Origin of the sequence: Collinsella sp. AM31-2AC (genome assembly GCF_003469285.1) — a bacterium.
GTDB classification, from domain to species: Bacteria; Actinomycetota; Coriobacteriia; order Coriobacteriales; family Coriobacteriaceae; genus Collinsella; species Collinsella aerofaciens_AT.
The window spans coordinates 1-57,069 of the sequence record NZ_QSJB01000010.1 but is presented as its reverse complement, the minus strand read 5'-3'; the positions used below and the strand labels follow the sequence as shown (position 1 = coordinate 57,069).

Here is a 57,069-nt window from a genome sequence, read left to right as displayed (position 1 = left end):
GATATTCCCCAAAACCGCGACGCCCGTGTGCTTCTCGATCGCAGGCGCCGCGTAGGCGCAGGCAGCGGCGCTCGTCTTGTTCAGCACGACGCCGCGCACGTTCGCACAAGGCAGGAACTCGGCGATGCCGCGGATTACAGCGGCGAGCGATAAAGACGCCCCGCGCCCGTTCACCACTAAAACGACCGGCGTTTCCGTGTCGCGCGCAACCTGGTAGCTGCTCGCGTCGGCCACGCCGGGCGCCATGCCGTCGTAGAAGCCCATGACCCCCTCGAGCACCGCGACATCCGCGCCCGCGGCGCCGCGTGCGAGCAGGGCGCGCAGCGTCGGGGCGTCGGTGAAGAAGCCGTCTAAGTTGCCCGAGCGCGCACCCACGACGCGGCGGTGAAAGAGCGGGTCAATGTAGTCGGGGCCGCATTTGAAGGCCGCGCATGCAAGGCCGCGACGCGCGAGCGCGCGCAGGAGCGCGCACGTGACGACCGTCTTGCCGCTCCCGCTCGAGGGCGCAGCGACCATGAAGCGCGGGATGGACGTGCTCACCGGGCGCCACCTTCCCCACCTGCGGCGCTGCAGTTAGCAAGCGAGACCACCTCAACGGATGGGTTCCCCTCGACAGAGGGGTCCTCCCCGAAAGGCGACTCAGCAAGCGCGCCGACTTCGGCAAGCTCCTCGGCATCCGCGCTCGCACCGCGCGCACTGACGAGGAACACGGGGTTTTGCGCCTTCATAAGATGGTGCGAGCCTACAGCCTCGGCACGGGCGGCCGACACCTGGCACGCTTCGAACCCCTTAAAGCGCGAACCCGAGAGGAGCGCGCACGCCTCGGTGAGCGTCTCAACGGTGACGCATGGCACGCACAGGCGAACCTGCGAGTTCTTCTCGAGCGCCGCCTCCACGATGGAGGGAAGCTCGCCCGCGCTCCCGCCGACGAACACGGCGTCGGGGACGGGCAGTTTTGCGAGCGCTCCGGGGGCGACACCGGGGACCGCATGCACGTTGCCGCACCCGAATGCATCCGCGTTCTCTCGGATGAGCCGCACGCCGGCCGCGTTGCGCTCGACCGCCCATACCGACCCCGCTCGCGCGACGAGCGCCGCCTCGATCGACACGCTCCCCGTGCCGGCGCCGACATCCCACACGGTGTCGGTCGCGGTAAGGCGCAGCTTCGCGAGCGCGACGGCGCGCACCTCCTGCTTGGTCATGGGAACGTCGCCGCGGGTGAAGAGCTCGTCGGGAATGCCCGAGGAAGCGTACGGCCAGCGGGAGCTCGCGGCGCGGGATGCGCCCACAGAGTCCGCCGCGAAAGAAGCCGCCGCGGGCGCAGACGCGCCGGCCGGCGCCTCGGAGGCTGCGCTAGAGCCCGCAGGCGACCCGGCGCCGCCTGCGGGCTCGATAAGCATCACGTTCAAGTCGTCGAACGTCTGACCTGCGATTTCACTTGCGGTCGCGCAGGTGATGCGCTCGTCGGGGTACGACAGGCGCTCGGCCACCGTCACGCGCGCGTCCCCGAAGCCCGCCTGCACAAGCTCGCCCGAAAGCCGCGAGGGGTCTTCCCCGCCCGACGTGGCGAGGAAGAGCTCACCTGCGCGCTCGGCCTCGGCCACGATGTCGCACGCCACGCCGTGAGCGCTCGCGAAGCGCCAATCCTGCCATGGACGCGCGAGGCGCGCGGCGAGATACGACGCTGAGCTTATGCCGGGAATGACGCACACGTCCACCTGCGCGTCTCCGGAGAGCGCCTCCACCAGGCGGCGCGCGCCGCTGAACAGCCCCACATCGCCCGTCATCACGACCACGGCGCGCTGCCACGACGCCGCATCGGTGAGAGCGGCGACGATGTCCGCCGTCTTCACGAGCTCGCATCTCACCACATCGGGCGGTACGTCGATGCTGACAAGCGCGCGATGAGCGCCGATGACCACGTCGGCGATGTCGATCGCGTCGAGCGCCGCGCGCGAGAGCAAGTCGGGGTTTCCGGGCCCCGCCCCGATGATCGTTACCTTTCGCATGGAATCTCCCGATACCCGCGCGGCGTGACCATACGGCCGCCTACGCGCTTCGTGTCCGCGTTGCCGACGAACACGGTGGTGAACATGTCGGCGTCGAACTCCCCCAGCTCGGAGAGCCTGCACATGCCCGACTGCTGCCCCTCGCGCCCGATGTTGCGTACCCAGCCGCAGAGCGTGTCGGGGGCCTTCCATTCGAGCATAATCTTCGCCGCGCGCGAGAGCCTATCGGCGCGCTTTCTGCTGCGCGGGTTGTACAAACAGATGCAGAAGTCGGCGCTCGCCACGGCGGCGAGCCTGCGCTCGATGACCTCCCACGGCGTGAGCAGGTCGGAGAGCGACACGACCGCGAAGTCGTGGGCAAGCGGGGCGCCGAGCACCGCCGACCCGCTCTGAGCCGCGGTGGCCCCGGCGATAACTTCCACGTCTACATCGGGGTAGTCCTCAGCAAGCTCCAGCACGGGGCTCGCCATGCCGTACACGCCCGCGTCACCGCTGCACACAAGCGCCACGGCTTCTCCGCACTGCGCGCGCGAAAGCGCCAGGCGGCACCGTTCGACCTCGTGCATCATCGGCGTCGCGAGATGCGCCGCGTCGGGCACGGCGGCGAGCGCGAGCTCCACGTATTTCGTATACCCCACAACGATGTCGGCCGCCTCGAGCGCGCGCCGAGCCGCAATCGTCATGCCGTCGGGGCCGCCCGGGCCGATCCCCACCACGAAGAGCTTTCCCATCACCGCTCCTTAAACGAAAGTTCGATAGTTACCTTGGAAAACGCGACGGTCACGCCGCCGTGAGCGAGCTTCGGGAAGATAAGTTTGCCCCCGCCCGCGAGCGCCGCGCGCTCGCACACATTGTCGACCCCCACCGTCGCGCGCACGAAATCAGATGGCGAAACGCTACCTTCGACCTGCGACAACTCCTCTGCGGAATACGTCGCAAGCGGAATCTTGCGCGCGCGGCAGAAGGCGAGCAGACCCTCCTCGTGCGCCTTCACGTCGATCGTCGCCGCCTCGCGCACGGCCGAAGGCGAGATACCCGCCTGCCCGCACGCGAGAAGAAACGCCTCCCCGATCGCTTCGGCGCACGCACCGCGACGGCACCCTATGCCCGCAACGATGCAGGGCACGACAAGGCGAAGCGGCTCGGGCGCAGGCGCCTGCGCCCGCACGCCCGCCGGCTTCCCCGTCTCACCGGCGGGCACGACATCGCCCGTCGTCTCCGCTGCGCGAACGGACGCACCTGCATTCGCGCCAGCGAACGGCGACACGACAATATCGGCCCGAGCGCGGTCGGACGCAATGTCAACCCCCTCAGGCGGCTGTCCCGAAATCGGCATGTCGGAATAGAGCGCCACGCGCCCGCCCGAAAGCAGCCGCGCCGACACTCGCTTGATGGCCTCGGGATTCGAAACGGCGAGCCCCGCACAGCGCGCCCACGTATCCACCGCCCACACGCCGCGGACGTCGGTCGCCGTGGTGATGACGGGGATGGCCCCTGCCGCGCGTGCCACAGTTTGCGCAAGCTCGTTCGCACCGCCCAAATGCCCCGACAAAAGCGGGACGGCAAAGCGCCCCGCCTCGTCGATCGCCACAACCGCGGAATCGCTTGCCTTCGAGGCGACATGCGGCGCGATCGCCCGCACGGCGATGCCCGCCGCGCCCACGAACAGAAGCGCGTCCGACGCTTCCCACGCGAGCGCCGTCCATGCGCGCAGGTCGGCCTTCCCCTCGCCGAACCCGCGCGAAACGGAAACGTCCCAGCCAGGGTCATCTTCACCTGTCTGCGCGCAATCGGAAAGCGCGTGTGCGGTGCGCTCCGCCAACGCATACCCCCTCTCAGTGAACGCTATGCAGGAAACCCTCATCTAGCGCACCACCATCGTCGAGAAGTAGCTGCCCCGATCGGGCACATCGTCGACCGAGCGGTACACGCGCTCGCCCGGAAGCCCACAGTCCTCTACGAGCTCGGCACCGTCGAAGGCGCCCTCCTCGCGAAGGATGCACTTCGTGTCCGCAAGCGAGCGGCGCGCCTTCATGACCACCTTCGTCCCCGGCCAGCCGATTGCGCGGCGCACGTCGTCGTAGCCGCCGGGCACGATGTGCAGAGGCGACGACATCTCGGGCGTGAGGTCGCGCTCGAGTGCCGCGGCGACCGCGCAGAAGCTCGGCACGCCGGGAATGGCGCGCGCCTCGAACCCGCAGGCGCGCACGTCGGGCGCTATGCGCTGGAAGGTGGCGTAGATGCTCGGGTCCCCCAGGTTCAGCAGCGCGACGTCGCGGACCGCATCCAGGTGCGCGACAAGCTCGCGAACAAGCGAGGCATGCTCGGCCGCGCGGCACTCGGCGTCGCGCGTCATCGAGAATCGCACGGGGATCACCGTCTTGCCTGTAAGGTCGACGGCGCCGCGCACGATGTCGAGCGCGACCATGGCCCCGTCCGCCGTCTGCGGTGCGGCGATGACCGGACACGATTCGATTGTGCGGACGGCCTTGATCGTGAGCAGCTCGGGGTCGCCAGGCCCCGTGCCCACCCCGTACAGCACGCCTTTACTCATACGTAGCCCCCAATTCCCCGATAACTGCATCGGCGCCCGACGTGCGGAAAAGCTCGCGGCGCTCGGCGTCGAACACGACCGCGGCGATGTCGCATGCGCCCGCCGCGCGGCGGCGCAACCTGTCATCGATTGCCGCAGCGAGCGAGGCGCGCGCAGCGTCCCCCACGCCGGCGGCCTCGATTACCTCGAGCGCCGCCGTGGTCGTGACCGACGACATGATCTCGCGCACGGTCTTCGTTCCCGCGCCGGCCAAGGCCGCGTGGGCGGCCAGAATCTCCGCGCGGCAGTCGGCGGTACGCGAATGGGTGTCCATGATGCCGCCCGCGACCTTCACCAGCTTGCCGATGTGTCCCACAAGAAGGACATTGGTAAATCCCTCGCGAACGCAGCAATCAATCGCATCGCCCACAAAGTTGGAGATGAAGACCACCGGCGCACCGTTTAGGTGAAAATGCCCCGAGATGAACTGCGCGCCGTAGTTGCCGGGCGTGAGCACAACTCCGCGCCGCCCCATAGCCGCATGCTGCCGGATCTCGAGCTCGATACTGTCGCGCAAGGCAGCGAGGCTGCGCGGCTCGACGATGCCCGTCGTGCCCAGGATGGAAATGCCGTCCTCTATCCCCAGGTGTGGGTTGAAGGTCTTTTCGGCAAGGGCAACACCCTCGGGTACCGAAATCGTCACAGCAATATTTCCAGAAAAGCCGTGCGCGGCGCACACCTCGCGCACCGCCGAAGTGATCATCGCGCGCGGCGTCGCGTTGATAGCGGCCGACCCCACCGGCTGCTCGAGCCCGGGCAACGTCACGCGCCCCACGCCCACGCCGCCATCGACGGAAACTTCCGATTCGCGCGCGGGCACGCCCTTGCTGCCCGCAGCGCCCGTGCCCGACCCCGCATGTTCCACGCGCGCGTACACGAGCACGCCGTCGGTCACATCGGCATCGTCGCCTGCGTCCTTTCGCACGGCGCACTGGGCGCACCCCTCGCCGATACATGCGTCAACCACGTCCGTCTCGACAGGCAGCCCGCCGGGGGTGACGATCGACACGCGGCCGACGGGCTTTCGTGACAAGAGCATCTCGCAGGCCGCCTTCGCCGCGAGCGCGGCGCAGCTCCCCGTGGTGTAGCCGCAGCGCAGGCGGGTCGTCCCGGTATATATGTAGTGCTCGAAGGCCACGCTAGCTGCTCGCCTTTCGATACCCCGTGGCAAACGAAGGGTCGTAAAGCTTGCTGCGCTCGTACGACTCCGCTTGCGCGCCGTTGTGCGCAAGCCCGCCACGAGCTCCGAGCACGCGGCCCACCACCACGAGCGCCGTGCGGTCGATGCCCTCTCGCGCGCCCGCATCGGCGAGCGTGCCCACTGTGCATCGCACCACGCGCTCCTCAGGCCAGGTCGCCTTGTACACGAGCGCCGCCGGCTCGTCGGAGCTGCGGCCCGCGCCTAAAAGCTCGGCGGAAAGCTCGGCGAGCATACCCGAGCTCAGGAAGATGACCATAGTCGAGCCGCTTTCCGCCATGGTGCGCATGCCCTCGCCCGCGGGCATGGGGGTACGTCCGGAAAGCCGCGTGATCACGACCGACTGGCTGATTCCCGGCAGCGTGTATTCCTGGCGAAGCGCCGCCGCGGCACCGCAAAAGCTCGACACGCCGGGCACCACCTCGTAGTCCACGCCGCGCGCGTCGAGCGCGTCCATCTGCTCCTGGATGGCGCCGTACAGGCACGGGTCGCCCGTGTGCAGGCGCACCACTTCCTCGCCCCGCGCATCCGCCGCGCACATCACGTCGAGCACTTCCTCCAAGGTCATGTGCGCGCTGTCGTAGACGACGCAGGATTCCTTGCACTCGGCGAGCAGCTCGGGGTTCACAAGGCTTCCCGCCCAAACGACCACGTCGGCCGCGCGCAGAAGGCGCGCCCCGCGCAGCGTGATAAGGTCGGCGGCGCCCGAGCCTGCGCCAACGATATGAATCATCCGAGCCTTCCCTTCCCGTTTCTCATCGCAACCGTTTACGCCGCCATTCGCGCAGCGGGCAAAACACGGCGCCTGCGGCAGCAATCGGCGCAAATACGCAGGCAGGAGGCGCAATGTCGCCCGCCCTGGCTTTGACACGTTCACAAGTGCCCACTATCATAGTAAAAGTTTCGGCAACGAGCATATGACAATCGGATAAAAGGAAATGACCGGCGCGGCGCCCGCACAGCCCGCGCTGGCTTGCGGAGGGAACCAGGTGGGAATCCTGGGCAAGGGACATTACTGTATAGGACGCGCGGGCGAACCGCCTCGCGCCCCAAGCCAGACTGCTTCGCCTTTTCCTCACGGCATCGCCGTGGCGTTAGCTCCTTGTGAACCCCGAGGGGTGCGCTTTTCTTTCGCTTGTGCCGACAAGCAACTGTCGCCGGGGGACCGGCAAACCGAGGAAAGGAAAAACCATGTCCGACCAGATGTCACGCCGCGGCTTCATGGGCGCCGCAGCAACCGGAGCCGTCGCGCTCGCCGGAGTCGCGCTCGCGGGCTGCTCCAACACCTCCGCGAGTTCCGAGAAATCGAGTGAAAAGGAGAAGGCCGTGAAGCCGGTCATCCTCGTCACGAGCTTCGGTACGAGCTACAACGACTCGCGCCACATCACCATCGGCGCCATCGAAGACGCTATCCGCGAGAAGTACTGGCAGGACTACGACATCCGCCGCGCCTTCACCGCGCAGATCATCATCGACAAGCTGAAGAAGCGCGACGGCATCACGATCGACAACATGACCGAGGCGCTCGACCGCTGCGTGGAAGACGGCGTGAAGGAAATCGTCGTGCAGCCGACGCATCTCATGGGTGGCCTGGAATACACCGACGTGAAAGACGAGCTCGACAAGTACGCCGACAAGTTCGACAAAATCTCGCTCGGCGACCCGCTGCTCACCTCCGACGATGACTACAAGAAGGTGGCCGCAGCCATTAAGGAGAACATGGCGTCCTTCGACGACGGCAAGACGGCGCTGTGCCTCATGGGCCACGGCACCGAAGCCGATTCCAACGCCGACTATGCCAAGATGCAGGAAGTGTTCAAGAACGAGGGCTTGACGCAGTTCTTCGTCGGCACCGTCGAGGCTGAACCGACCTGCGAGGATGTTATCGCCGCCGCGAGCGCCGCAGGCTACAAGAAGGCCGTGCTCGCGCCGTTCATGGTGGTCGCGGGCGACCACGCGAACAACGACATGGCAGACGAGACCGACCCCGACAGCTGGGCTGCGAAGTTCGTGGCCGCCGGCTTCGAAGTGACGTGCCTGCTCCAGGGTCTGGGACAGAACGTCGCGGTCGACGACATCTACGTCTCGCACGTGGACGACGCCATCGCCAAGCTGTAAACTCGCCGCGCACGGGGGCGCCGGTCGCGTCCCCGTGCAACGGGCATGCGCCTTTCCCCGACGACGACGCATGCCCGTTGCATTCGCATCCCGCCCGCCCACCGCACGGCGCGGGCGGTCGAAGCGATTGAAAGGAACCCCTCCATGTTGAAGAAAACCCTCGTCTTCGCCCTGTCGGCGGCGCTTCTCGCGTTCTCGCTCGCCGGCTGCGCCGGAAATTCAAGCGACAGCGCAAAGGCAAGCAATACCGATTCCCAGGAAAAGACCGAGCAGGCGGCCGATGCGACCGAGGGCGCAAGCGCTGCCCCCATCACCGCCGACAAGGTGGCCGACGGCACCTATCCGATCACCGTAGATTCCAGCTCGAACATGTTCAGGATTGTGGACGCCCAGCTCATCGTGGAAAACGGCTCCATGCACTGCGTGATGACGCTTTCCGGCACGGGCTACGGCAAGCTCTTCATGGGCACGGGCGACGAGGCTGCCGCCGCGAGCGAGGCCGACTTCATCCCCTATGTGGAAAACGCGGAAGGCAAGTACACCTACGACGTGCCCGTTGATGCGCTCGACGAGGACACCGCCTGTGCCGCGTGGAGTATTAGAAAAGAGCAGTGGTACGACCGCACGCTTGTGTTCGAATCCGCCGGCGTCGATCTGCGCGCCGACGCACTGAAGTAACGCCATGCGGTTGATTCTCCCCAAGGGGGAAAACAGGAAGCGCCACAGCATCGCGGCGCGCGCGATCACCTGCGTTCTCGTCGCCCTGCTCGCGCTTCCCTTCGCGGGGTGCAGTGCGAGCCCGAACGCGACCGGTGGCACGGCGGGCTCTCAGGAATACACTGTGAATGTCTCGCTTTCCGGCGGGTCAGGGCGCGCAAGCATCGCCTCACCCACCACAATTGTGAAGGATGGCGACACCTACACCGCGACCATCACCTGGTCGAGTTCGAACTACGACAAGATGACCGTCGACGGCGTGGACTACGCACCCGTAAACGACGGCGGCAACTCCACGTTCGAGATACCCGTCACGCTCGACGAGGACATCGCCGTGTCGGCCGAGACCGTCGCCATGTCGACGCCGCACACCATCGACTACACGATCCACTTCGACTCATCCACCATGAAGGAGAAATCGGGCGACGATGCAAGCGGCGGCTCCCCTGCGGGAACGGCTTCAAGCGCCGCGGCCGACTTCCACAACGCCGATTTGGGCTGTGGCTGGGAGCCGACGGGGGCGCTTCAGCTTGAATACGCCGAGCACTTCACTGTCGACGAGTTCGAAGGCGGTCTGCGGCTTATCTGCGTTTCGAATGGGGAGCGTTTCCTCGTGGTGCCGCAAGATGCGAAGGTACCTGATGGGTTGAGCTCCGACATCGCGGTCATAAGGCGCCCCGCCGACAAGGTGTACCTCGTGTCGTCGGCGACGATGTGCCTGGTCGACGCGCTCGATGCGAACGACAATATCATCATGTCGGGCACGAAGGCCGACGATTGCTCGGTCGCAGGCTTCAAAAGCGCGCTCGAAAGTGGGGCGATCGCCTACGGCGGCAAGTACAGCGCGCCCGACTACGAGCGAATATCGGCCTCGGGCTGCACGCTCGCCATCGAGAACACCATGATCAACCACACGCCCGATGTGAAGGAAAAGCTGCAGAAGCTCGGGCTCGTCGTGCTCACCGAACAGTCGTCGAGCGAGCCCGAAGCACTCGGGCGCGTCGAGTGGATTAAGCTTTTCGGCGTCCTGTTCGACAAGGAAGACGAGGCCGCGCACCTGTTCAACGAGCAGAAGGCCCGCGTCGAGCAAACGTCGGTGCTCGCGTCGTCAGGTAAAACCGTGGCGTATTTCTACATTAACTCGAACGGGGCCGCCGTCACGCGGCGGGCGGGCGACTACGTGGCGCAGATGATCGAGCTTGCAGGCGGCAGTTATGCGCTCGATGACGCGCAGACGGCGTCGACGTCAGGTTCGTCAGTAACGCTCGAAATGGAGCGCTTCTACGCGACGGCGAAGGATGCCGACATCATCGTCTACAACGGCACCATCGACGAATCGGTTGCCACCTTGAACGACTTCGTAGGCAAAAACGCGCTATTGTCGCAGTTCAAAGCCGTGAAGAACGGCAACGTCTGGGTCACAAGCGCCGACATGTACCAGCAGATGACTTCTACCGCCGACATTATCGACGAGCTTCACGGGGCGTTCACCGGCGATGACGCGAGCGACTTCCATTATCTGAGGAAGCTCGGTTAGCGCCATGAGAAGCCGGCTTTCCATGGCATACGACGAATCGGGGCGCGCCGCGCGGTGTCGCGTCGTGACGGCGCTGCTCGCTGTTGCCCTCATCGTGCTCGTCGGGGCCAACCTGTGCATCGGGAGCGTGCTCGTGCCCGCAGACCACATCCCCGGCATCCTTTCGGGCGGCGCGGCCAATTCCATGGAAAGCCAGGTCATCTGGGAGATTCGCCTGCCGCGCGTGCTTTCAGCCGTGCTTCTCGGCGGGGCACTTTCGCTTTCCGGGTTCCTGCTGCAGACGTTTTTCAACAACCCCATCGCCGACCCGTTCATCTTGGGCGTCTCCTCGGGCGCAAAGTTCGTCGTCGCGCTTACGATGATCGTACTTCTAGGCGCGAACCAGGCCATGTCCTCGCCGGCCATGGTGGCCGCAGCGTTTCTGGGCTCGCTTATCACCATCGGCTTCGTGCTCCTCATCGCACGGCGCATAAGTTCCATGGCCATGCTCATCGTGGCGGGCGTCATGGTGGGATACATCTGCTCGGCGGCGACGAACTTCCTCATCGCCTTCGCCGACGACCAGTCCATCGTGAACCTGCACAACTGGTCTTTGGGTAGCTTCTCGGGTTCGAGCTGGGACGACATCGCGGTCATCGCGGTCGTGGTGATCACCGTGAGCGCATGCGTATTCGCGATATCGAAGCCCCTTTCCGCCTTCCAGCTGGGAGAAGCCTACGCGAAAAGCGTCGGTGTGAACGTCGAACGCTTCCGCGTGGTGCTCGTCCTTCTAGCGAGCATGCTCTCCGCCTGCGTGACCGCGTTCGCTGGTCCGGTGTCGTTCGTAGGCATCGCGGTTCCGCATCTCGTGAAGTCGGCGCTAAAGTCGTCGAAGCCCATCCGCGTGATTCCTGCGTGCTTCTTGGGAGGCGCCATCTTCTGCGCGGGCTGCGATTTGATCGCGCGCACGCTGTTCTCTCCCGTCGAGCTTTCCATCAGCGCCGTCACCGCCATCTTCGGCGCTCCGGTGGTTATCGCGCTCATGTTGAAGAAGCGGGTGAGGTAGATGGGGGAATTCGTGCCGCGGCCCAAAACGCTCGGAGGGGACATTCCATGCTTAGACAGTCCTGAGCTCGCACGAAAGCGCCAGAAGGCACTTTCGGCTCGTGCGGAACTGCGCGCGGAACGCCTCCTCCGAGCGGAGCCGAACCTCGAAACTACGGTCGAAACGCAGGCTGACGGAGCGCCGCTTTTCCACATAAGCGACCTGTCGGCGGGCTACGACAAGAAGGTCGTAGTCGAAGGCGTCGATCTGGAGGTTCGCGCGGGCGACGTCGTGGCGCTCATCGGGCCGAACGGCTCGGGCAAGTCGACCATCTTAAAAACCATCACACGCCATCTGGCACCGCTTGCCGGCGCGGTCGAGCTCGACGGGCGGGAGGTTTCCCGATGGAAGACGGCGGAGTTTGCAAGGAACCTTGCCGTTATGCTGACAGATCGCCCCCGGACCGAGCTCCTCACCTGCCGCGATGTCGTAGAGGCGGGAAGGCACCCCTACACCGGGCGAATGGGCACACTCTCGCCCGACGACCAAAGTCGGGTCGACGAGGCCATGAAAACCGCACATGTGGAAGAGCTCGCCGAGCGCGACTTTATGCAGATAAGCGACGGGCAACGCCAGCGCGTCATGCTCGCACGCGCCATCGCGCAGGATCCGCGTGTGCTCGTGCTCGACGAGCCCACGTCGTATCTCGATATCCGCTACCAGATCGACCTGCTGCGAATACTTCGCCACCTTGCGAAATCGCGGAATGTGGCTGTCATCATGTCCATCCACGAACTCGAGCTCGCGCAGAAAAGCGCCGACAAGGTGATTTGCGTGAAGGACGGCCGGGTCTTCCGCGCCGGCGCACCCGAGGACATATTCACGCGCGAGACGATTGGCGAGCTCTACGGCCTTCAACATGGCACCTTCAACGAGCGCTTCGGCAGCGTGGAAATTGGGCGCCCACACGGCGATGCGCACACGTTCGTCATCGCCGGCGCAGGTACGGGGTCGGCTGTGTTTCGCCAGCTCATTCGGCAGGGCAAGGCGTTCTACGCGGGCGTTCTGCACGAAGGGGACATCGACTGCGAGCTCGCGCGCGACCTGGCGATGGAATGCGTGGCCGAGCGCGCCTTTGAGCCGATCGGGGATAAAACCATAGCCCGCGCCAAAGAGCTCCTCGTCCACTGCGCGCGCCTTATCGTGTGCCCCGCCGCCTTCGGCACCATAAACGCCCGCAACGCAGAGCTCGTCGAGTTCGCGCGCTCACATGGTATCGAGGTCATGCGAGCGCGCGAAGGCGCATCGGAGGATTCCCAATTGGGGTGGAAAGGATAAACTGGACTTTCTTTTAAGGATCCTCAGGCTACAGCTCCTACGCCGACGAGGTCTCCAAGGCGCCGGAGAACCTCGTGAACAGGAATTTCCACGCCAACGAGCCCAACCGGCTGTGGCTCACCGACATCACCGAGTTCAGGCTCCCGGGCGGCGAGAAGGTCTACCTGAGCCCGGTCATCGACTGCTTCGGCGGGATGCTCGTCGCCCGGTCGATCGGGCTGCACCCCGACAAGCGCCTCACGAACTCGAGCCTGCGCCTAATCCAAGCGAGATTCCAGACTCGACAGGCCATTGAGAGTCAGGTCGTTGGCGACCTCAGAGACGCGCACGATAGGAACCGAGCCGTCAGACAGCGCCCACGTGCGATAGATACCGATAATACCCGACAGCAGAAACGCCAGATAGTAATCGAACATCTCGTCCTTGAGACCTTGGGGCAGCAGATCGCGCTCGGCAATCTCGTGCTCGAGCGGCGCACGAAGACGAGCCATAAAATCATCGAGCGGAATGTTCTCGATCAGCTGACGATTGAGCACCAGGTTGTTGCATAACGCCTCGTTAACGGTTTTAAAGAAGGTCGCCGCCGCGCCCAGGGCGCGCTCGTTGGTGTCACCGTCCATTGAAGCAAGCGTCTTTTCGACCGAATCGACGATCATCTCGACCACATCGGCGGCGATGGCATCGAGCAGGCCGTCGACCGTGCCAAAATGCACGTAGAAGGTCTTACGATCGACATTTGCCTCACGCGCGATGGCACTCACGGTAATATCGGCAAGCGGCTTTTCCATGAGCAGACGCTCGAAAGCGGAAAGGATGGCATTGCGGCTGCGAACGATGCGGCGATCAATACGCGGTTTGCTGGTGGCCATGGGCGTGTCCCTTCGATATGCGGGCATTCATCAACAGATGAGAGATAATCTACGTAAGAGGATTATCCCCCATACAGCACAAATATGCCCCGCATCATGAAGAACGCACGACTGCCCTACTGCGACTTAGGGTGCTTCTTCTTATTGAGTGCCGACGGAGACACGCGGATACCGTCGCCTGTCTGTCGCACATAGGCTTTATGAGCCGGCTTAGCGGTCCCAGAAGCCTTCTGAGCGTGCTTCTTGGGATCAACGGTAACAGCATTCATGGGGTGCGGCTTAGTGGGCGCAGAGGGCGTCTGAGGCGTACGGCCGAGCTTGCGCATCACACGATCCCAGCGCGCATGGATGCTCTCGTTGTGGGCGCTCTTAAGGCCCAGCAGGGGCGCAGCCAATATGGTCGGCGCGATAAACGTAATGAGGCGCCACAGCAGATAGCCGGCGGTCGATGCCGACCCAAAGAAATGACCCAAGAACAATGCAAAGCCGCCCTCGGCGCCACCAGTTCCACCGGGCAAGGGGACCGCAGAGCTCAGCAGCTGGACAAAGGCGCTCGCGGCCATGACCGAGAAAAAGTCGACCTCGTGGTGGCCAAAGGCAAGCATCAGGAAATACGGCACGAGGTAGAAAAACGCGAGCTGCAACATGGTGATGACCACCGTGAGCAGCATGGACGAAAAGTGGCCGGCTGAAAGCTTGAACTTCTCGGAGAAGGAGCAGATCTCGCCATCGACAAACGTGCGCCATCCCTCGATCTTAGTGGCCGAGACACCAATGCGCTCAAGCCAATTGATGATGCAATGGGCGACGCGCGTGACGGTCTTAGGCATGAGCGCGACGGCGAAGATGCCAAGCAAGATGCAGCAGTGCCCACCAAAGCTAAAGACACACAGCAGCGTCATGTCGCCATAGCGCTCGGCAAAAAACGGCATGCGAGCAAGCAATAGGATAGCGCCCCAGGCAACAAGGCCAAACTGATACACGATAAAACGCGTGAACTGCGTGGCGCCGGCCTCGCCGACATTTTGGCCCGCTTTGGTCAGGCGGTAAATCTGGGCAGGCGTAGAGCCCATCATCATGGGTGTCAGATTACCAAAGAAGATGCCACTCGCCTCGACCGAAATGAGGTCGCGGATACCGACGGGCGAATTGGGGTCGAGCCAAACGGCAATCGCGTACGCTACGATACCAAAAAAGAGGTATAGAAACATGCAGAAGCATGCAGCGAGGAGCCAGGGCGCCTGGACGCTCGACATAGCAGCCCAGAACTGCCCCATCTGCCCGGTTACCACCAGATAGACGATATAACCCACCAGCACAACGCCGATAAAGATTGCGCCGCGGCGTGCGCTCTTATTGTCATCGCCGCCCGAGGCCTCAACCTCGACCTGGGGCTTAGACGTATGCTGAGAGGACTCCGTCATGAGACTCCTTCTAACAGTCAAAATATCTTGGATATTGTACCCGTAAGGGCCATAGGCAGAACGCAAAGCTCTGGTTCAAACGGGAATTGCAGACGGTTGTTTGAAAATAAAAACCCGGGCTTCCATAGGAAGTCCGGGTATCAGATGCGTGGTAGCCCGTACCAGATTCGAACTGGTGATCTCCGCCTTGAGAGGGCGGCGTCCTAAACCGCTAGACGAACGGGCCATAGACCTCGGCAGAAAAGAAGTGGTAGCCCGTACCAGATTCGAACTGGTGATCTCCGCCTTGAGAGGGCGGCGTCCTAAACCGCTAGACGAACGGGCCACATGACATCTGCACTGCCGTGCTGCGAGGAAATATATTACGGGACAAAAAACATCAGCGCAAGAAGAAATTCCAAATTGCCGAAAAAATTGTCGGCAGGTTATGGAACGCGCAGGTCAACTGGTTAGCTAGTTCAAGTTGAGATGAGCCAGGAGGGCTTCGCGGTTGTTGGGGATGTTGTCCTCGATCACGGCGTCGAGGGCGGCGTTGAGAAGCTGTCCCAGCTCCGGCCCCGGCTTGACGCCGGCGCGGATCAGGTCGCCACCATTGATGGCAAGCATCTTGAGTGTATAGGGCTCCCCCGCCTGCAGCAGATCGTGGGCGAGCGTACGCATCTCCTCGATCGTCTCGACGTAATAGAAGCACGAGGGCGCCTTGCCGAGCGTGTCGGCACGCTTAAGGTCCATGAGCTCGTCCATCAGACGCGGCGTATCGACACCCTCGCCCGAAAGCGCGCGCATCATATTGAGCAGGCAGGAGCGCTCGGGGCGCAGCGGCTTGTCATGGTATTTGATCAGCAGGCACACATCGCGCACCAAATCGTGCGAGAGCGCCAGGCGATCCATGATGACACGCGCCTTCTTGGCGCCGAGCTCGGGATGACCGTAGAAGTGGCCGCTGCCGTCGTGATCGACCGTAAAGCACTCGGGTTTGGAAACGTCGTGCAAAAACGCCGCCCACATAAGGCTCGACGAGGGCGCGACGCCGTCGCACAGCGCCAGCTCCCCTGCCACCGTCAGCACGCGGGCGATATGCTCGTAGACGTTAAACGCATGATAGACGCTGCGTTGATCAAACCCGCGAGCGGACGCGAGCTCGGGCACGGCGGCGCAAACAAGCTCGGGGTAGCGCAGCATCGCGTCTCCCCCATGGCCGGTCGAAAGGATACCCTCGAGCTCAATGCCCACGCGCTCGCGCGCCACAGCATCGAGCAGCGGCGCGCACTCGGCAAGCGCCTGTTTAGTCTTAGGCTCGATCATAAAATCCAAACGGCAGGCAAAACGCACCGCGCGCAGCATGCGAAGCGCGTCCTCGTTAAAACGACGCTTGGGATCTCCAACGGCGCGGATGAGCTTGCGCTTCAGGTCGCCCTGACTATCGTAGCGGTCGACAAGACCACGCTCGGGATGCCAGGCCATGGCATTGACGGTAAAGTCGCGGCGCGCCAGATCGTCCTCAAGCGAAGCGGCGCGCTCCACACTCTGAGGATGACGACCGTCGGTATAGAAGCCGTCCAGGCGATAGGTGGTGACCTCAATGCGCTCGCCATCGCAAATAGCCGTAATGCCGCCAAATTTAATGCCCGACTCAACTACGGCAATACCGGCGGCCTCGAGTGCCGCCTTGGACTCCTGCCACAGGCCGCTACAGCACATGTCGACATCGTGGCCGGGACGTCCCATCAGGGCGTCACGTACCCAACCGCCCACGTACCAGGCCTCAAGACCGGCATCCTCGAGCGCTCGCAACACGCACAGAGAGGCGGCTGACGGCTGCGTAGCGTTGAGCGAAACATTGCACATTCCTGTGGCCTCCTGCAATTGCGGGCATATCGATTGATGGTTTCCAAGAAGTCTAGCAAGAAATGAGAGCGGGCGCACACGCGAACGCGCTTCAAGCACGATTGGATCCCAAGGCATCGACTACAAACATGAAAAAGCACCCGCCTCGGCAATCCGAGACGGGTGCTCTACAAAGCAAAGATGCAAGGTCCGTGCGCTGCGTTAGCAGACCTGACGGATGGCGATGCCCTTCTGATACTCATCGACCTTAGCAAAATCGCCCAGACCCGGGCACTCGACCACGTTGGCGCCGGTGGCCATCGAGAGGCGCAGGGCGTCCTCGACGCGCTCGGGAGCGTCGTGCCACACGGACAGGAAGGCGGCCAGCGAAGAGTCACCGGCGCAAACGGTCGACAGCAGCTTGACCTCAAAGGTACGGTTGGCAAACCAGATGTGCTCGCCGTTGGAGAAGTACGCGCCGGCGCCACCCAGGGTCAACAGCACGTTCTTGGCGCCCTTGGCATGCAGTTCGGCCATCGCGCCCTTGACAGACTCGTCGTCGCCACCGCTCACCTTAATGCCAAAGATGTCGAGCAGCTCGTCGTCGTTAGGCTTAATGAGGAGCGGCTCCATAGCAATGAGGTCGGCCAACTGATGGCTCGAAATATCGAGCACGAACTCGGCGCCCTTTGCCTTAACGCGGCGAAGCACCTCGGCCAGGAAGCCCTCAGAGGTGTTGGGGGGCAGCGAGCCGCTAATGACCAGGCAGGTCATGTCGTCAAGTGAATCGATGAGCTCAAACATCTCCTGCTCGTTGGCAGCGTTGATGGCGGCACCGGCATTGACCATGTTGTACTCGGTGTCGGGACCGGCGTTGAGGAACACGTTGACACGCGTGATGCCGTCAGTCCACACGGGCTTGACGGGCACGCCAAGGGCCTCGGCGCCCTTAACGATAAACTCTCCCGAGAAGCCGGCGAAGAAGCCCAGGATCGTGGTGTCGACGCCGTAGTGGTCGAGCGTAAAAGAGACGTTGAGACCCTTGCCGTTGGGGGTGTAGACAGCGTTACGGGTGCGGGTGACGGTGTTGGCGGACAGGCCATCGCAGGAGATGTTGTAGTCAATAGCGGGATTTGCAGTGAGCGTATAAATCATGAATGTTCCTTTCACGAAGCAACGTGTTAATGAAAGTATATTCCACACATCGGTAAAAGGCTAGGACAACTCGGTAAACGGTGTGGAAGCGATGAAGTACGGCAGAACATGTCTCCCCCATGGCAGAACAAAAAAGGCGCCCCGGTCGAAACCGGGACGCCGTATGCGCACGAGTTTGTCGCGTTTCGCTTACTTGCGATCGAGCTTACGGACAGCAACGCGCTTGCTGTACTCGTCGACGTGACCAAAGTCGCCGATGCCGACGGACTCAGCAACGTTGGCGCCGGTGGCCATAGCGAGCTTCATGGCCTCCTCGACGTTGTCGCGATCCCTGTACCACTTGTGCAGGAACGCAGCGAGGGTGCAGTCGCCGGCGCAGACGGAAGAGACAAGCTTGATGTTGAACTCACGCTTGGCATACCAGATGTCCTCGCCGTTGGAGAAGTAAGCGTCACCGCGGCTACCACGGGTGAGCAGCACGTTCTGGACGCCGGCCTCGTGAGCCAGCTTCATGGCAACGCGGACCTCGTCGTCGGTGTCGACCGGCACGCCGAAGATAGCCTTCATCTCGTGATGGTTCGGCTTAATGAGCAGCGGCTTCTTGTGAGCGAGCTCCTTGAGCTTGTCGGAGGACAGGTCCAAGACGACGTCGGCGCCACGGGCCTGAGCGTGCTCCATGACCTGAGCCAGGAAGTCGGGCGTAGCTTTGGGAGGCACGGAGCCGGAGACGATCAGGCACTCAAGGTCGCCCGCGGTGTCCAGGATGTTGTAGAGCTCCTCCTGGTGCTGCGGCGTGATCGGAGCACCGGGGTTCAGGATGCCGTACTCGTGCTGGCCATCGTTGACGTAGGTGTTGATGCGCGTGATACCGTCGGTCCAGACCGGGCGGCAGAGGCAACCCAGGTTCATGACCTCCTCGACGATGAACTTGCCCGTGAAGCCGGCGAAGAAACCGAGCGCGACGGTGTCGACGCCCATCTTCTTAAAGGCGAAGGACACGTCGAGGCCCTTGCCGTTAGCCGTGTAGCTGGCCGAGCCGGTGCGGACGTTCTCGTCGGGCTCGAGCGGAGAGCTCGAAACCGTCATGTCGACAGCCGGGTTAGCGGTTAGCGTGTAGAACATTTACAGTACCCCCTGTATATGTGAGGGCCGCGTGGCCGGCCCATTCCAACCACGCGGTTACCTCTGATACCAAATTAGCGAGCTGCGGACTCGAGCAGTGCCTTGACCTCAGCAGCGGTGTTGCAGGCGAGCGCCTTCTCGGCGAGCTCGTCGCACTCGGCCTTGGTCCACTGGCTGATGGTCTTGCGGGCGCGCAGGATGGACGGAGCGCTCATCGAGAACTCCTCCAGGCCCCAGCTGATCAGCAGCGGCTCAAGCAGCGGATCGGCAGCGGCCTCGCCGCACATACCGACCATGATGCCGGCCTTCACGCCGCTCTCGATGATGTTCTTGAGCGAGCGGAGCACGGCGGGATAGTACACCTGGTACAGGTTGGAGATGGTGTCGTTGCCACGGTCGGCGCACATGGTGTAGCCGATCAGGTCGTTGGTGCCGATGGAGAAGAAGTCGGCCACCTCGGCCAGGCGGTCAGCGAGCAGCGAAGCGGCAGGCGTCTCGACCATGATGCCGACCTCGATGTTCTCGTTGAACTTGCGGCCCTCTTCGGTCAGCTCGGCCTTGCACTGCTCGACGAGCTCCTTGACGGCCACGACCTCCTCGACGCAGGTGACGAGCGGGATCATGATCTTGACGTCACCAAAGGCGCTGGCGCGCAGAAGGGCGCGGAGCTGGACCTTGTACTGATCGGGGTTGGCCAGGCAGTAACGCACGGCGCGGAAGCCCATGAAGGGGTTGTCTTCCTTGACCATGTGCAGGTACGGAATCTCCTTGTCGCCGCCCACGTCGAGCGTACGGATGATGACCGGAGCGCCCTTGAGCGCGCTGGCGACCTTGCGGTAGGCGTTGAACTGCTCCTCCTCGGAAGGAAGCTCAGCGGAGTCCATGAACAGGAACTCGGAGCGGAACAGACCGATGGCCTCGGCATCGTGATCGAGCGCGTTGGGCACGTCATCGGGGTTACCGATGTTGCAGGCGATGATCTTCTTGATGCCGTCGGCAGTCACAGAAGGCTTGCCGCGGAAGGCCTCGAGGGCTGCCTTCTCGGCAGCAAAGGCCTCGGCCTTGGCGGTGTAGGCAGCGAGCGTCTCCTCGTCGGGATCGGCCTCGACAACACCCTTGCCACCGTCGACGACGACGGTCATGCCGTTGCGAAGGGCGGTGCAGCTGTTAGAGACCGAAAGGACGGCCGGAATCTCGAGGGCGCGCGCGATGATCGCGGAGTGCGACGTGCGGCCACCGGTCTCGGTGACGATACCGGCAACGTGGGCCTTATCGATCGTGGCGGTCATGGACGGCGTAAGGTCGTGCACGACAACGACGGTGTTCTCGGGCAGGACGGAGAGGTCGACGACCTCCTTGCCCAGCAGCTCGGCCAGAATACCGGTGCGGATGTCGGCGATGTCGGCCGCGCGCAGACGGAACATCTCGTCGTCCATGGACAGGAACATGTTCTCGAACATGGTCGAGGTGTCCATGAGCGCCTGCTCGGCGCAGGTGCCGCCGTCGATGGCGGCGTTGATGGCGTCGGTCATGCCCGGGTCCTGAGCCAGGACAATGTGTCCGCTCATGATCTCGGCCTCGGCCTCGCCCACCGTCTCCTTCATGTGGTCGGCCTGAGCCTGGGTCTTCTCGCAGAAGACCGAAAGAGCGGTCTGATAGCGCTCCTTCTCTGCTGCCGAATCAGCGACCTCGTGCGGTTCAAACGTCAAGTCGGGATCGACGGCGACCATGACGGTGCCGATTCCGATGCCCTCGGATGCGTTGACTCCCTGATACATTCCCATTCCTCTCTCCGTGCCATGTGATAAAGCGTTTTGCCATATCCATGACAAAAGAGCGCAGCTACCTTGATGCAGGTCACTGCGCCCCCAAGTATGAACTTAATTGTTCAACATGCGACCCGTTTGAGTTCTACTCGCCAAGACCGCTCTTGATGAGCTCGATGGCAGCAGCCAGAGCCTCGGCCTCGTCGGCGCCGTCGCACTTGACCTCGACCTCGGTACCGCAGGGGATACCAGCAGCCATGAGGGCCATCGGGGACTTGCCGTTGACCTCCTTCTCGGGGGTGACGACCGTCACGTCGCAGGCGTACTTGCCCATGGTGGAGGCGAAGAGGCCAGCCGGACGCATGTGAAGACCCTGCGGATTGACGAGGGTAGCCTTCTCAGAAACCATAATTGACTCCTTTTTGTGTTTAACCCCTGTCGTGTATGCGGCAGGAGTCAGATTCACGACGTTGTTTATATTAACTCACATCAAACGGTTTTTCATTGTGTTTCGCACGAATTGTTGGACAGATGTCTGTTCTGTCCGCTCGCTCGCCCCGGACCCCGCGCGCGGACCCATGAGATTTCCTGCTCTACAGTCCTGCTCGCACGAAGAGCACATTAAGTGCTCTTCGGCTCGTGCGGAACTCGCGATAAATCTCATGGCCCCCGCGCGCGGGGTCCGGGGCGAGCAAGCTGCGGAAACTCGGTCGGTCCAGAGCAATGTCGGCTGAAAGGAATTCTGGCTTAATATTTGTCCGCCCGGACGATCCGATAGACAGGCAGCGCTATCCCCTTCTTCTAACTTGCGGTGAAATATGGACTGATTTTGGGGTTGAAACGTTTAAACAGTCCTTATTTCACCGCAAGTTAGAAGAAGGGGCATGAAAAAGGCGGAGGCCCTGGAGAGGGTCTCCGCCTTTGTTACAGGGGGCGATGCTATTCGCGTACTGCGGAATTAGACCAGGCGGGCGTTGATCGTCTTGGCGATCTCGGCGGCGTCGGTGGAACCCTTGACGGTGCCACGGAAGTCCTCGTCCATGAGCGCCTCGGCAACCTTGGACAGGATCTTGAGGTGCGTGGTGCCAGCCTGTGCACCAGGGATGAGCAGAGCGATGGCCACGTTGACAGGAGCGCCGTCCATGGTATCCCAACCGGTCACGCCGGACTCGTCCTTAACGACGATGACGGCAGCCTCGGTAATGGCGTCGGACTTGGCATGCGGGATGGCGAAGCCCTCCATCATGCCCGTGGTGCCCTCGGCCTCGCGGGCCAGGAAGGCGTTCATCACGGCGTCGGCGTCGCTGGCGATACCGGCCTTGACAGCCTGGTTGGAAACGAAGATCAGAGCCTCGTCACGAGAAGCGAAGTCCTCGGCGACAAAGACATTCTCAACCTTCACGAAGTCGGCAGCCTCGGCCTTAGGGGCCTCAACGGCAGCGGCCTTGGAAGCCTCAACCGGCTTGGCTACAGGAGCGGCCTTCTGATTCTTCTCGAAGTCGTACTTCTTGAAGGCCACGAACAGGATGCCACCGACAACAGCACCGATGAGGATCGCGAGGACCCACAGCGGACCGTTCTCGACAACGGGCAGGACCAGGAAGCCACCGTGGGGTGCCGGATCGTGGACGTTGAACATAATGGTCAGGATCGAAGCGATGGAGGAACCGAGCATCATGATGGGCATGACGGGCCAGATGTTCTTGGTCATGAACGGAATGGCGCCCTCGGTGATGTGGGTGCAACCAAGGATGAGGTTGACGATACCGGCGTCATGATCCTCCTGGCTGAAGTACTTCTTGCCGACAACGACGGCGAAGGTGGTGATCAGCGGCGGAACGATGCAGGCGGCGGAAACAGCAGCCATGAAGTTGGTGCCGAAGTTGTAGGTGTCGGTGCCAACACCGGCGGCGAGAGCCTCGGTGAGCATAGCGGTACCGGTGACGTAAGCAGCCTTGTTGACCGGGCCGCCCATGTCAAAGGCGCACATGCAGCCGATGGCAAGACCCAGGACAACGGCGCCAGAGGCGGACAGGCCCTTGAGGAAGTCCATCATTGCCGTGTTGATGGCAGCCATGGGGCCGGAGATGCCGAGCATAACCAGACCGACGATGGCGGTCGAGAACAGCGGGTACAAAAAGATTGCCTTGAGGCCGTCCAGGTTCTTGGGCAGGCCGGCAAAGACCTTCTCGAGCAGCAGGATGACATAGCCAGCGAGGAAGCCGCCGACGATGCCGCCCAGGAAGCCGAAGCCCACGCCGGCGCCACCGGCGTCGATCATGCCGGTCTCGGCGTTAACAGGCAGGCCCTGAATGGCGATCATACCGGTAACAAAACCAGGGACGAGCGCCGGGCGCTTACCGATAGACTCGGCGATGTAGGCAGAAAGCACGGGAACCATGAGGTTCATGGCGATGCCGCCGATGATCTTCAGCATAGCGGCGAAGGTGTTGTAGTCGGCAGCCGTCGAATCGAAGGACGTAATGCCCCACAGGAACGAGACGGCGGTCAGGACACCACCGGCAACGACGAAGACCAGCATATGGCTGACGCCGTTCATAAGGTGCTTGTAGATGACGTGACCGATGGACTCCTTCTCCTCGGCCTCGTCCTCGACATCGGCAGCGGCTGCAACCGTGTTGTCGCCCTTGGCGGCGAGCGCGCGGTCAATCAGCTTACCGGCGGCCTCAACGGACAGGGCCTTGGAAACACCAACGGAAACCATGGGCTTGCCGGCGAAACGCTCAGCCTGGACATCCTTATCGGCTGCGACGACGACGGCCTTGGCACCGGTGATCTCGCTCTTGGTGAGCTCGTTCTCGACACCGACCTGGCCATGGGTCTCGACCTTAATAGTCAGACCTCGCTCGGCAGCTGCCTTCTCCAGTGCCTCCTTAGCCATGAAGGTGTGCGCAATGCCGGTCGGGCAACCGGTGGCGGCGATGATGTCAAACTTAGCCATGTGTCCCTCCTTCTTGAGTACAGCGCCCGCGGGCGCTCCCCTACACGCGCTTGGATACGCGTTTTTCCACAACTGAAAGATACCAACCTACTGTCCACGTGAGAAGAGACAAGGTGCAATTCTCCGGTGAAAGGTTCTTTCATAACCGTAAACGGTAGGTGAAAGTTTACCATCAACACTTGAAACGGCAAGGTGTATCTTGTTATTGAAAATCCCCCTATACTATGACATTACAAAACGATTCCGATTTTCATGCCAACCAGGAGCCATCCATGACCGATAGTAGCAAGAGCGCACTTTCCCTCATTAGTACCCATCAGGGATACAGCGAGTCCGAGCAGCGCATTGTCGACTATATATTGGAGCACCAGTCCGAGGCGCCACGCCTCACGGCGGCTCAGCTCTCACGCGCCGCCGCCACGTCCGAGGCGACCGTTTCGCGCTTCTGCCGCAAACTTGGCTTTGGTAGCTTCCGCAGCTTTCAGTTTTCGTTGGCGAGGGATTTGGAAAGCCAGCGCAACGAGGGCCTGACTGACGAGGTCTCACTCGACAATATGGAGCAGAGCCTCAAGAACATCCTAGCTGCCAAGGTGAGCGAGCTTAATGCGACCATCGACGGGATCGACCACGATACGCTGGCGGCTGTTGTACATGACCTTAAGCATGCAGGGGTTATTGAGTTTGCGGCTGTGGGCAATACGAACGCGGTCGCGCTCGATGCGACGTTTAAGTTTTCGCAGCTGGGCCTTCGCTGTATGGCGAGCACCATCAGCGAGACCTCGATCGGGTTTGCACTCACACTACGCCCCGGCGACGTCATCGTGCTCATCTCAAACTCCGGCAAATCGCGCCGACTGAATCGCATGGCAAAAGCGGCTCGCAACTGCGGCGCAACCGTAGTCGTCATCAGCAGCGACAGCAAATCTCCGCTCGCGCGTCTGGCAGACTACACTTTTAATACCGTCAACCACGAAGCGCTGCTGACGACAGGCGACTTTGCGTTCTCTAAGATCAGCGCCACGATGATCATCGAAGTCATCTACAACTTCCTGCTGCCCGAGATTGAAGACGCTCGCGAGCATATCAGCTACTACGAGGAGCTCATCCAGCCCGATAAGGTCGTTGAGTAAAACGCGTAGTGGGACAAAAATTTCAGTCTATTTTGTCCCACCAGCACCGCCGATACGACCTAGCCTCGAACTTCTTCGAGCATCTGCTTTGCGTGGGCCAAGCTTGCCTCCGACTGATCGCCGCTGAGCATGCGGGCAATCTCGGCGATACGGGCAGCGCCAGTCACCTCGTCCAGATGGGTTTGGGGAACGTCGCCGGGCTCTTTACTGACCACGTAATGCTTGTCGGCCATGACGGCGACCTGCGCCAGGTGGGTTACGACAATCACTTGATGCGTGGCGGCAAGATCGGCCAGTACACCTGCCAACGCACGGGCAGTGGAGCCGCCGACACCGGCATCGACCTCGTCAAATACCAGTGTGTCGACGCCGTCAGCATTACCCAAGACCACCTTGCTCGCGAGCATAACGCGGCTGAGCTCGCCGCCCGACGCAATGCGGCGCAGGGGTCGCGGCGTCAAGCCGGCACCGCTGCGATACAAAAGCTCGTAGCTCGAAGGACCCGCCGGCGTCCACTCGGCGCGCGGAAGATCACGCGACTCCCAAACGAGCTCGGCGCCGCCCATCTCCAAGCGTGCCATCTGACGACCAACCTCGTGGCAGAAGCGCGGGGCAGCCGTATTGCGAGCGCGCTTAAGCGCCTTGGCAGCGGCAAACAACTCGCGCTCGGCAGCACCAAGTGATTCACGCGCCTTTTTGATCTGTTCATCGCCATCATCGACCAAGGACAGCAGCTCTTGCGAGCGATCGCGCATGGCAAAAACATCGTCCATGGTGGGACCCCACTGACGCAACAGGCCCTTGAGGTCGGAATACCGCTCACGCATGCGAGCGAGCTCGCGCGGGTCGAAGGCGACGCCATCGCGATAGGCACGAAGCTCGTTCGCGCTATCCTCAAGGGAGATACAGGCATCCGAAAGCGCATCAGCAATGTCGCCCAGTTTGCGATCGACGGTAGCCATACGGGAAAGCTTTGCCACGGCGCTGTTCACGGCATCGAGCGCTCCCCCTTCGGCGACAAGCGATGTATGGGCATCGTTAGCTGTGGCAACCAGAACCTCGGCATGTTCGGAGCGCGGCAGCAGTTCCTCGAGTTCCTCATACTCGCCCGGCTTGGGGTCGACCTCGCCGATGCGCTCGAGGGCAAAGCGCGCCTCCTCGACGCGACTCCCCTGCGCACGCGACGCCTCCTCTACGCGACGGACCTCCTTGGCAGCCGCACGCGACGCCTTGAAGCAGGCACGGTAACGGTCGAGCGCCTCGAGCGCAGAGCGACCAGCCCAGGCATCAACCATGGCAACATGATGCGCCGGATCGAGCAGACGCTGATGTTCATGCTGGCCGCACAGATCCATCATCACGCCGACGCGCTCGGAAAGCTCGCGCACGCTGGCGATGCGGCCGTCAATCTTGACGCGGCTGCGACCCTCGGCAGAAAGGCTGCGCTGCACGGTAAAGCCCTCCGTGTCGTGCGGGCCGTCGAACAAGCGCGCCTCGACGCTCGCCAGCGCCTCTCCCTCGCGCACGGTCGACGAATCTGCACGCTCGCCCAAAATGAGCTTGAGCGCCGAAAGCAGCGCGGTCTTACCGGCGCCAGTCTCGCCGGTCAAAACCGTTAGGCCCGTACTCGGCACCAGCGTCGCCTCGCGAATGAGTGCAATGTTAGAAACCTGCAGCTCATCGATCATGACGGACTCCATAGAATACGCGGCTCACCGAGTTATAGAAGCTCTCGGGGCCGTAATCCAGCAGCAGAACATCTCCGGGCCCGCGGCGCACGGCCACGCTCTCGACCGTGCCATCGCAGGTAATAAACTGTCCGTCGATGGCAATCGCCGGCACGCTCGGGCGATCATCAGACATAAAGATCTCAACGACATCACTCGGCGAGGTCAAAAAAGCACGGGCCTGAATGGTGTGCGGCGCAATGGGTACGCAGACCATACCCGTATAGTCGGGGCTCACGATGGGGCCACCTGCACTGAGCGCGTACCCCGTAGAACCAGTCGCCGTGGACACGACCACGCCGTCGCCACGCAGTCGATCGATATGGTGGCCCGACACCGTGATGTCAAACTCAACCATATCGGACAGGGGACCGCGCGTAAGTGCCATATCGTTGAGGGCAAACGTGCGCACAACATCCTTCGTGCCGTCTTCGCGCACCGAAACGATATCGGCGGCGATGGTGGCGCGGCGGCTCACGTGGAGCTCGCCGGACAGGGCATCGCTCACAACCTGCAAAATGTCGCGCTCCTCGGGGCTCGCAGCAGTTAAAAAGCCCAGGTGACCATAGGAAAGACCAAGGATAGGAATCTCGCGATGGTTGAGGATGCGGGCAGCGCGCAGCAACGTACCGTCGCCGCCGAGCGTAATGACCAGATCTGAGCCATCAATATCAGGCGTGCTTTGAATCTTCGATCGCTGGTCGGCAGCCCATGCGACCTCGTAGCCCTGGCGCGAAAGCCAAAGCTCGAGCATCAGGCCGCTCTCGACCGCCTCTTGCTTGTAGTAATTGGGAACCAGAAAGACCTTCATAGCGTTGCAGCTTTCTCGCTCAAAGCCGATACCTGGGATTGCAGCTCATCGTCGGTGCGTTCACCAGGGGCAAACCTTGTGCCGTACAGGAAAAACTCAACGTTGCCCTTAGCGCCATGGATGGGCGACACGCACACGTCAAGCGGGAACAGGCCCTTGGCGGCAAAAAGCTCAATCGTCGCCACGAGCGTATCGCGGCGGACGGCGGGGTCGGTCACGATACCGCGCTCGCCCACCAGCGCAGCCGGCGCCTCAAACTGGGGCTTTACGAGCGTGCAGAACGAACCCGAAGGCTTCAGGCACGCCAGCACGGCGTCGATGATATTCGCGATGCCGGTAAACGAGACATCACATACAGCCAGGTCGATGGCACCGGCATAGCCAAGCTCAGGCAGCTGCGTCACGTTTGTGCGTTCATGCAGCGTCACGCGATCATCCTGACGCAACGACCAATCGAACTGGGCGCGACCCACGTCCACCGAGACAACGGTCGCAGCTCCGCGCTTGAGCAGGCAATCGGTAAAGCCGCCGGTAGAGCAGCCTACGTCCAGGCAGGCAAGGCCCGTGGGATCGATACAAAACGCATCGAGCGCACCCTCAAGCTTAAGGCCGCCGCGCCCAACGTACGGAATGCGCCCCTTAACGTGCAGCGGCAGGCCCGGCGTCACCTTGAGCCCCGGAGAGGTCAAACGCTCACCGCCGCTCGAGACCAAGCCGGCCATAAGAGTGCGAAGGGCATCCGCGCGATCGGCGCAGATGCCCTGTGAAATCAGTTCGTCATCGAGACGCACGCGTTTCATGAATGCCATCAACCATTCGTATCCGGGGATGCAGCCTGCCTATCTTGGGACTCGTTTGCCGCATCCTCATCGTATTCCTGCTCGAGCTTGTCGGCCTCACGCGGCGTCAGCTCAAACTTGTCGACCATATCGACCGCACGGGAGCCAAGCTCAATCGCCTCGTCAAACAAATCGAGCGATCGCTCCAGGGACGTATCCTTGGAGCGAACGGTGGCGATGATCTGGTCCAGGCGATCCGAGATCTCATCGAAGTTACGGACGGAACCCTCTGGCATGGCTACTCCTCGACGGAGTCGGCCTCGACGGCCTCAGCAGCGTCCGGATCCTCGGCAAGTACACCGGCGGCAGCCTGAGCGGCAGCGACCTTTGCGGCCGCCTCGGCAGCCTGCGCCTCCTCGCGAGCGCGATCCTCGGCCAGCAGCTCTTGGTACAGGTCCTCGCCCGGCAGCTCCTCGCTGCGAGCGATCTTGCCCAGCACGCCGTTGACAAACGATGCGGACTGGTCGGTGCCATAAGCCTTAGCGATTTCGACGGCCTCGTTGATAACAATAGCGTCCGAGACCTCCTCGTCGGTGAGGAAGCGCATCTCGTAGACGGCGATACGCAGCAGGTTGCGGTCGGCGCCGGGCATGCGCATAAGATCCCAGTTCTTGGCGACAGCGCGCAGGGCACAGTCGATGCGATCGATATGCTCGTAGGCACCGCGACAAAGCTCCAGCGCATAGGGGTCGAGGGGACCCTTCGAGATCAGGAAATCGCCCTCGAGGACGCGCTCGAGCGGACTGTCCGTGGCCTCGGCCTGGAACAGCAGCTGCAGCGCCTGACTGCGGGCAAGCGTACGCCCGCGATAAACCTTAAGGCTCAAAGGTTACTCCTTGGGGAAAACGAGGCCGTCGATGCAAACGTCAACGCGCTCGACCTCGACGCCCACCTGGGCATCGATGGCGGTGACCACGGCGGCGCGAACGGCCTCGGCGAGTTTCTTGAACGGATAGCCAAAGAACACCACGACGCGCACGGTGAGTGCAAGCTTGTCGCCGATGACCTCGGCCTCGACCGCCGGCTCGGAAGCCGGGGCCTTAGACGAAAGCATCATGGAGACAAGGTTGGTGGCAAGGTCCTTGACGCCCACGGAGGCGATGCCCTCGACATCCGTGACGGCGCGCGAGACGATGGCGGTCAGAACATCGGGCGAAATGCCGATGCCGTCAATCTTGATTTCCTGGGGCATGAGTCCTCCTAGAAGAGTTGGTTGCTAGACGCGGGAGACGAACTTGCCGTCGCGGGTGTCAACCTTAATGACCTCGCCCTCGTTGAGGTACATGGGGACCTGGATGACAGCGCCGGTGTCGATCGTGGCCGGCTTGGTGGAACCCTGGACGGTGTCGCCCTTAAAGCCCGGGTCGGTCTGGACGATGGTGGTCTCGATGAACATCGGCGGGGTCACGCCCATGAGCTCGTCGTCGGCGAAGAGCAGCTGGCAGATGTCGTTCTCACGCAGCCACTTGGAGTTCTCGCCCACCATGTCCTCGGGAACGGGAACCTGCTCGTAGGACTCGTTGTCCATGAAGATGTAGTCGGTGCCGTCGTTGTAGAGGTACTGGAACTCACGGGTGGTGAGCATGACGCTCTCGAACTTGGTGCCGGCGTTGCAGGTGTTCTCGACGACGCGGCCGCTCTTGATATCGCGAGTCTTGTAGCGCACAAAAGCACCACCCTTGCCCGGCTTGACGTGCTGGAACTCGACGATGGTATAAACCTTGTCCTTAATACGGAGACCGAGGCCGTTCTTGAAGTCGGCGGTAGAAATGGTAGGCATAGCGACCTTTCTTCTTATGGGCAGAACGCACAGGCGTCCAAATTACATACGACCGAAATTATACACTTGCAGACGGCGCCTGCAGCGAGCGCATAAAAAGAGAACGCGGGGCGTCCGAATCGATCCGGACGTCCCGCCCCAAAAATCTATCGAAATGAGCTAGCAATCGATGACGTGAAGGTCATGCGGCGTCTTGGTGAAGGACTCGTAGCCGTTCTCGGTGACCACGCCGTAGTCCTCCAGACGCACGCCGCCCACGCCGGGCAGGTAGACGCCGGGCTCCATGGTGATAACCGAGCCGACCTCGATGATATTCTTGCTGCGGTTGAAGTTGGGCAGCTCGTGGATGTCAATGCCCACGCCGTGGCCCAGACCATGGTTGTAGTAATCGCCATAGCCGGCATCGCCAATGATCTTCTTGGAAAGCTTGAAAATGTCATTGCCCTCGACGCCCGGATGGATGGCGGCGACGCACTCCTCGTGCGTACGGCGCACGAGCGCGTACAGGTCGAGCTGTTCTTGCGTGGGCTCGCCCATCACGACGGTACGCGTCATATCGGAGCGATAGTCGCAGTAGCCCGCGCCATAATCCATGAGAACGAAGTCACCCTTCTCGATCACACGGTCGCTCGGGACGGCATGCGGATTGGCGGTGTTGGGACCGCTCGCGACGATGGAGCCGAAGGCCAGGCTGTCGGCACCGTTAGCGAACATAAAGTTCTCGAGCTCGTTGCGGACCTGCTTCTCGGTCATACCGGGCTTAATATAGCCGAGCATGTGCTGGAAGGCGGCGTCGGTGATCGACTGCGCGTGGCGCATGAGCTCGATCTCCTCGGCGTCCTTGATGGCGCGCATCTTACGGATGTCGTCATGCATCAGCGGCAGCATGCAGGCAACGGAGCGGTCCTCCAGGCCACGCTGAATACCCTGGTAGAAATTGATCTGCATGTCGTCCTCGACAGCGCAGACGCGGCACTTGTTGGCCGCGATCTTGCCGGCGACCCAACCGGAGATGGTGCCCTCGTCCATGTCGTAAACCCAGGGGCTGCCGGCGGGCGTGTTCTCCTCAAAGCTGTTGAGATAGCGCGAGTCGGTATGGAACAGGCACTGGTCGGCCGTAATAAACGCAGCATGCGGGAACTCGAAGGTGTAATCGAAGACGCCCTTGACGCCCGTAAGCCAACGAAGGTTGGCCTCGTCGCGCACGACGATAGCGTCGTAGCCGCGCTCAGCCATCAGGGCACGGACACGCTCGATACGACCGGCAGGACCGGCAGCAAACTCAGACATGCAGATTCCTTTCTTATTGTCCTCATAAAAGCGGGACGGGCCTCGATCGAAAGATGGAATCGCGCGCGATTCGCAACCGATTGGAAACCCGCCCCTCAACATGATACGAAAGACGATGTATGTCAATAAATCCTAGAGAAGTTCTTTGCGAGAAGCCAAGTATGCGTGAGCATGGCGGTCGAGAACCTCGTCCTCAACGCTCGTTAGACGAATGGCGCCGAGCGCCGCGGGCAGCGGCAACATGCTGCGGTTCGAGCGGACAAACTGCTGCCTGCGGAACTCCTCGATATATGCGGCAGGCTCCAGATCGAAGGCAAGCTCCTCGATACCAAAGTCCTCCAGGGAGTCATCGACCTCAAAGACGTAATCGATATCAAAGTCGCAGGCATCATGTGCTAGGCGCGCCTCAAAGCGCATGCCCTCGGACAGCAGCTGGTAGGCAGGAACCTGCGCCGCGGCTTTGCCCAGGCAGACGCGCAGAGTACGCCCCCCTGTCTTGCCAAAATCGAGCGCATGGCGGGCGCTCGGGTTCGTGGCCATCAGTACGTCCTTACGGGCAGTCTGAGACCACTGAACGGCATTGACGAGCGCGACCTCCTCGCCCGCGAGAATCTCGGGAATGGTCTCGGTAAACTGATTCCAGCGGGACTTGCTGCTCGAAAGCATGGTGCCAACAAGTACCGCATAGCCGAGCTTGAGGTCCTCGGGGTCCGCCTCGCGTACAAGGTCGAGGTCACACACGACCAAGCCCGGCTCGGGACGGAACGCGATAGCGGGAAGCGCATGCGCCGACGAGGCAACAAGCGGCTTCATGGTCGTCGCGACCGTGAGCATGGCGTCGAACGTCGTCGGCAGCAAGGCGCACTCGGTGCGACCGCACCACTGATTGGCGCACCAGCAAACAACCGAGCAGGTCGCCGTGTCGCCGACAGCGACAACGAGATCATCGCAGGTAATGCCGTTAGCCGACAGCGCGCCAAAGACGGTATCGGCATCGACCAGCGTAGCACCGGCAGGCGAAACCTCGAGGACGAGCAGCGACACGGCAAAACCGGCGTCAACAAGTGCATGCTCGACAACCTCGCCAAAACGCTCGGATGTGGCGTCGTTCCAAACCACCATCGCACGCTTAGGCTTGCCCACAGCCGAGGCAAACATGCGCGAAAGCTCCTCGAACGCCCCCAATCCGACGCGGACATCGACACTGCGGTTTTGGAAATTGATAAGTTGACGGCGAATCATAGCAGTCCACGCTCCAAAAGCATCTCGGCACAAAGGTAGGAAACGTCCTCGAAGGACTTGTTGCGAATATCAAGGGTAATATCGGCCGCCTGGCGATACAGCGGACGGCGATGCTCAAACAAGCGCGCAGCGTGCTCGGGCGAGCGGAAATCGGGCCGGGTATCGGAGCGACGAATCTGGCGCAACGAGTCCTCAAAGTCGCCTTCGAGGTACACGCATGTACCCATCTCGTGCATCAGCTCAATGTTCACCGGCGTCTCGACGATGCCGCCCCCGCACGATACCAGCAGGCTGCGCTCGCTTTGAAGCGAACGGAGTGCCGAGGTCTCGAGCTCGCGAAAACGATCCTCGCCCTCGGTCTCAAATATCTCGGTCACCGACTTGCCGCATCGACGCACAACCAAGCGATCGGTATCGATGAATCGACGCTTGAACATAGTGCCCACATTGCGCGCAAGCGTCGACTTGCCCGCGCCCAAAAAGCCGATAAAGAAAATATGGTCGCAGCCGTGTTTGATGTGCTGAGACATGGCGAAACCTATTCCTCGCAGGGAAGGTCGCGCAGGGCCCGGCGCTCAAAGATACGGAAGATCTGCGTGTACCACAGGTCCTGGGTTGCCTGCGGCTTGACCAGAATAGTGTCAACGCAGGCAAAATTACCGCTCCACACGTCCGTGTACAGCTGATCGCCGATCAGCACCGCCTCGTCTGCCGTGGCGCCGAGGCGCTTAAGACCCGCCTTCAAGGCAAACGGGGCGGGCTTCATGGCGTGGCTAATGGCCTCAAGTCCCAGCTCGCGTGCAGAGCTCATGACCTGGTCGCGATGCCAGTTGTTGGACACCATGCACAGCTTAAAGCCTTTGGCGCGGGCGGCGTCGAGCCAAGCGGAAACCGCAGTGGGAACCTGCTCGGTGTCGCGCGGCACCAGAGTGTTATCGCGATCGAGCAGAATGGCGCGTTTGCCGTCGGCCCACAGGGTATCAAGGTCGATGCGATCGACCGAGGCAACGTATCGTTTGGGGCTAAAAATCCTCATGATCAATTCCAAGACTGTTGGTGCTCTTCGTAGGTTTGCGAGAAGTACTCCTCGTCCTGCGTAATGTAGAAATACAGGTCATCAGAGTCGGTCGGCTCAAGCGTGGCCTTGAGTGCCTCGAGCGACGGAGAGCAGATGGGCGTGGGTGGCAGACCCTCGTGCTTATAGGTGTTATAGGGGCTATCACTCTGCAGGTCGTCGGCGGTAACCTCGCCACCGGTGACATACATCATGGTCGCATCGCTGTTGAGATAGCGCAGACCGTCGAGCTTGCCGGCAAGGCGGTTGTAGAAGACCGAGGCCACGTGTGCACGTTGATCGGCGTTGAGGCCCTCGCGCTCAACAATAGAGGCAAGGTTAACGATGTCGTAATCGGACATCTCCACACCGTAGCGCTCCTTGATCTTGGCTTCGCAGCTCGCAAAGTCAAGCGACTTGTACTCGGTCTTAAACTGATTGAGCATGGCGCGAATCACGTCATCAGCCGTCGGCGAATCGCCTAACGAATAGGTCTTGGGGAACAAGAAACCCTCGAGCGAGTCGTTGGCGGCGCCCTTAAGGAAGCTATAGTCGTCCACATAGTTGGAGGCCTTGGCCTGGTTGAGGAAGTCTTCCTTAGAGATGCTGTCGTAGGCCTGGGCCACACGGTCGGCGACTTGATCGACCGTCAGGCCCTCAGGGATAGTCAGCGCATTGGAGCCCGCGTTAGGACCTTCCATGAGCTGCTGAACAACCTTGGTCGCATCCATGAGCGTGGTGAACGAGTAGGTGCCAGGCTTAAGCGACATATCAGCGTTGAGCTTTTTTACCGCCGCGTAGTAATCCTTGGGATTTTCGACGATATGGTTCTCGGAGAGAATCGAGGCGATCGTATCGCCCGAAGCACCGTCGGGAATGGTCACCGTAACCTGCTGACCAGCCGCGACCTTCGTATCCTCACCGGTAAAGAAGCCCTTGACGGCAGGCACGACAAAGAAAGCGATAGTAGCAAGCGCGATTACGGCCACCACGACGCCGACAATCATGGGCACCGGGGAGCTTTTCTTTTGGGCACCGCGACGAGCATGCGTGTTGTAGCTCGAGCGGGCCGCCGGAGCAACGCCATGCGAACCGCGAGCGTGATGCGAATGCGATTGGGGGGCCTGCGTTCGCTGGGTAGGTGCCTGATGCTTAAAGCGAGCACCGCCTGCAGGCTGAGCCGAACGAGCAGCGGGCTGCTGAGCCGCGTGAGAAGCCGGATACTGAACCGAACGAGCAGAAGGCTGCTGACCCGTCCGTTGAACAGGTTGGGCCGAACGAGAGGAGGACTGCACCGGGCGCGCGGCAGATTGAGCTGCGCGCTGGGTCGGCTGTGCCGGACGCTGGCCAGGCTGGGCAGGGCGCGACGACGGCTGACGTGTACGATTCGGCTGGCGCGGATCGGGAGCGCTAGGCATGCGAAACCTCCTCGTTTTTACGATCAAGCCACGTCTGCAAAAACAGGCTGGCGGCAATCATGTCAATCTTGCCCCTCATCTGTTTTTCGTTGAGGCCCTGCTCGCGCAGGATACGCTTGGCCTCCTGCGAGGACAGGCGCTCGTCCTCAAACTCCAACGGAAGATCGAGCTCGTCGGCAATCTTTTGCGCAACAGCGGCAACACGCTCGGCCTGGGGACCGGGCTCACCGGCCATGGTCAGGGGACGCCCACTTACCAGGATATCGGGCTCATAGTCCTCGAGCAGGAAGCGGAACGTCTTGGCCATACCGGTGACCTCTGCAGCCGGGAGCACCTTGACAGGCATCGCCATCTTGCCATCACGGCTCGAGACGGCGATGCCGATCCTGGTCTCCCCTATGTCCAGCGCAAGCGCGACCACAGCGACTACCTAGATTCTTAGGCGCCGAGCGCGGTCTTAGCGGCCGCGAGGGCATCGGCGATGCCGGCGGCGTTCTTGCCACCGGCCTGGGCCATGTTGGGACGACCGCCACCGCGACCGTCGACCAGGCCCGCGATCTGCTTGATCACGTTACCGGCGTGGAAACCGGCCTTGACTGCGTCATCGGAGCCGGCGGCGAGCAGGGCCGGGGTGCCCTTCTCGGTCACGCTGGCGACGACGCAGGCGACAGGACCGGCGACCTTCTGGTGCACGGTATCCCACACATTGCGCAGGTCGACAGCCTCAAGGCCCTGGAGCTCAGCGACGACGAGCTTGTAGCCGTCGAGCTCGACGGCGCCCTCGATGGCGCTGGAGATAGCGTCGGAGGAGCCACCGGTCAGTGCCTTCTTGAGCTTGTTGGAAGTCTCGCGCAGCTCGGCCTGCAGGTTCTCCACGCGGGCGGGAACCTCATCCACGCGGCACTTGAGCGCAGCAGCGGCGGCGTCGACGAGCGCCAGACGGTCGGCCATGTAGTCGAGAGCACCCTTAGAGGTCACGGCCTCAATACGGCGGACGTTGGAGCCCGTAGAGGACTCGGAAATGATCTTGAACAGGCCGATCTCGGCGGTGTTGGCGGCATGGGTGCCACCGCAGAGCTCACGGGAGAACGGCTGGTCCTCGGCGCCCACGAAGACAACGCGGACGACGTCGCCATACTTCTCGCCAAACAGGGCGACAGCACCGGCGGCCTTGGCCTCGTCGATGCCCATGACGCGGGTCACGACCGGCTTGGAGGCGAAGATCTGCTGGTTAACCAGGTCCTCGACAGCCTTGAGCTGCTCGGAGGACAGGGCCTCGAAGTGCGTGAAGTCAAAGCGCAGGTGCTCGGGCGTCACCAGCGAGCCAGCCTGGGAGACATGCTCGCCCAGGACCTGCTTAAGCGCGGCGTCGAGCAGGTGCGTGGCGGTGTGGTTGCGACGCAGGAAGCCACGGCGCTCGGCGTCGAGCGCGGCGGTCACGGTAGCACCGACGGTCAGCGTGCCCTCGGCGACGTGGGTGACGTGGGCATACAGGCCGTTGTGGTTCTTGGTATCGGAAATGGTCAGCGCAACGCCCTCGGCGGAAAGCTTGCCGGCGTCACCCTGCTGGCCACCCATCTCGGCATAGAACGGGGTGCGGTCGAGCACGACCTCGACGTCCTCGCCCGCAGCGGCGGACTCGACGGACTCGCCGTTGCGCACGATGGCGACAACCTTGGCGCCATCGATGACGTCGTTGTCATAGCCGTCGAACTCGGTCGCGGCAACCTTGTCGGAAAGCTCGACCCACACGTCGTTGAAGCTGCCCCAGGCATCGCCCTTAGCGTTGGCGCGGGCACGGGCCTTCTGGTCCTCCATGCAAGCGGTAAAGCCATCCATGTCGACGTCGTGACCGGCGGTGCCGGCGATCTCGACAGTCAGGTCAATGGGGAAACCAAAGGTGTCGTGAAGCTTAAAGGCAACATCGCCCGGAAGGACAGCGCCGTCGGCGAGCGCGGCCAGGGCCTCGTCCAGGTAAACGCGGCCGTTGTCGAGCGTCGTTGAGAAACGCTCCTCCTCGGAGGCGACGATGCCCTTAACGAGCGCGACGTTCTTGAGCAGCTCGGGATAAGCCTCGCCCATCTGAGCGTTGACCTCGTCGATAAACTTGGTCAGGAAGGCGCCCTCGATGCCCAGCAGACGACCGTGGAACACGGCACGACGGAGCAGGCGGCGCAGGACGTACTCGCGACCCTCGTTACCGGGCAGGATGCCGTCGGAGATCATAAAGTCGACGGCACGAGAGTGATCCGCGATGATACGCAGCGAGCGGCTGGCACCGGAGTAATCGTCGGCGTCATAGGTCTTGCCGCTGATCTCCTCGCCGAGTTTGATGAGGTGCTGCATCAGATCGCCGTCGTAGTTAGCGGTCTTGTGCTGCATGATAGCGGCCATGCGCTCCAGACCCATGCCCGTATCGAGGTTGCGGTGCGGCAGCTCCGGCATGGAGCCGTCCTCCTGGCGGTCGTACTGGGTAAACACGAGGTTCCAGAACTCAAGGAAGCGGTCGCAGTCGCAGCCAGGCTTGCAGTCGGGGCTGCCGCAACCGACCTCCTCGCCCATGTCAAAGTAGATCTCGGAGCACGGACCGCAGGGGCCGGTGGGGCCAGCGGCCCAGAAGTTGTCGTCCTCGCCCAGGCGGGAGATGTGATCCTCGGCAACGCCCAGAGAGCGCCACACGTCGTGGGTCTCGTCGTCTTCGGTAAAGACGGTGAAGTACAGGCGGTCGAGCGGCAGCTTGAACTCCTTGGTGATGAGCTCAAAGGCCCAAGCGCAGGCCTGCTGCTTGGAGACGCCGCCAAAGGAGAAGTCGCCGAGCATCTCAAAGAAGGACAGGTGACGGCCGTCCTCGCCGATGCAGTCGATGTCGTTGGTGCGGACGCACTTCTGGCAGGAGATCGCGCCGATCTCCTTCATGGTCTTCTTGCCCTGGTAGTACTCCTTAAACTGGTTCATGCCGGCGTTGGCAAGCAGCAGCGAAGGATCGTCGGGGACGAGGGACGAAGAAGGATAGAGCTTAAGACCGCGCTCCTCAAAGAAGTTGAGGAACTTGGAGCGAATCTCGGCCGTAGTCATTGACGGGTAGTCAGCACTCATAGAGGGAATCTCCTCGGTTTCACATCGAAACAGTTCAAACGTAACGATATTACCATCCCACCGCGCCCGTGCAAAAAAGAGGGCCGCCAAACAGCGACCCTCCAGCGAAAGTGCACGTTATTTAGGACTAAGCAATCCTTGAAAAATAGGCTGCTGTAGAATTACATATAAGACTCACCCGGAAGGAGCGATCGATGAAAAGCAAACGGTTTGTCGTGAATGCACTAACCTCGGTAGCCCTTTTAGCAATCTTCGCTTACTCGAGCTGGTATGTGAACCAGCCGAGATTTGGCTACGCATTGTACGCAGTAACATCTGGCGATAAAGCGTATTACACCCTAAGCGCAATTGACGCCATCTTTTTCTATGTGGCTGGCCCCTTATCAATCGCTTTGATCGCGTTTATTGTTATTTACAACATCAAGAAACGCTAACAGGGCCTATTTGGAATCCGAATCGTCCATGGAGCCGTCGATGCCGGTTTTGGTGTCGTCGTCAGAGCTTGTGTCGTCGTCCTTGGCAAAGGGGTTCTTAAAGAAACCCGTCGCGTCGGGCTGCAGGCCTGAGAGCTTAATCCAGGGATTATCGAGCTCGGGCTTGGGCATGGCCTGGGCCTCGGGCGCGGTCTCGTTGCCGATGAGCTCGGACTCATAGATGAACGTATCGTCTCCGAGCGCGTCGTAGGCGGCGACCGGGTTACCCTCGGTATCGCGATACGGAGTGCCCTTAAACACGGCGCTGTCGTATGCCACGAGCTGACGGCCGGTCTCGTTCTCAAAGTAGTAGACGAAGATGCCCTTGAGGGCCGCGCACAGCGGAATGGCGATAACCATGCCGATGGGACCCATGAGTGCCGAACCGATAACGAGGGCCGTCAGGCTCATAACGGGATGCACCTGCACCGAGCTCTGCATGACCTTAGGCGAAATGACATTATCGGTGACGTTTTGAGCCACCATGGTCACGACAAGCGTCCATAACGCCAGCATAGGGCTGAACATAAACCCGAGCACCGTGGCGATCGCCGCGCTCACCCAGGGACCGACAACCGGAACCAAGTGCATAATGCCGGTAAAGATAGCCATGAGTGCTGCATACGGATGGCCAATGAGCGTAAAGCCGATAAAGGCAAGGATGCCACCGCAGATCGACGTTACGACCATGCCGCGCATATAGCCGCCGACCGAGCGTGAAAGGATGGCAACCATAAAGCGGTACGAGGTCTCTTTTTCCTGTCCGATGATGGTGCAGACCTCGTGGTGCATGCGGGGATAATCGCAGGCAAGCCAGTAGGCAAGCACCAGACCCAGAAAGATGACGAACAGCTGTGAGGCCGTGTTGGTAATGAGCGGAAACACACCGCGGCCGAGCTCGGCAGCAATTTGCGAGACATACTTGGACGCTACGGTAACCAGCGAAGAAAGATTGTCGTCCAGATACTCCTTGAGCGGCGTGTTGTTGAGCGTCTTGGCGTGCGAGAGCATCTCGTTGAGATCACCACCCACAACACGAAGCTGCTCGGGCAGGCGGCTCAGGACTTCCATGATTTGACCGAGCAAAATAGGCGATAGGATGCAGACGACGCCGACGAGCACGGCAACAACCACAATGAGCGCGATGAGCGAACCGAGGCCACGTCCGACGCCGTGATGCTCGAGCCAGTTGGTGATCGGAGACATCACAAAAGCGATGATGGAGCCGACCGCGAGAAACTCGATGACCGGTGCCAGGATGCCCATAAGGTTAAAGATGACGGCAGCGATGACAATGCAGCCGACGACGCCCCAAATGCGCAGCGTCAGAATGCGGGTATCGCGCAGCGTGCGGTCGATTTGTTGGGGGTGCTCACTCATGAACGAACCATCACTCCGTCGGGGTCAATCTTATCTTGAATCTTCTTAAGCGTGCGGCGCAGCAGACGCGAAACCTGCACCTGCGAGATGCCCAGCTTCTTGGCAATCTCGATCTGGGTCATGCCCTTAACAAAACGCAGCTCGATAACCTCGCGCTCGCGAGGCGAGAAATCGCGGATGGCTTCCTCGATTACCAGACGGTCATCGGTAAAGTCGAGCTCGTTGTCGTCGTCGGCATAGCGATCGAGAATCGAAGGCGCATCATCGGAATCGGACGCACCGGGAGCCTCGATGGGCACCGAGGTATAGGCCGAGGACGATTCCATGGCTTCGAGCACCTCGTCAACGGTCACGCCAAGGTAATCGGCGATTTCCTCAACCTTGGGCGAACGCTGAAGCTCGTTGGTGAGCTTATCGGTGGCCTGGTTAACCTTGGCAGAGAGCTCCTGCAGACGACGCGGCACGCGCACACTCCAGCCCTTGTCGCGGAAGTGGCGCTTAATCTCGCCCAAGATGGTGGGCGTGGCAAACGTCGTGAACTCAAGTCCGCGTTCAGGGTCAAAGCGGTCGATAGCCTTGAGCAGGCCCAAATAGCCGACCTGCAAAAGGTCATCGAGCGGCTCGCCGCGGTTCTTGAATTTGTTGGCAAGAAACCTTACCAGGTTCATATGGGACATGACGAGCTGCTCGCGAGCATCCGGATCACCGGTCTCCTTATAACGACGAAACAGCTCGCGGGTTTTCTCCTTGTCCCAAGCGGTCTTGCCGCTCCGGGAGCGTTCGGTCATATTAGATATCCGCCTTGAGGTTGAGGGAAAGCGTTAGGGGCGCCGCAGTCTTTTCGTAGGAATCGCACACGCTTGCAAGAATGAGCTCGGCATACACAGTAGCCTGGTCATCCTCGTCGACGGTGGCCTGTTCCCCAAAGGTAAAGGTCATGCCGACGTGAGATTCGTCCACATCGAAATTGATCGTGATGTCGTCGCAGTCGACCGCGGTGCACCCAAAGATGAAGGCTTCCTCGGCAGCCATGCGGATATCCTCGATGCGATCGACGGACATAGAGCACAGGGCGCCGACGTTAGCGGCCGTCATGCGCACCAAGCGCGCGAGACGCGGATCACCGGCAACGCTCAGCGTGATGGGGAAGGTTGCTTCACTACTCATCGCAGGACTCCTCGGAGGTCTCGGCAGGCGTATAGGTGTAATACTGAGCGGGCTTAGCAGCGGGCTTCTGAGCCGCATCCGCGCCATCGACGGCCTCGTCCTCAGCCTCACCAATCAGAACGCGCTCGGTAGGCTGCTCGTCCTCGGCGGCGGCAGTGGCGAGCTTGCGATCGGCGTCGGCTGCAGGAGCCTTCACCTTATTGAAGAGCTTCTGTACGGCACCGGCCGCAGAATCAGTCACGCTCGATACGGCATTACTGGCCTCGGCCACGCTGCCCGTAACCTCGGAAATGTCGCGAACGACCGCCTCAACCTCAACAAGGTTGGACGTCAGGGCGTCAACGGCAGTTTTGCCCGACTTGAGGAGCGGCTCAACCTGTGCCAGCGCGGGGGTGAGCTCATCGACAGCGCCATCGAGCTTTGCCACCACGGGCTGTGCCTCGGCGAGCGTGTTGTTAAGGTCGCTCACCGTCTTGTCGAGCGAATCAACGACGGTGCGGGTCTTGCGCAGCGTGAGCGCGAGCTCGACAACAGCCCACACGCCGGCAACGGCGAGCAGCAGCAGGGCGATTTGAATGGGACTCATACAAGCCTCCCGAAGGAATCGAAATACAGACGCTGTTCATGGTACCCCAAAGAAGGGCAAAGATACCCAAAGGGAATGTGCGAGGTGCCAATGACCTACTTGGGGGCGTTGCCGCTACGGTCGCGTTCGCTTTGCTCCACACGCCACTCTTCCCAACCGCGGCCCGCAGGCTGCCAGAACGCGCCGCGCTCCAGGCCTTCGGGCAAATAGCGCTGATCGACCCAGCCTTCGGGATAATCGTGCGGATATTTATACACACCGTATTCATCGCTGCCCGGGCGGTGACGATCGCGCAGGTAGCTGGGCACCTCGCGAAGCCCACTTGAATGGATATCGGCCAGCGCCGCATCGATCGAGGCCTCGCACGCATTGGACTTAGGCGCCAGGCACACATAGAGCGCAGCCTGTGCCAGGTTGATGCGACACTCGGGATAGCCAATGACCTCGGCAGACTTAAACGCGGCATGTGCCACCAAAAGCGCCTGTGGGTCGGCGTTGCCAACATCCTCGGAAGCCTGAATCATAATGCGGCGAGCGATAAACTTAGGATCCTCCCCCGCATCGATCATGCGTGCGAGCCAATAGATCGTGGCATCGGGGTCGCTGCCTCGCATGGACTTGATGAACGCACTAATAATGTCGTAGTGCATGTCACCGTTTTTGTCATACGAAAAGCCACGACGTGGGTTGGCGATCTTCACATCGTCAACAGTGATGGGATAGCGCTCCCCCGCCGCCGGCGCTGGCGTCCCCTCGGTATCGGGACGCGTAACGGCAATCTCGCTCGCAAGCTCGAGCGTCGTGAGCGCTGAGCGAGCATCGCCCGCGGCCAATGTGCAAATGGTTTTAACCGTATCCTCATCGGCCGAGAACTTACCGTTTAAACCCTGCGGCGCCTCGAGCGCACGCTCAATGAGCGTGGCGATATCCTCGTCCTTCAGGTGCTCAAGCTCTACCACACGCCCACGCGAGAGCAATGCCGAGTTGACCTCAAAGTACGGGTTTTCCGTCGTGGCGCCAATCATAATGACGGTGCGGTTCTCGACCGCATGCAGCAGGGCATCTTGCTGCGACTTCGAAAAGCGATGGATCTCATCGATAAACAGAATGGTGCGGCGGTCGTAGGTGTTCAGACGGGTCTTAGCCTCATCGATTACGCGGCGCAGGTCCTTCACAGTGCCCGTCACGGCGCTGACCTCGACAAACTCGCTCTTGGTATGGTTGGCGATAATGTGGGCCAGCGTCGTCTTGCCCGTGCCAGCCGGGCCGTACAGAATCACGCTCGACAGCACGTCATGCTCAATCGCGGCGCGCAGCCACGAGCCCTTACCGACGGCCTTTTGCTGGCCCACATACTCGTCGAGCGAATTGGGGCGCATACGCACCGCAAGCGGCGCATTTTTAAAGGAGCGCTCGCGCGTCGAAGCAGAAAAAAGGTCGTCCATAGCCATCCCGTGCATTAATCAAAATCGTTGTTGACCAACAGTATACCGAAAGGATACGAACTACCGTTCGTTAATATAGGTGCGGTGCGGAAACTTTAGACCTGGGAACAATTTGCTCGTCAGCTCGCAGAAATAACCATCCGTCATGCTTGCGATGTAATCGACGACGGCCTGATCCTTGTCGTCCTGCCAGGCATAGGTGCGATCGTAGTAGGAAAGCTGCTGCTCAATGCGCGAAACGTGATGCTTAAAGATGTAAGAGGACTCGTCGCCTTTATTTAGATCCTGCAGGCAACGGTCGTAGAGCTTTTCGAAGGCCTCACGCAACTCTGCCTCAGAATCGCCTTCGATACCGCCCTTGCTATAGATCTTCTCGTAGTTCTCGCGCTTCGCCCGGCGGATCTCCTCAAACAGGTCCTCGCTCATCTCGATACGCGGTTTGCCATAGCTATGCTCAACGATATCGATGGAAGCGTGCGTGAGAATCCAGCTGTTATAGGCGCCGCCCCGACCATCGTCAAAAGCGTCGGGCGACAGCAGGCCCGCCGCAATGGCGTCCTGACGATCACGACCGACGTAGGCGAGGATATCCGAGATACGCACCACACAGCCCTCGAGGGTCATGGGGCGCAGGTGCTCGATCGCGCCATAGCCCTTGGCAATGCAGTCCTCGACGGTACGGTCGAACTGGTCAAACGACGCCATGTCCGAGAGTTCAAAGACACGCTGCTCGTACTCGCCGTTATGGCACAGCACGCCGTCGAGCGTCTGGAGCGACACGTTGCGGCCGTACAGCGCGTCGAGCACGCGGACGGACTGCACGTTATGGAAAAAATAACGACCCGTACGCTCGTGATAGATATCGTTGAGGAAACGCTCGCCGGCATGGCCAAAGGGCGTGTGGCCCAAATCGTGGCCCAGGCCAATCGCCTCGATCAAATCGCAGTTGAGGCCCAGGGCACGGCCGATATCGCGGGCAATGCGCGAGACGAGCTGCACATGAAGGCCGCGCCGCGACAGGTCGTCGTTGCTGCGAAAGCTAAAGACCTGCGTTTTGCCTGCATAACGCGTGTACGCAGGAAGATGAAGAATCTTTTCGGTATCGCGCATAAACGCCGGACGCATAAGCGTGCCTTTGTCGGCAGCGCGATCTATACGACGAATGACCTGGTCGTCGCAGCATCGATAAGGATTAACGACACCCGAGGCGCGGTCGGCGGCGATACGCTCGACCAGCTCGGGCGACAACGCCGCGGGAATGCGGTCCATGCGCGCCTTAATGACGGCCGTTTCTTGATTAGTTGCCATGGCATGCTCCTTAAAAAGGATGCGCAATCGGTTACAATGTGCAGCCCACGACCTCGATTATGGCAAATATCGGCACCAAAAACGGGAGCAATGGCAGGGAGCGCGATTTTGTGATGAGGCAGGAGAAGGCAAGGACCAGGAGCGCGGCGGCAAATGCCACGATGCCACCCATAGGGTCGAGCGTGCAAAGCGCGAAGAGTGCCTTGGCATCTCCCATGCCGATGCCCGGGATTTGGCGAAGACGACGCCAGAGGGACTCAGTCAGAACGAGGGCAAGATACACGATGACGGCAAGACCTGCGTGGTCAAGCGTTGTGTTCAAACCGAGGTCGAGCCAAACGCCCGCAAACGCCGCCACGGCGCACGCGCCAGCAAGCTCATTGGGAAACCGCCGCTCACGGGCATCAACCACCGCACCGGCAAAGACGCAGATCCAAAATGGGATGTAGAACATCGTGCACCTCCATGAGCAGCTGCTCAAAAGCAAAAACCACCACAAAGGCGTCTGTCCCTTTGTGGTGGTTTTGGTTGTGTTTATTTGGCGCCTTGCATGACCTCGTCGAGGGTAACGTTTACGGCATGCTGGGTAGGAACCCAGTCGACCTTCAGGAACAGCGCGGCAACCGTGATGGGGATATAGCTGAACATAAAGATCGGGAAGGTAAACAGGTTGGTCACCAGGCGCCACTTTTGAGCGCAATGAATGTGCTTGTACTCAAAGATGGTCGTGAGCAGCGCCAGGATAAAGAAGGTCTGGTACATCATCACGAACGTCATGATAAGCGAGGCGGCACAAGCCTGCATCTCGACTTCGGTAGCCAAGAAGCCGTGCGAGAGTCCACCCACGATGAGGAACGTCGCGTTGGCGAGCATGGAAATCAGGGACAGAAGCATGCCCGGAGCGATGGTCATAAACATGTCGTAGGCGGCAAAGCGATGATAGCGGAAGGTCGATTTGACCAGGTGCTTACCGTAGGTAAAGAACACCTGGTAGAAGCCCTTGGTCCAGCGCATGCGCTGTTTCCAGGACGCCTTAAACGTCACGGGCTGTTCGTCAAAGAACTCCGCCGGCGCATAACCGATGCGAATGCCGTGAATAGCACAGAACGTAGTGAACTGGATGTCCTCGGTCAGCGTATGGAACTGCCAGCCGTGCATGCCCTCAATTACGCTGGCGGAGATGAGGTAGCCCGAACCAGAGACGGCACAAGACGTCTTACAGATGTTGCGCGCGTTGTTGAGGAAGCGGGCCTCACGCAGATACCAGGTGGCGTTGGCAGACGAAATCCACGAGCTGCCGAAGTTCTTGGAGTTACGATAGCTCGTAACCACATGGAAGCCCTGGTCAAAGGCATCATTCATCTTGGAGACGTAATCGCGGGAGATAACGTTGTCGGCATCGAAGATAAAGTAGCCCTCAAACGTGTCGGGATACTCGTTGAGAATGCGATCGAAACCAAAGTCCATGACCCAGCTCTTACCCTTGCGGGCCAGGTCGTTGCGCTCATAAACGATGGCGCCTGCCTCGCGCGCGAGCTGCGCCGTATTATCGGTGCAGGCATCGGCGACCACGAAGACCTCGATAAGCTCGGACGGATAATCCTGGTCCTTGATGGAGCGAACGAGGTTGGCGATCACGGCCTCCTCGTTATGCGCCGCGATAAAGAAGGCATAGCGGTGGAGTTTTTTGGCCTTGGGAGGCGCGACCTCGCCACGAAGAGCGCCAATGACAAAGAAGACCACCTGGTACAGAAAGCAGACCGTGAGTAGCGTAACCACAATCTGATTAAAGATCACGATGGGCGTGTTAGTTTGTAAAAAGGCGAGCATGCAGGCTCCCGAGAACGCGTTACGTAAACAACCGTATATCTTACCGTAGGCTAACCGAGTTCAAGAAACCACCTAATACTGGTTAGGGTTCGAGCAGACCGAGCTGCGGAACGATTTCGTCGCCGGCGGCAGTGCGGCCGAGCGAGCGCGGGGCTAGGTCATCCAGAACGGCGGCGAGATCCCACGGCAGCTCATCACGGCACTCAATGCGCTCCCCCGTCACGGGATGATCGAACGCCACACGCCAGGAATGGAGGAATTGCCTGGTCAAACCCTGGTCGGCACGCACATCGCACTTACCGTAGAGCGGATCGCCCACGCAGGCGTGGTTGATATGGCGCATGTGCACGCGAATCTGATGCGTGCGACCCGTAAACAGGTGGCACTCGACGAGCGTATAGCCATCGTCAAAACGCGTGGAATCGAAGCGCTCGAGGACCCTAAAGGTCGTAATGGCCTGGCGCGCGAAAGGATCGTCCGAAACCGCCATCTTGACACGGTCGCGCGTAGAACGGGCAATGCCGGTGTTGATCGTGCCCTCGTCCATGGCAATGTGGCCGTGGACGAGCGTAATGTAGCGGCGGTCGAGCGTGCGCGTGCGGATGAGATTCTGGAGCGCGCGCTGGGTGTCGTCGTCTTTTGCCGCGAGCATAAGGCCCGAGGTGTCACGATCCAGGCGATGCACGATGCCGGGGCGGTCCTCGCCCTGCACGGTGCCCAGATGGTCAATGCCACAGTGATAGACCAAGGCGTTCGCAAGGGTGCCGCTCTCGTGGCCATGGGCGGGATGGCACACCAGACCGCGCTGCTTGGAGAGCACGATGAGGTAGTCGTCCTCGTAGCGGATATCGAGGGGAATGGCCTCGGGAATCACATCGGTGGGATCGTGCGGCTCGGGCAAATCGACCGAAATACGGTCGCCGGAGCGCACGGTATACTTTTTTGACAGGCATGTCTCGCCGTTGACGGCAACGGCACCGCCCTCGATCAGATGCGCGCAGGCAGAGCGCGTAGGGCAGCCGTCATTAGCGCCCAGATAGGCGTCAAGACGCTGACCAGCGGCATCGTCGGCAACAAGGATATGGATGTCGGCCATTAGCGCTCGCTCCTTTCGCGAATCTTGCGGGCACGCTCCCCACGCTGCTGGGCCTTGCGCTTAGCGCGGGCCTCGTCACGGGCGTTGAGCTCGGCGGTCGCGTCGACCTCACGGGCCGCAGGACTCAAGAACATGTAGCCGATGAGGGCAAGCACCACACCGACCGTAATGCCGACATCGGCCACATTGAAGACGGGGAAGTCGATGAAGGTGGTGGCAATAAAATCAGTCACGAAGCCAAAGGCCAAACGATCGATAGCGTTGCCGATAGCACCGCCCGCAACCATCGCCATGCCCACAACCTCAAGATGGGCGAGCTGGGGTGCACGAACGAGGTACACGGCAATAGCGATAATGACCGCCAACGCCAGCGCGGCAAACGCGATGCCATGCCCCTCGCCCATGCTAAAGGCAGCACCGATATTGCGGATAAACATAAAGTCGATAACACCGGGGATGACGGTCACATGCAAAGAGTCGCCCACGGCACGAACCGCAAGCTTGGTCAGCTGGTCAACAAGCAGCACAACCAGCGCCACCCCACCAGCAGCACCCAACCGCCAACGCAAAGGCGGCGTCATATCCGCACCACGACCCAAAGAAATCCCCTACCCTCAGATAATCAAATTCCGTTTAACGCAAATAACCATCTTATATTGCCACACGCAGAGCGCACGACACATTCGCTAACGTCAGATAAATAACCAGCATAAAAGAAAGCGGCATTCCGAAAAACAGAATGCCGCTTTTATTCAACGGGGCAAATGGGCGGAAGGCGTCCAAATTCTCCCTATAACTAAAATGCCGAGTTACCGTGCCTTAAAGGGCATTCGCGCACCTCTTACAGATATGAGCGTGGCCGTTGTACTCGCCGACGGTGGTGCGGTAGTTCCAGCAACGGTCGCAGCACTCGCCCTCGGCAGCCTCGATGGCAACGGAGAGCTCCTCGCCCTGGGTCAGTTCAACAGCGGAGACGATGTAGAACTCGGCCAGGTCGACGGCCTTGTCGCCGGTCAGCAGCGCGTACATCTCGGCGGGAACGACCGCCTTGACGCGGACCTGCTGGCTCTTGGTGAAGGTGCCGGCGGAGCGGGCGTCCTCAAGGGCCTTGGTCACGGCGCTACGGAGCTCGAGTGAAGCCTCGAGCACGCCCTCAAACTCATTGGCCTCGTCGATCGTGATGGGCGACTTGTACCAATCGAGCAGCGCGGCGTACTTCTGATGATCGACGCAGCCGGCGGGCGCATAGGCCATGGCCTCGTCAACGGTGTAGGACAGGATCGGCTGCAGGTCGCGCATGAGCATCGAGAAGAGCTCGGCCAGCACGGTTTGGGCGCTGCGACGCTCGAGCGAGCCGGGCTTCTCGCAGTACAGACGGTCCTTCAGGGCGTCGAGGTACACGTTGGAAAGCTCGGTCACCACGAAGTCGTAGAGTGCACGGTAGGCACGCGGGAACTCGTAGCTGGCGTAGGCGTCGTCAACCTCGGCCTGGACCTGGGTCAGGCGGGCAACCATGAGCTTGTCGAGCGGCAGCAGGTCGGCAAAGGCGACGCCGTCGGTCTCGGGCTCAAACTGACCCTCGAGCTCGGAGAGCAGGAAGCGCAGCGTGTTGCGGAAACGACGGTAGGCATCGGACGTACGGGCGAGAATCTCGTGGTCGATGGACACGTCGGAGCTGGTATCGACGGATGCAACCCACAGGCGGATGATGTCGGCGCCCATCTCGTCGCAGACCTTGTTGGGGTCGATGACGTTGCCGAGCGACTTGGACATCTTGCGGCCCTGTCCGTCGAGCGTGAAGCCCTGCGAGACGACCGCCTTGTACGGAGCATGGCCGTTGGCGCCCACCGAGGTGAGCAGCGAGCTCTGGAACCAACCGCGGTGCTGGTCGGAGCCCTCGAGGTACACATCCGCCGGATACTCCAGCTCGGGACGGTACTCGCAGACGGCCTTCCAGGAGACGCCGGAATCCCACCACACGTCGAGGATGTCCTTATCGGCCTTGAGGTGATGGCCACCGCACTTGGGGCAGACGCAGGCCTCGCCAAGATAGCTCTTGGGAGCGTCGGTGAACCAGGCGTCGGAGCCCTTCTCGTGGAAGAGCTTGATGACGGCGTCGAGCGTGGCGTCGTTCATGACCTTCTCGCCGCAGTCGGCGCAGGTGTAGCTGGGGATAGGCACGCCCCAGTTGCGCTGGCGGCTGATGCACCAGTCGGGACGCTGCTCGACCATGGCGCCGATGCGGTTTGCCGCGTGGGCCGGATACCACTTGACGTTCTCACGGACCTCCTTGCCGGCCTGCTCGCGCAAGCCGGTCTTGTCCATCGAGACGAACCACTGGTCGGTAGCACGGAAGAGCACCGGGTGCTTGCAGCGCCAGCAGTGCGGATAGCTGTGCGTGATCTTCTTCTCGAGGACCAGGGTGCCGCGCTCGCGCAGGAACTCGATAATGTGAGGGTTGGCCTCATCGGTATCCATACCGCTGAAGGGGCCACCGGTACCAAACTCCTCGCCGGTGTAGAACTTACCGTCGTCGTCAACCGGCATGCAGATGTCGGTGATGCCCTCCTTGAGGCAGGCAAAGTAGTCGTCGACGCCGTGGCCGGGCGAGTTGTGGACGATACCGGTACCGTCATCGACGCCGACGTAATCGGCCAGCAGCGCCACGCCCTCAACGCCGTCAAAGATCGGCTGCTTGTAGTGGATGTGGTGGAAAGTCTCAGCGGGAACCACATAGGGCTTGCCGTCGACCAAAACCGGGGTGTACTCCCAGCCAAACTCCTCGCAGCACTTGGGAGCAAGGTCCTCGAGCATGACCTCGGCGCGGCCGTCGTGCTCAACGGCGACATAGGCGGCGCCGGGCTTGAGGGAAACGGCCTGATCGGAGGGGATGGTCCACGGGGTAGTCGTCCAGATGATGAAGTCGACCGGGCCGTCGAAGTTCTCGAGGCCGGCGGGCTTGGAGGTCATCTCAAAGCGAACAAAGATGGAGGGACTCGTCTCATCGGAGTACTCGATCTCGGCCTCGGCGAGTGCGGTGTGGCAATGCTTGCACCAGTGAACCGGCTTGTGTCCGCGATAGATCATGCCCTTATCGAACATGGCCTTGAAGACCTCGATGTCGGCGGCATCATGCTGGTGATAGAGCGTCAGATAGGGGTTGTCCCAGTCGCCGAGCACGCCCAGGCGACGGAAGCCGGCCTTCTGCAGCTCGATGTTCTCGACAGCGAACTTGTTGCAGAGCTCGCGGATCTTAGCCGTGGAGGTCTGGTTGAACTTCTCGGTGCCGAGCTTCTCCTCGACCTTGTGCTCGATCGGCTGGCCATGGCAGTCCCAACCGGGGACATAAGGGACCTCATAGCCCTGCATCATCCAGTAGCGGTTGATCATGTCCTTGGAGATCTTATTCATGGCGTGGCCGATGTGGATCGGACCGTTGGCGTACGGAGGGCCGTCGTGCAGCACGAACTTCTTGTGACCCTCGTTCTTCTTCAGAACCTGCTCGTAGACCTTGTTGTCCTGCCAGTCCTTGAGTCGCTTGGGCTCGGACTTGGAAAGACCGGCACGCATGGGAAATCCGGTTTTAGGCAGATTCATCGTCTGCTTGTACTCGTTTGCCACGGTACCCCTTTCATGTCATGGGCGCGCACGCCCTCTGGGCACCAAAAAAGCGCCCGTCCCTACAAGCTGGGACGAAGCGCCGCAAAACGGACTGTACGCCCGCAAAAGCTCTTCGCTTAACCACCCAGCTTAGATGCCCTCGCCCGCGTATTCGCGCGCTCGCATCCGTTACTCGGCTGGCCTGTATCGACGACCATCTCGGCGATGTCTACTAAGACGTGCCTGCACGGCGCGTCCGTTGGGATCGCAGCTCCGGGGTGATTTTCATCGGTCGCATGCACGGGCTCTCAGCGCTCCCCGCTCTCTGTAGCATGCGGACGGCCGACTACTCGTCCCCATCAACGCTTCTGCGCTGTATGGTAGCACGGTCAACGCTGGCGAAAAACCCTCAACATCGGTTTCATACTTTAGAAATTTCTCACGATCACTAGCCTTCTCTTGGAGCAAAATACCTGAAAGCACTTTATCTAACGAAAGAAGGCTGCTATGCGCACGATTGGAATGAGCGACTATACCGTCGGCGAGGATTGCTTTGACGAGCTGCCCGGCGCGCTGGCCGAGTACGGAGCGACCAAGGTCGCAATCATCGGTGGCAAACGAGCGCTGGCCGCGGCGCTTCCCGGAATCGAAACCGCGCTGGCGGGAACCGACGTCGAGATTCTGGAGACGCGTGTCTACGGCACCAACAGCACGCGCGCCAATATCGCCAAGGTTGTGAACTCCCCCGCCTGCCAAGAGGCCGACGTACTTATCGCGTGCGGCGGCGGCAAGGCGCTCGATACCGTCAAGACGGCGGCCATCGAACTCAAGAAGATCGTCTTTACGGTGCCGACGATCTGTTCCAACTGCTCGGCCGCGACCGCCATTGCCGTTGTCTACAACGACGACGGCTCGCTCGAGGGCTATTCGTACCCCAACCGCCCCGCACACATCTTCATCAACCCCAAGATCATTGCCGAGGCTCCGGCGGAGTACTTCTGGGCCGGCGTAGGCGACGCCCTGTCCAAGCAGCCCGAGGTCGAATACGCCACGAGCGCCGGCAACCTGGAGCACACCGCCGGTCTTGGCCTGGCGCTCGCGCACACCTGCTCCGAGCCGCTGTTTACCTATGGCGTGCAGGGTCTTGAGGACGTTCGCCAGAACCTGTCGACCGAGGCCGTCAAGCAGATCGCGCTCGATATCGTGGTCAACACGGGCTATGTCTCCAACCTGACCAACCAAAACGATTACTACTACAACTCGAGCGTGGCGCATGCGTTCTACAACGCCACCTGCAGCATTCCGCGCGAGGGCACCTACCTGCATGGCGAGGTCGTGAGCCTGGGCGTGCTGGTGCTGTTTGCCTACACGGGCGACACCGAGAACCTTGAGCGCTACGCAGCCTTTAACAAGGAGATGGGGCTGCCCGTAACGCTTGAGCAGGTCGGGCTTTCCGAGTCCGATATCCCCGCCCTGTGCGAGTATGCGCACGCCACCAACGAGTGGAAGCAGGGAAACCCCGAGCCCTTCACCGACGAAAAGTTCGCCGCCGCCATCAAGGCTGCCAACACCTACGGCCACACGCTCTAGGACTGGCCCAAAACCACCACAAAGGGGACAGGCACCTTTCTGGTGGTTTTTTATTGCTCCAGCATTCAGTTCGTACTCGAACCCGATTCTTTACGAGAAAGGGTTCGGGTACGTTTTTTGTTTATCGGAAATTCTGCGGAAGGACTACTCGGAACGGTAAACAGGAACGAACAGAGGCAGGGTATCATCGTGGTGATGGTATCCTGCCTTTTGTTTTGCGGGATCAAGGTCGCTTTATGCGAACTTGATCGCCACTTATATGGCGCATTGATGGCAATTGCTGCGTACGTGCATACCGGGAGCCCGTACACCTCTGGCAAGGCGTAACACACTAGACTTTGTTCCAAAGTCCGTGTGCTAAGGGGGCAGGCCCCTTAGAATTCCTGTGGAGTGTGTACGCACGTACGCAGGAAAACGGCAAAATTTCGCTATATCAGGGCGTTCTTTCATTGGAGAGTATGGTATACACGGCTTAGTTCAACAAATAAGAATTTATATATAGGAGAATATTGATGAAACTGTTTTTATGTTCTCACTTTTCAAGTGTAGGAAGTCTGGTAAAGGAAGAAATTGAAAATAAAAAAGTCGCATTTATTCCAACAGCTTCGCTGCGTGAAGGCTACACCGGTTATGTCGGCTCGGCTCGAAAATTATTCAAAAAGTTGGGAGCAATCGTAACTGAAATTGATATTTCAACGGAGGCTTATTCAACGATACAGTCTCTTTTTGAAGATTCAGATGTGATCTATTTTACCGGCGGAAATTCTTTTTTCCTTATAGACCAGCTCCGTAAAACGGGAACGGATGAGCTGTTGAAGAAAGAATTGGAAAAGGGAAAACTGATGATTGGTGAATCGGCAGGTGCGATTGTATGCGCTCCAAGCATCCAATATATCGAGCAAATGGATGAAAAGCCGGAGGACTACTCACAAGAAGATGATTCAGGGCTTAATTTGATTGATTTCTATGTTCTTCCGCATTTTCTTACAGCACCATTTAAGAAAGTTACCGAGAAAATAATGACTGAGTTTTCGGATTTGAATCTATGCCCAATTAACAACCGTCAGGGAATTGTAATTGATGGTGAAGGTTCAAAGGTAATTTGCAAAGACTAATTTGAAAATTCCAGTTTGCTGTACTCGTTCCTAGCAGGGTTAGGGGCAGGCACGCCCCAACAAGAAGCTGTCCCAAAGGGGCAAGAATGGGGACTGCGGACGATTTCTTGGACCGTTACGCGGCCCTTCCCAGCGCGGAGCGGAACTCGGCCGGCGTGCGGCCACCGAGCGCATCGCTGCGCCTCTCCGTATTGTATCGACCGATCCAGCCCCCGAGCTCCTCGATGAAGCGGGCGGGGGTCCAGTCCGACCAGTCCCTGCCGTGCCAGAACTCCTTCTTGAGCAGGCCGAAGAAGCCCTCCATCGCCGCGTTGTCCGGGCTTCAGCCCTTGGCGGACTGAATTGGCTACACTGATGTGGACAATTCCAGGAGGGGCGCAAGAGACGGGAGGGCCGTGTACGCGTTCCTGCGCGAGAGCCGCGGGGAGGGGCTGCCTGGGTACGTGCCTGTCAACTCGGTCTACGTCTTTGATGACCGGGTCGTACTCAATATAAACTTCACGGATGATGCCAAAACGGTCACCCGTGAGGAAGTGTTGGGTTCGAGTGCTATGGACAATGTTCCAGTATGCTGGGGTCGAACTCACTTGCGGGAATCACACGATACCCGTGGTGCAGCAGTAGGTCGACAAAAACACCGTTGCCCGCAGTGAGCGTACCGCTGAACGTTCCGTCGTAGATGCGACCCGCACCGCACGAGGGACTACGATCTTGAAGGATGCACGCAGCGATTTCGGACGGGCCGCCCGCCTGCTCGCACATATCGAGTGCGCGCTCTGCGCCCAGGCGAAACTCGCGATCGATCGAGACGCCCTCGCAGGTACGGACCTCGCCGTTCACAATCTCGGACGGCTTGCGCGGCGTGGGCAGGCCGCCAAAGACCTCAGGGCACACCAAGAGTACCTCGGTCCCCGTGCATTCGCACGCTTCGACCAGCTCGCGATGGTAGTTATCGAGCCCGTTATACTTGCAGCTCTCGCCCATCAAGCAGGCACTTACCACGATTTTCATATTCAACTCTCCCCACGCAAAACGCCCCATTTGAGATGGACACTCAAATGGGGCGATAGACACTGCGCAACCAGTATTACTGCTGCTTTGGCATCAGCGGATTCTCGCGCGTGAGGAGATTCATGAACTCCTCGCCCGTGATCGTCTCCTTCTTGTACAGATAACGAGCCAGCTCATGGAGCTTAAACTTGTTCTCCTTGAGGATCTGCAGAGCGCGGTCGTGCGCATCCTCGATCAGCTTGGCGACTATCGCGTCCACGCGTTCGGCCGTACCGGGGGCGCAGGTGAGCGACGTATCCTGGTTGAGGTACGCATTCTGAACGGTACCAAGCGCCATCATGCCAAACTCATCGGACATGCCAAAGCGCGTCACCATGTTGCGGGCGAGCTTGGTGGCCTGCTCGATATCGTTGGCGGCACCGGTCGTCATCTCGCCAAAGATAAGCTCCTCGGCTGCACGGCCACCGCAATAGACAGCGAGCTTGTCCAGGACTTCCTGGCGCGTGGTCAGGAAGCGCTCATCCTCCTCGACCTGCATGGTGTAGCCCAGAGCACCGCTCGTACGCGGCACGATGGTGATCTTGGTAACCGGCGCAGAACCCTTCTGGCGGGCGGCAACGATGGCATGGCCGATCTCGTGATAGGACACGACCTGTTTCTCGTGGTCGGACAGAACCGTGGACTTACGCTGCTGGCCGGCGATGACGACCTCCACCGACTCCTCAAAGTCATCCTGAGTCGCGCGCTTGCGACCCTCGCGGACGGCACGCAGCGCGCCCTCGTTGATGATGTTGGCCAGGTCGGCGCCCGAGGCACCGGGCGTGGCGCGGGCAATCGCGGTCAGGTCGATCGGCGGCTCCGTCTTCACGCTCTTTGCATGCAGCTCGAGGATGTTCTTACGTCCGGTCAGGTCGGGCAGCTCAACGGGGATGCGACGGTCAAAACGACCGGGGCGCAGCAGGGCCGGGTCAAGGCTGTCGGGACGGTTGGTAGCAGCAAGAACGACGATACCCTTGTGGTTATCGAAGCCGTCCATCTCGGTCAACAGCTGGTTGAGCGTCTGTTCGCGCTCGTCGTTGCCACTAAAGCCGCCGCCATCGCGCTTCTTACCGATGGTATCGATCTCGTCGATAAACACGATGCACGGGGCCTTTTCCTTGGCCTGCTTAAACAGATCGCGAACCTTAGCGGCGCCGCGGCCAACGAACATCTCAACAAACTCAGAACCAGAAATACTAAAGAACGGCACGCCCGCCTCGCCGGCCACAGCCTTGGCGAGCAGGGTTTTACCGGTACCCGGAGGGCCGACAAGGAGAGCACCGCGTGGCAGTTTGGCGCCGATCTCCTCGTAGCGCTGCGGCTTCTCCAGAAAGTCGACGACCTCCTTGAGGGACTCCTTGGCCTCTTCCTGGCCGGCGACATCCTTAAAGGTCACGCCCACGTCCTTGGAGGCGATCACGCGCGCGCCGGACTTGCCCAGTCCACCGCCGCCAAAACCACCGCCGCCAAAGTTCATCGACGGACCGTCATCACCCATGGCCTTCTTCATGCGGCGGTTGAGCCACCAGCCAATCAGGAAGAAAATCGCCATGGGAAGAATGAGGGTGAGCAGGTAGTAGGTCATCAAACCCGAGTTCTTGTCGGGAACGACCGATTCCAGGGACGCACCGGATTCAAGCACGCGATCGGTAAAACCCGCATCATTCGGCACACCGGTCGTCTTGTAGGCGATGTTCTCGTCCTCGCCCTTCTTGGTGTAATAAATCGTGTAATCGTCCGTGTTGTACTCGACCTTGTTGACGCTCTTCTTATCGAGCGCTTTGACAAACGTCGAGTAATCGGTCTTCGTAATCTGCTGCGTGTGACCGATGTTGGGGAACAGAACGGTCGAGAGCACGAGGTAGACGACGAAGGCGATGAGCACGTAGAGGATCATATTCCGTCTACGTTTGTTGTCATCCATCTCCATCTGCTTGAACTCCATCTACTGGGGTTGATAATGGTTTCTAGAATACCCAACCCGAGCGACGATAAACCGACGCCGGGCACGAAAGGACAGAGATGGCATCACTGGAAGTCGGCAAGGTTCAGATCTACACGGGCGACGGAAAGGGCAAAACCACGGCCGCCTTGGGGCTGGCTTTGCGTGCCACAGGTTATGGTCTCAACGTACTCATGCTGCAGTTTGCCAAGAAGCTGCACTGCGCCGAACACGATGCCGCGCCGCGCCTGGGACTGCGCATTGTGCAGGCCGATCGCGACACGCCCGAGGCTTGCGCCGCGCAGATCATGGAGCTCGCACGCGAGCAGATTAGCCAGGTAGACATGCTGATCTTGGATGAGCTGGGAGAAGCCATGCGCCGAGGCTTTGGTGACGCATAATTTCTTTCGCAAATTGACAACCGCATAGCGGAACACGGCC

At 60.8% G+C, this 57,069-nt stretch carries 53 protein-coding genes, 2 tRNA genes and 1 pseudogene (1 of these 56 only partly in view); 11 read left to right on the top strand and 45 right to left on the bottom strand.

Going from position 1 to position 57,069, the window contains the following annotated elements; all coding sequences use genetic code 11:
• The 7 genes in view from DW796_RS06150 to cobM are tightly spaced (at most 42 nt apart) and all read right to left on the bottom strand, a layout consistent with a single transcriptional unit that may run on beyond the window.
• Nucleotides 1–540 carry the 5' portion of a cobyrinate a,c-diamide synthase gene (locus DW796_RS06150; RefSeq protein ID WP_233539685.1) on the bottom strand. Its footprint begins 843 nt before the window's first position, so the window shows 540 of its 1,383 coding nt (coding positions 1–540); it begins with the start codon at nt 538–540; its stop codon lies beyond the left edge, outside the window.
• Nucleotides 537–2,009 (bottom strand): precorrin-6y C5,15-methyltransferase (decarboxylating) subunit CbiE, encoded by a 1,473-nt coding sequence (cbiE, locus tag DW796_RS06145; RefSeq protein WP_118094576.1) that lies wholly within the window; start codon nt 2,007–2,009, stop codon nt 537–539. Before cbiE ends, DW796_RS06150 begins: the two co-directional genes overlap by 4 nt.
• Complete coding sequence (gene cobJ, locus DW796_RS06140; protein WP_117776479.1) at nt 1,997–2,740, bottom strand: precorrin-3B C(17)-methyltransferase; 744 nt, start codon at nt 2,738–2,740, stop codon at nt 1,997–1,999. Before cobJ ends, cbiE begins: the two co-directional genes overlap by 13 nt.
• A complete protein-coding gene (locus DW796_RS06135) occupies nt 2,740–3,831 on the bottom strand; it encodes a cobalt-precorrin 5A hydrolase (RefSeq protein WP_233539684.1) in 1,092 nt (363 codons plus the stop codon). The genes cobJ and DW796_RS06135 overlap by 1 nt, the downstream gene beginning before the upstream one ends.
• Before the next feature lie 42 nt (nt 3,832–3,873).
• A complete protein-coding gene (cobI, locus tag DW796_RS06130; protein ID WP_118094575.1) occupies nt 3,874–4,563 on the bottom strand; it encodes a precorrin-2 C(20)-methyltransferase in 690 nt (229 codons plus the stop codon).
• Entirely contained in the window at nt 4,556–5,740 is a 1,185-nt protein-coding gene (gene cbiD / locus DW796_RS06125; RefSeq protein WP_222847474.1) for a cobalt-precorrin-5B (C(1))-methyltransferase CbiD, read from the bottom strand. The genes cobI and cbiD overlap by 8 nt, the downstream gene beginning before the upstream one ends.
• A 1-nt stretch (nt 5,741) precedes the next feature.
• Complete coding sequence (gene cobM / locus DW796_RS06120; protein ID WP_117765632.1) at nt 5,742–6,533, bottom strand: precorrin-4 C(11)-methyltransferase; 792 nt, start codon at nt 6,531–6,533, stop codon at nt 5,742–5,744.
• Nucleotides 6,534–6,991: 458 nt separating this feature from the next.
• Here cobM and DW796_RS06115 point away from each other — a divergent pair, with 458 nt between their 5' ends.
• The 6 genes and pseudogenes from DW796_RS06115 to DW796_RS10640 all read left to right on the top strand — a co-directional run.
• The gene (locus tag DW796_RS06115) at nt 6,992–7,918 is read left to right on the top strand and encodes a sirohydrochlorin cobaltochelatase (RefSeq protein ID WP_022094564.1); all 927 of its coding nucleotides are present in this window, start codon (nt 6,992–6,994) and stop codon (nt 7,916–7,918) included.
• A 144-nt stretch (nt 7,919–8,062) separates the two neighbouring features.
• Entirely contained in the window at nt 8,063–8,596 is a 534-nt protein-coding gene (locus tag DW796_RS06110) for a hypothetical protein (protein WP_089571779.1), read from the top strand.
• 4 nt (nt 8,597–8,600) lie between these two features.
• A complete protein-coding gene (locus DW796_RS06105; RefSeq protein WP_147351021.1) occupies nt 8,601–10,172 on the top strand; it encodes an ABC transporter substrate-binding protein in 1,572 nt (523 codons plus the stop codon).
• 22 nt (nt 10,173–10,194) lie between these two features.
• Nucleotides 10,195–11,217 carry an iron ABC transporter permease gene (locus DW796_RS06100; protein ID WP_117637717.1) on the top strand — a complete coding sequence of 341 codons (1,023 nt, stop codon included), beginning with the start codon at nt 10,195–10,197 and terminating at the stop codon, nt 11,215–11,217.
• A complete protein-coding gene (locus tag DW796_RS06095) occupies nt 11,218–12,534 on the top strand; it encodes an ABC transporter ATP-binding protein (RefSeq protein WP_118094573.1) in 1,317 nt (438 codons plus the stop codon).
• 29 nt (nt 12,535–12,563) lie between these two features.
• Nucleotides 12,564–12,863: pseudogene (locus DW796_RS10640) on the top strand (DDE-type integrase/transposase/recombinase); the annotation flags it as partial.
• On the opposite strand, the gene DW796_RS06085 reads toward DW796_RS10640, so the two are convergent.
• The 10 genes from DW796_RS06085 to DW796_RS06040 form a co-directional block, all read right to left on the bottom strand.
• Nucleotides 12,792–13,403, bottom strand: coding sequence for a TetR/AcrR family transcriptional regulator (locus DW796_RS06085; protein ID WP_158567700.1), 612 nt, complete (start codon nt 13,401–13,403; stop codon nt 12,792–12,794). The pseudogene DW796_RS10640 and the gene DW796_RS06085 sit on opposite strands and share 72 nt — an antisense overlap.
• Nucleotides 13,404–13,519: 116 nt before the next feature.
• The gene (locus DW796_RS06080) at nt 13,520–14,827 is read right to left on the bottom strand and encodes a lysylphosphatidylglycerol synthase transmembrane domain-containing protein (RefSeq protein WP_118094571.1); all 1,308 of its coding nucleotides are present in this window, start codon (nt 14,825–14,827) and stop codon (nt 13,520–13,522) included.
• 149 nt (nt 14,828–14,976) lie between these two features.
• Nucleotides 14,977–15,053, bottom strand: a tRNA-Glu gene (locus DW796_RS06075).
• Between the two features lie 22 nt (nt 15,054–15,075).
• Nucleotides 15,076–15,152, bottom strand: a tRNA-Glu gene (locus DW796_RS06070).
• A gap of 128 nt (nt 15,153–15,280) precedes the next feature.
• Nucleotides 15,281–16,675 carry a CCA tRNA nucleotidyltransferase gene (locus tag DW796_RS06065; protein WP_118094570.1) on the bottom strand — a complete coding sequence of 465 codons (1,395 nt, stop codon included), beginning with the start codon at nt 16,673–16,675 and terminating at the stop codon, nt 15,281–15,283.
• Between the two features lie 201 nt (nt 16,676–16,876).
• Nucleotides 16,877–17,809: a 1-phosphofructokinase family hexose kinase gene (locus DW796_RS06060; protein WP_117854608.1), complete on the bottom strand. Its 933-nt coding sequence runs from the start codon at nt 17,807–17,809 to the stop codon at nt 16,877–16,879.
• 189 nt (nt 17,810–17,998) lie between these two features.
• Nucleotides 17,999–18,931, bottom strand: coding sequence for a 1-phosphofructokinase family hexose kinase (locus DW796_RS06055; RefSeq protein WP_055250439.1), 933 nt, complete (start codon nt 18,929–18,931; stop codon nt 17,999–18,001).
• A 74-nt stretch (nt 18,932–19,005) separates the two neighbouring features.
• Entirely contained in the window at nt 19,006–20,709 is a 1,704-nt protein-coding gene (gene ptsP, locus DW796_RS06050) for a phosphoenolpyruvate--protein phosphotransferase (protein WP_117564113.1), read from the bottom strand.
• A gap of 133 nt (nt 20,710–20,842) precedes the next feature.
• Entirely contained in the window at nt 20,843–21,106 is a 264-nt protein-coding gene (locus DW796_RS06045; RefSeq protein WP_022094575.1) for an HPr family phosphocarrier protein, read from the bottom strand.
• 549 nt (nt 21,107–21,655) lie between these two features.
• Nucleotides 21,656–23,659, bottom strand: coding sequence for a fructose-specific PTS transporter subunit EIIC (locus DW796_RS06040; protein ID WP_118094569.1), 2,004 nt, complete (start codon nt 23,657–23,659; stop codon nt 21,656–21,658).
• 272 nt (nt 23,660–23,931) lie between these two features.
• On the opposite strand from DW796_RS06040, the gene DW796_RS06035 reads away from it, so the two are divergent.
• Nucleotides 23,932–24,789, top strand: coding sequence for a MurR/RpiR family transcriptional regulator (locus DW796_RS06035; protein WP_187362379.1), 858 nt, complete (start codon nt 23,932–23,934; stop codon nt 24,787–24,789).
• 59 nt (nt 24,790–24,848) lie between these two features.
• On the opposite strand, the gene DW796_RS06030 is transcribed toward DW796_RS06035, so the two are convergent.
• The 14 genes from DW796_RS06030 to alaS all read right to left on the bottom strand — a co-directional run bounded on the left by DW796_RS06030 (nt 24,849) and on the right by alaS (nt 38,046).
• On the bottom strand, nt 24,849–26,477 hold the full coding sequence (locus DW796_RS06030) for a DNA repair protein RecN (RefSeq protein WP_118094607.1): 1,629 nt from the start codon (nt 26,475–26,477) through the stop codon (nt 24,849–24,851).
• Entirely contained in the window at nt 26,467–27,327 is an 861-nt protein-coding gene (locus tag DW796_RS06025; protein ID WP_055250448.1) for an NAD(+)/NADH kinase, read from the bottom strand. Before DW796_RS06025 ends, DW796_RS06030 begins: the two co-directional genes overlap by 11 nt.
• Nucleotides 27,324–28,127 (bottom strand): TlyA family RNA methyltransferase, encoded by an 804-nt coding sequence (locus DW796_RS06020; RefSeq protein ID WP_118094606.1) that lies wholly within the window; start codon nt 28,125–28,127, stop codon nt 27,324–27,326. Before DW796_RS06020 ends, DW796_RS06025 begins: the two co-directional genes overlap by 4 nt.
• Nucleotides 28,128–28,135: 8 nt before the next feature.
• Nucleotides 28,136–28,402, bottom strand: a complete 267-nt coding sequence (locus DW796_RS06015; RefSeq protein ID WP_089571754.1) for an exodeoxyribonuclease VII small subunit — start codon at nt 28,400–28,402, stop codon at nt 28,136–28,138.
• Between the two features lie 2 nt (nt 28,403–28,404).
• Entirely contained in the window at nt 28,405–28,992 is a 588-nt protein-coding gene (nusB, locus tag DW796_RS06010) for a transcription antitermination factor NusB (RefSeq protein ID WP_117639362.1), read from the bottom strand.
• Between the two features lie 3 nt (nt 28,993–28,995).
• Nucleotides 28,996–29,358, bottom strand: coding sequence for an Asp23/Gls24 family envelope stress response protein (locus DW796_RS06005; protein ID WP_118094567.1), 363 nt, complete (start codon nt 29,356–29,358; stop codon nt 28,996–28,998).
• A 24-nt stretch (nt 29,359–29,382) separates the two neighbouring features.
• Complete coding sequence (efp, locus tag DW796_RS06000; protein WP_006233983.1) at nt 29,383–29,946, bottom strand: elongation factor P; 564 nt, start codon at nt 29,944–29,946, stop codon at nt 29,383–29,385.
• A 159-nt stretch (nt 29,947–30,105) separates the two neighbouring features.
• The gene (locus DW796_RS05995; RefSeq protein ID WP_118094566.1) at nt 30,106–31,236 is read right to left on the bottom strand and encodes a Xaa-Pro peptidase family protein; all 1,131 of its coding nucleotides are present in this window, start codon (nt 31,234–31,236) and stop codon (nt 30,106–30,108) included.
• Nucleotides 31,237–31,368: 132 nt separating this feature from the next.
• A complete protein-coding gene (locus DW796_RS05990) occupies nt 31,369–32,478 on the bottom strand; it encodes a hypothetical protein (protein ID WP_118094565.1) in 1,110 nt (369 codons plus the stop codon).
• On the bottom strand, nt 32,475–33,008 hold the full coding sequence (locus DW796_RS05985) for a shikimate kinase (protein ID WP_099431675.1): 534 nt from the start codon (nt 33,006–33,008) through the stop codon (nt 32,475–32,477). Before DW796_RS05985 ends, DW796_RS05990 begins: the two co-directional genes overlap by 4 nt.
• A gap of 8 nt (nt 33,009–33,016) precedes the next feature.
• A complete protein-coding gene (locus tag DW796_RS05980; RefSeq protein ID WP_117861840.1) occupies nt 33,017–33,514 on the bottom strand; it encodes a YqeG family HAD IIIA-type phosphatase in 498 nt (165 codons plus the stop codon).
• Between the two features lie 2 nt (nt 33,515–33,516).
• Nucleotides 33,517–34,950: an endolytic transglycosylase MltG gene (gene mltG / locus DW796_RS05975; RefSeq protein ID WP_233539683.1), complete on the bottom strand. Its 1,434-nt coding sequence runs from the start codon at nt 34,948–34,950 to the stop codon at nt 33,517–33,519.
• Nucleotides 34,943–35,371: a Holliday junction resolvase RuvX gene (ruvX, locus tag DW796_RS05970; protein ID WP_118094563.1), complete on the bottom strand. Its 429-nt coding sequence runs from the start codon at nt 35,369–35,371 to the stop codon at nt 34,943–34,945. Before ruvX ends, mltG begins: the two co-directional genes overlap by 8 nt.
• A 17-nt stretch (nt 35,372–35,388) precedes the next feature.
• Nucleotides 35,389–38,046, bottom strand: a complete 2,658-nt coding sequence (alaS, locus tag DW796_RS05965; protein ID WP_118094562.1) for an alanine--tRNA ligase — start codon at nt 38,044–38,046, stop codon at nt 35,389–35,391.
• Nucleotides 38,047–38,240: 194 nt separating this feature from the next.
• On the opposite strand from alaS, the gene DW796_RS05960 reads away from it, so the two are divergent.
• Nucleotides 38,241–38,480 (top strand): hypothetical protein, encoded by a 240-nt coding sequence (locus tag DW796_RS05960; RefSeq protein WP_118094561.1) that lies wholly within the window; start codon nt 38,241–38,243, stop codon nt 38,478–38,480.
• Nucleotides 38,481–38,486: 6 nt separating this feature from the next.
• Here DW796_RS05960 and DW796_RS05955 read toward each other — a convergent pair whose 3' ends face one another.
• From DW796_RS05955 to ileS, 11 genes are all read right to left on the bottom strand, one after another.
• On the bottom strand, nt 38,487–39,899 hold the full coding sequence (locus DW796_RS05955) for an AI-2E family transporter (RefSeq protein ID WP_118094560.1): 1,413 nt from the start codon (nt 39,897–39,899) through the stop codon (nt 38,487–38,489).
• Nucleotides 39,896–40,687, bottom strand: coding sequence for an RNA polymerase sigma factor SigF (locus DW796_RS05950; RefSeq protein WP_117635146.1), 792 nt, complete (start codon nt 40,685–40,687; stop codon nt 39,896–39,898). The genes DW796_RS05955 and DW796_RS05950 overlap by 4 nt, the downstream gene beginning before the upstream one ends.
• A 1-nt stretch (nt 40,688) precedes the next feature.
• Nucleotides 40,689–41,066, bottom strand: a complete 378-nt coding sequence (locus DW796_RS05945; protein ID WP_118094559.1) for an ATP-binding protein — start codon at nt 41,064–41,066, stop codon at nt 40,689–40,691.
• The gene (locus tag DW796_RS05940) at nt 41,059–41,652 is read right to left on the bottom strand and encodes a hypothetical protein (RefSeq protein WP_118094558.1); all 594 of its coding nucleotides are present in this window, start codon (nt 41,650–41,652) and stop codon (nt 41,059–41,061) included. The genes DW796_RS05945 and DW796_RS05940 overlap by 8 nt, the downstream gene beginning before the upstream one ends.
• A 95-nt stretch (nt 41,653–41,747) precedes the next feature.
• Complete coding sequence (locus DW796_RS05935) at nt 41,748–43,097, bottom strand: replication-associated recombination protein A (RefSeq protein ID WP_164473304.1); 1,350 nt, start codon at nt 43,095–43,097, stop codon at nt 41,748–41,750.
• Nucleotides 43,098–43,157: 60 nt separating this feature from the next.
• Nucleotides 43,158–44,405, bottom strand: coding sequence for a deoxyguanosinetriphosphate triphosphohydrolase family protein (locus DW796_RS05930; RefSeq protein WP_117820260.1), 1,248 nt, complete (start codon nt 44,403–44,405; stop codon nt 43,158–43,160).
• A gap of 31 nt (nt 44,406–44,436) precedes the next feature.
• The gene (locus tag DW796_RS05925; RefSeq protein ID WP_118094557.1) at nt 44,437–44,859 is read right to left on the bottom strand and encodes a prepilin peptidase; all 423 of its coding nucleotides are present in this window, start codon (nt 44,857–44,859) and stop codon (nt 44,437–44,439) included.
• Between the two features lie 80 nt (nt 44,860–44,939).
• Nucleotides 44,940–46,235, bottom strand: a complete 1,296-nt coding sequence (locus tag DW796_RS05920; protein ID WP_117635141.1) for a glycosyltransferase family 2 protein — start codon at nt 46,233–46,235, stop codon at nt 44,940–44,942.
• An 82-nt stretch (nt 46,236–46,317) separates the two neighbouring features.
• On the bottom strand, nt 46,318–47,331 hold the full coding sequence (locus DW796_RS05915) for an RluA family pseudouridine synthase (RefSeq protein WP_118094556.1): 1,014 nt from the start codon (nt 47,329–47,331) through the stop codon (nt 46,318–46,320).
• A complete protein-coding gene (lspA, locus tag DW796_RS05910) occupies nt 47,331–47,912 on the bottom strand; it encodes a signal peptidase II (RefSeq protein WP_118094555.1) in 582 nt (193 codons plus the stop codon). Before lspA ends, DW796_RS05915 begins: the two co-directional genes overlap by 1 nt.
• Nucleotides 47,913–48,150: 238 nt before the next feature.
• On the bottom strand, nt 48,151–50,928 hold the full coding sequence (gene ileS, locus DW796_RS05905) for an isoleucine--tRNA ligase (protein ID WP_222847475.1): 2,778 nt from the start codon (nt 50,926–50,928) through the stop codon (nt 48,151–48,153).
• A gap of 510 nt (nt 50,929–51,438) precedes the next feature.
• Here ileS and DW796_RS05900 point away from each other — a divergent pair.
• Nucleotides 51,439–52,521, top strand: a complete 1,083-nt coding sequence (locus DW796_RS05900; RefSeq protein WP_117820265.1) for an iron-containing alcohol dehydrogenase family protein — start codon at nt 51,439–51,441, stop codon at nt 52,519–52,521.
• A gap of 512 nt (nt 52,522–53,033) precedes the next feature.
• Complete coding sequence (locus tag DW796_RS05890) at nt 53,034–53,636, top strand: Type 1 glutamine amidotransferase-like domain-containing protein (protein ID WP_118094552.1); 603 nt, start codon at nt 53,034–53,036, stop codon at nt 53,634–53,636.
• 115 nt (nt 53,637–53,751) lie between these two features.
• Here DW796_RS05890 and DW796_RS05885 read toward each other — a convergent pair whose 3' ends face one another.
• The 3 genes from DW796_RS05885 to ftsH all read right to left on the bottom strand — a co-directional run bounded on the left by DW796_RS05885 (nt 53,752) and on the right by ftsH (nt 56,616).
• Nucleotides 53,752–53,940: an IS3 family transposase gene (locus DW796_RS05885; protein WP_099431656.1), complete on the bottom strand. Its 189-nt coding sequence runs from the start codon at nt 53,938–53,940 to the stop codon at nt 53,752–53,754.
• Between the two features lie 245 nt (nt 53,941–54,185).
• On the bottom strand, nt 54,186–54,647 hold the full coding sequence (locus DW796_RS05875; RefSeq protein WP_117820267.1) for a DUF523 domain-containing protein: 462 nt from the start codon (nt 54,645–54,647) through the stop codon (nt 54,186–54,188).
• A 76-nt stretch (nt 54,648–54,723) separates the two neighbouring features.
• The gene (gene ftsH, locus DW796_RS05870) at nt 54,724–56,616 is read right to left on the bottom strand and encodes an ATP-dependent zinc metalloprotease FtsH (RefSeq protein WP_187361833.1); all 1,893 of its coding nucleotides are present in this window, start codon (nt 56,614–56,616) and stop codon (nt 54,724–54,726) included.
• A gap of 92 nt (nt 56,617–56,708) precedes the next feature.
• Here ftsH and DW796_RS05865 point away from each other — a divergent pair, with 92 nt between their 5' ends.
• The gene (locus DW796_RS05865; RefSeq protein ID WP_233539682.1) at nt 56,709–57,029 is read left to right on the top strand and encodes a cob(I)yrinic acid a,c-diamide adenosyltransferase; all 321 of its coding nucleotides are present in this window, start codon (nt 56,709–56,711) and stop codon (nt 57,027–57,029) included.
• The last annotated feature ends 40 nt before the right edge of the window (nt 57,030–57,069 follow it).

Bases quoted from the DNA above. Each gene is read 5' to 3' on its own strand.
- DW796_RS05875 (WP_117820267.1), bottom strand. From the start codon at position 54,647: ATGAAAATCGTGGTAAGTGCCTGCTTGATGGGCGAGAGCTGCAAGTAT.
- DW796_RS05935 (WP_164473304.1), bottom strand. From the start codon at position 43,097: ATGGACGACCTTTTTTCTGCTTCGACGCGCGAGCGCTCCTTTAAAAAT.
- DW796_RS05865 (WP_233539682.1), top strand. From the start codon at position 56,709: ATGGCATCACTGGAAGTCGGCAAGGTTCAGATCTACACGGGCGACGGA.
- DW796_RS05885 (WP_099431656.1), bottom strand. From the start codon at position 53,940: ATGGAGGGCTTCTTCGGCCTGCTCAAGAAGGAGTTCTGGCACGGCAGG.
- mltG (WP_233539683.1), bottom strand. From the start codon at position 34,950: ATGCCTAGCGCTCCCGATCCGCGCCAGCCGAATCGTACACGTCAGCCG.
- DW796_RS06095 (WP_118094573.1), top strand. From the start codon at position 11,218: ATGGGGGAATTCGTGCCGCGGCCCAAAACGCTCGGAGGGGACATTCCA.
- DW796_RS06025 (WP_055250448.1), bottom strand. From the start codon at position 27,327: ATGAAGGTCTTTCTGGTTCCCAATTACTACAAGCAAGAGGCGGTCGAG.
- lspA (WP_118094555.1), bottom strand. From the start codon at position 47,912: ATGACGCCGCCTTTGCGTTGGCGGTTGGGTGCTGCTGGTGGGGTGGCG.
- ileS (WP_222847475.1), bottom strand. From the start codon at position 50,928: ATGAATCTGCCTAAAACCGGATTTCCCATGCGTGCCGGTCTTTCCAAG.
- ptsP (WP_117564113.1), bottom strand. From the start codon at position 20,709: ATGTATCAGGGAGTCAACGCATCCGAGGGCATCGGAATCGGCACCGTC.
- DW796_RS06100 (WP_117637717.1), top strand. From the start codon at position 10,195: ATGGCATACGACGAATCGGGGCGCGCCGCGCGGTGTCGCGTCGTGACG.
- DW796_RS05940 (WP_118094558.1), bottom strand. From the start codon at position 41,652: ATGAGTCCCATTCAAATCGCCCTGCTGCTGCTCGCCGTTGCCGGCGTG.
- DW796_RS05900 (WP_117820265.1), top strand. From the start codon at position 51,439: ATGCGCACGATTGGAATGAGCGACTATACCGTCGGCGAGGATTGCTTT.
- DW796_RS06115 (WP_022094564.1), top strand. From the start codon at position 6,992: ATGTCCGACCAGATGTCACGCCGCGGCTTCATGGGCGCCGCAGCAACC.
- cobM (WP_117765632.1), bottom strand. From the start codon at position 6,533: ATGATTCATATCGTTGGCGCAGGCTCGGGCGCCGCCGACCTTATCACG.
- cbiE (WP_118094576.1), bottom strand. From the start codon at position 2,009: ATGCGAAAGGTAACGATCATCGGGGCGGGGCCCGGAAACCCCGACTTG.
- alaS (WP_118094562.1), bottom strand. From the start codon at position 38,046: ATGAGTGCTGACTACCCGTCAATGACTACGGCCGAGATTCGCTCCAAG.
- DW796_RS06015 (WP_089571754.1), bottom strand. From the start codon at position 28,402: ATGCCAGAGGGTTCCGTCCGTAACTTCGATGAGATCTCGGATCGCCTG.
- DW796_RS06065 (WP_118094570.1), bottom strand. From the start codon at position 16,675: ATGTGCAATGTTTCGCTCAACGCTACGCAGCCGTCAGCCGCCTCTCTG.
- cobI (WP_118094575.1), bottom strand. From the start codon at position 4,563: ATGAGTAAAGGCGTGCTGTACGGGGTGGGCACGGGGCCTGGCGACCCC.
- DW796_RS06005 (WP_118094567.1), bottom strand. From the start codon at position 29,358: ATGCCCCAGGAAATCAAGATTGACGGCATCGGCATTTCGCCCGATGTT.
- DW796_RS05990 (WP_118094565.1), bottom strand. From the start codon at position 32,478: ATGATTCGCCGTCAACTTATCAATTTCCAAAACCGCAGTGTCGATGTC.
- efp (WP_006233983.1), bottom strand. From the start codon at position 29,946: ATGCCTACCATTTCTACCGCCGACTTCAAGAACGGCCTCGGTCTCCGT.
- DW796_RS06035 (WP_187362379.1), top strand. From the start codon at position 23,932: ATGACCGATAGTAGCAAGAGCGCACTTTCCCTCATTAGTACCCATCAG.
- DW796_RS05925 (WP_118094557.1), bottom strand. From the start codon at position 44,859: ATGTTCTACATCCCATTTTGGATCTGCGTCTTTGCCGGTGCGGTGGTT.
- DW796_RS06105 (WP_147351021.1), top strand. From the start codon at position 8,601: ATGCGGTTGATTCTCCCCAAGGGGGAAAACAGGAAGCGCCACAGCATC.
- DW796_RS06045 (WP_022094575.1), bottom strand. From the start codon at position 21,106: ATGGTTTCTGAGAAGGCTACCCTCGTCAATCCGCAGGGTCTTCACATG.
- DW796_RS05995 (WP_118094566.1), bottom strand. From the start codon at position 31,236: ATGTCTGAGTTTGCTGCCGGTCCTGCCGGTCGTATCGAGCGTGTCCGT.
- ftsH (WP_187361833.1), bottom strand. From the start codon at position 56,616: ATGGAGATGGATGACAACAAACGTAGACGGAATATGATCCTCTACGTG.
- DW796_RS06110 (WP_089571779.1), top strand. From the start codon at position 8,063: ATGTTGAAGAAAACCCTCGTCTTCGCCCTGTCGGCGGCGCTTCTCGCG.
- DW796_RS06030 (WP_118094607.1), bottom strand. From the start codon at position 26,477: ATGATCGATGAGCTGCAGGTTTCTAACATTGCACTCATTCGCGAGGCG.
- DW796_RS06060 (WP_117854608.1), bottom strand. From the start codon at position 17,809: ATGATTTATACGCTCACTGCAAATCCCGCTATTGACTACAACATCTCC.
- DW796_RS05930 (WP_117820260.1), bottom strand. From the start codon at position 44,405: ATGGCAACTAATCAAGAAACGGCCGTCATTAAGGCGCGCATGGACCGC.
- cobJ (WP_117776479.1), bottom strand. From the start codon at position 2,740: ATGGGAAAGCTCTTCGTGGTGGGGATCGGCCCGGGCGGCCCCGACGGC.
- DW796_RS06020 (WP_118094606.1), bottom strand. From the start codon at position 28,127: ATGAAACGCGTGCGTCTCGATGACGAACTGATTTCACAGGGCATCTGC.
- DW796_RS05915 (WP_118094556.1), bottom strand. From the start codon at position 47,331: ATGGCCGACATCCATATCCTTGTTGCCGACGATGCCGCTGGTCAGCGT.
- DW796_RS06040 (WP_118094569.1), bottom strand. From the start codon at position 23,659: ATGGCTAAGTTTGACATCATCGCCGCCACCGGTTGCCCGACCGGCATT.
- DW796_RS06055 (WP_055250439.1), bottom strand. From the start codon at position 18,931: ATGTTCTACACGCTAACCGCTAACCCGGCTGTCGACATGACGGTTTCG.
- DW796_RS05945 (WP_118094559.1), bottom strand. From the start codon at position 41,066: ATGAGTAGTGAAGCAACCTTCCCCATCACGCTGAGCGTTGCCGGTGAT.
- DW796_RS05955 (WP_118094560.1), bottom strand. From the start codon at position 39,899: ATGAGTGAGCACCCCCAACAAATCGACCGCACGCTGCGCGATACCCGC.
- DW796_RS06080 (WP_118094571.1), bottom strand. From the start codon at position 14,827: ATGACGGAGTCCTCTCAGCATACGTCTAAGCCCCAGGTCGAGGTTGAG.
- DW796_RS05985 (WP_099431675.1), bottom strand. From the start codon at position 33,008: ATGTCTCAGCACATCAAACACGGCTGCGACCATATTTTCTTTATCGGC.
- DW796_RS05920 (WP_117635141.1), bottom strand. From the start codon at position 46,235: ATGCTCGCCTTTTTACAAACTAACACGCCCATCGTGATCTTTAATCAG.
- DW796_RS05980 (WP_117861840.1), bottom strand. From the start codon at position 33,514: ATGAGGATTTTTAGCCCCAAACGATACGTTGCCTCGGTCGATCGCATC.
- DW796_RS06085 (WP_158567700.1), bottom strand. From the start codon at position 13,403: ATGGCCACCAGCAAACCGCGTATTGATCGCCGCATCGTTCGCAGCCGC.
- DW796_RS05890 (WP_118094552.1), top strand. From the start codon at position 53,034: ATGAAACTGTTTTTATGTTCTCACTTTTCAAGTGTAGGAAGTCTGGTA.
- DW796_RS05950 (WP_117635146.1), bottom strand. From the start codon at position 40,687: ATGACCGAACGCTCCCGGAGCGGCAAGACCGCTTGGGACAAGGAGAAA.
- DW796_RS05960 (WP_118094561.1), top strand. From the start codon at position 38,241: ATGAAAAGCAAACGGTTTGTCGTGAATGCACTAACCTCGGTAGCCCTT.